The organism is Acinetobacter sp. HZNU-JH01 (assembly GCF_037996845.1).
Taxonomy (GTDB): Bacteria; Pseudomonadota; Gammaproteobacteria; order Pseudomonadales; family Moraxellaceae; genus Acinetobacter; species Acinetobacter haemolyticus.
Genome location: NZ_JBBMZX010000001.1, coordinates 2076174 through 2133844 on the forward strand (window position 1 = coordinate 2076174; position 57671 = coordinate 2133844).

Annotated in this window: 49 protein-coding genes, 2 tRNA genes and 3 rRNA genes (2 of these 54 cut by a window edge); 34 read left to right on the forward strand and 20 right to left on the reverse strand. The window is 41.7% G+C overall.

Annotated elements, in window-relative coordinates:
- Both argS and AAC851_RS09945 read right to left on the reverse strand, forming a co-directional pair.
- Nucleotides 1-489, reverse strand: the 5' end (the start) of a protein-coding gene (gene argS, locus AAC851_RS09940; RefSeq protein ID WP_075316385.1) for an arginine--tRNA ligase. Its footprint begins 1311 nt before the window's first position; the window shows 489 of its 1800 coding nt (coding positions 1-489); it begins with the start codon at nt 487-489; its stop codon lies beyond the left edge, outside the window.
- Nucleotides 490-660: 171 nt separating this feature from the next.
- Nucleotides 661-1581 carry a Dyp-type peroxidase gene (locus AAC851_RS09945; protein WP_075316384.1) on the reverse strand — a complete coding sequence of 307 codons (921 nt, stop codon included), beginning with the start codon at nt 1579-1581 and terminating at the stop codon, nt 661-663.
- Nucleotides 1582-1741: 160 nt separating this feature from the next.
- Between AAC851_RS09945 and AAC851_RS09950 the strand changes: the two genes are divergently transcribed.
- The gene (locus tag AAC851_RS09950; RefSeq protein ID WP_075316383.1) at nt 1742-2368 is read left to right on the forward strand and encodes a LysE family transporter; all 627 of its coding nucleotides are present in this window, start codon (nt 1742-1744) and stop codon (nt 2366-2368) included.
- Between the two features lie 10 nt (nt 2369-2378).
- On the opposite strand, the gene znuB is transcribed toward AAC851_RS09950, so the two are convergent.
- The 3 genes from znuB to AAC851_RS09965 are packed head-to-tail and all read right to left on the reverse strand — an operon-like array spanning nt 2379 to nt 4450.
- Nucleotides 2379-3188 (reverse strand): zinc ABC transporter permease subunit ZnuB, encoded by an 810-nt coding sequence (gene znuB / locus AAC851_RS09955; RefSeq protein WP_004637474.1) that lies wholly within the window; start codon nt 3186-3188, stop codon nt 2379-2381.
- A 3-nt stretch (nt 3189-3191) separates the two neighbouring features.
- The gene (gene znuC, locus AAC851_RS09960; RefSeq protein ID WP_161984612.1) at nt 3192-3980 is read right to left on the reverse strand and encodes a zinc ABC transporter ATP-binding protein ZnuC; all 789 of its coding nucleotides are present in this window, start codon (nt 3978-3980) and stop codon (nt 3192-3194) included.
- On the reverse strand, nt 3953-4450 hold the full coding sequence (locus AAC851_RS09965; protein WP_004637476.1) for a transcriptional repressor: 498 nt from the start codon (nt 4448-4450) through the stop codon (nt 3953-3955). Before AAC851_RS09965 ends, znuC begins: the two co-directional genes overlap by 28 nt.
- A 266-nt stretch (nt 4451-4716) precedes the next feature.
- Here AAC851_RS09965 and AAC851_RS09970 point away from each other — a divergent pair, with 266 nt between their 5' ends.
- From AAC851_RS09970 to AAC851_RS10025, 12 genes are all read left to right on the forward strand, one after another.
- Complete coding sequence (locus tag AAC851_RS09970; protein WP_340600833.1) at nt 4717-5556, forward strand: metal ABC transporter substrate-binding protein; 840 nt, start codon at nt 4717-4719, stop codon at nt 5554-5556.
- A 170-nt stretch (nt 5557-5726) separates the two neighbouring features.
- Complete coding sequence (locus AAC851_RS09975) at nt 5727-6125, forward strand: ATP synthase subunit I (RefSeq protein WP_004637479.1); 399 nt, start codon at nt 5727-5729, stop codon at nt 6123-6125.
- Nucleotides 6126-6224: 99 nt separating this feature from the next.
- A complete protein-coding gene (gene atpB / locus AAC851_RS09980; protein ID WP_004637481.1) occupies nt 6225-7100 on the forward strand; it encodes a F0F1 ATP synthase subunit A in 876 nt (291 codons plus the stop codon).
- Between the two features lie 83 nt (nt 7101-7183).
- Nucleotides 7184-7429 carry a F0F1 ATP synthase subunit C gene (atpE, locus tag AAC851_RS09985; RefSeq protein WP_000424060.1) on the forward strand — a complete coding sequence of 82 codons (246 nt, stop codon included), beginning with the start codon at nt 7184-7186 and terminating at the stop codon, nt 7427-7429.
- A 39-nt stretch (nt 7430-7468) separates the two neighbouring features.
- Nucleotides 7469-7939 (forward strand): F0F1 ATP synthase subunit B, encoded by a 471-nt coding sequence (locus AAC851_RS09990; protein WP_004637483.1) that lies wholly within the window; start codon nt 7469-7471, stop codon nt 7937-7939.
- Between the two features lie 11 nt (nt 7940-7950).
- Nucleotides 7951-8487 (forward strand): F0F1 ATP synthase subunit delta, encoded by a 537-nt coding sequence (locus AAC851_RS09995; RefSeq protein ID WP_340600834.1) that lies wholly within the window; start codon nt 7951-7953, stop codon nt 8485-8487.
- Between the two features lie 42 nt (nt 8488-8529).
- Nucleotides 8530-10074, forward strand: coding sequence for a F0F1 ATP synthase subunit alpha (gene atpA, locus AAC851_RS10000; RefSeq protein ID WP_004637486.1), 1545 nt, complete (start codon nt 8530-8532; stop codon nt 10072-10074).
- 77 nt (nt 10075-10151) lie between these two features.
- Nucleotides 10152-11021 carry a F0F1 ATP synthase subunit gamma gene (gene atpG, locus AAC851_RS10005; protein WP_004637487.1) on the forward strand — a complete coding sequence of 290 codons (870 nt, stop codon included), beginning with the start codon at nt 10152-10154 and terminating at the stop codon, nt 11019-11021.
- A 30-nt stretch (nt 11022-11051) separates the two neighbouring features.
- A complete protein-coding gene (atpD, locus tag AAC851_RS10010; protein WP_004637488.1) occupies nt 11052-12446 on the forward strand; it encodes a F0F1 ATP synthase subunit beta in 1395 nt (464 codons plus the stop codon).
- A gap of 28 nt (nt 12447-12474) precedes the next feature.
- Complete coding sequence (locus AAC851_RS10015; RefSeq protein WP_004637489.1) at nt 12475-12894, forward strand: F0F1 ATP synthase subunit epsilon; 420 nt, start codon at nt 12475-12477, stop codon at nt 12892-12894.
- Between the two features lie 138 nt (nt 12895-13032).
- On the forward strand, nt 13033-13512 hold the full coding sequence (locus AAC851_RS10020; protein WP_005085684.1) for a DUF2846 domain-containing protein: 480 nt from the start codon (nt 13033-13035) through the stop codon (nt 13510-13512).
- Between the two features lie 190 nt (nt 13513-13702).
- Complete coding sequence (locus AAC851_RS10025) at nt 13703-15856, forward strand: hypothetical protein (RefSeq protein WP_075316382.1); 2154 nt, start codon at nt 13703-13705, stop codon at nt 15854-15856.
- A gap of 27 nt (nt 15857-15883) precedes the next feature.
- Here AAC851_RS10025 and AAC851_RS10030 read toward each other — a convergent pair whose 3' ends face one another.
- The 4 genes from AAC851_RS10030 to AAC851_RS10045 form a co-directional block, all read right to left on the reverse strand.
- Nucleotides 15884-16486 (reverse strand): hypothetical protein, encoded by a 603-nt coding sequence (locus AAC851_RS10030; protein WP_075316381.1) that lies wholly within the window; start codon nt 16484-16486, stop codon nt 15884-15886.
- A 166-nt stretch (nt 16487-16652) separates the two neighbouring features.
- Nucleotides 16653-17198, reverse strand: a complete 546-nt coding sequence (locus tag AAC851_RS10035) for a glutathione peroxidase (protein WP_075316380.1) — start codon at nt 17196-17198, stop codon at nt 16653-16655.
- A 115-nt stretch (nt 17199-17313) separates the two neighbouring features.
- Nucleotides 17314-18087 carry a helix-turn-helix transcriptional regulator gene (locus tag AAC851_RS10040; protein ID WP_113997862.1) on the reverse strand — a complete coding sequence of 258 codons (774 nt, stop codon included), beginning with the start codon at nt 18085-18087 and terminating at the stop codon, nt 17314-17316.
- Between the two features lie 11 nt (nt 18088-18098).
- The gene (locus AAC851_RS10045) at nt 18099-19322 is read right to left on the reverse strand and encodes an MFS transporter (RefSeq protein ID WP_340600836.1); all 1224 of its coding nucleotides are present in this window, start codon (nt 19320-19322) and stop codon (nt 18099-18101) included.
- A gap of 146 nt (nt 19323-19468) precedes the next feature.
- On the opposite strand from AAC851_RS10045, the gene AAC851_RS10050 reads away from it, so the two are divergent.
- Both AAC851_RS10050 and AAC851_RS10055 read left to right on the forward strand, forming a co-directional pair.
- The gene (locus AAC851_RS10050) at nt 19469-20116 is read left to right on the forward strand and encodes a TetR/AcrR family transcriptional regulator (RefSeq protein WP_075316377.1); all 648 of its coding nucleotides are present in this window, start codon (nt 19469-19471) and stop codon (nt 20114-20116) included.
- A gap of 102 nt (nt 20117-20218) precedes the next feature.
- Nucleotides 20219-21139, forward strand: a complete 921-nt coding sequence (locus tag AAC851_RS10055) for a DMT family transporter (RefSeq protein WP_075316376.1) — start codon at nt 20219-20221, stop codon at nt 21137-21139.
- Between the two features lie 374 nt (nt 21140-21513).
- On the opposite strand, the gene AAC851_RS10060 is transcribed toward AAC851_RS10055, so the two are convergent.
- Genes AAC851_RS10060 through AAC851_RS10070 form a run of 3 tightly spaced genes read right to left on the reverse strand, consistent with a single transcriptional unit; the run spans nt 21514 to nt 24414 of the window.
- Nucleotides 21514-22083, reverse strand: coding sequence for a Sua5/YciO/YrdC/YwlC family protein (locus AAC851_RS10060; RefSeq protein ID WP_005085670.1), 570 nt, complete (start codon nt 22081-22083; stop codon nt 21514-21516).
- Between the two features lie 37 nt (nt 22084-22120).
- Complete coding sequence (gene dprA / locus AAC851_RS10065; RefSeq protein ID WP_075316375.1) at nt 22121-23251, reverse strand: DNA-processing protein DprA; 1131 nt, start codon at nt 23249-23251, stop codon at nt 22121-22123.
- 11 nt (nt 23252-23262) lie between these two features.
- Nucleotides 23263-24414: a LysM peptidoglycan-binding domain-containing protein gene (locus tag AAC851_RS10070; RefSeq protein WP_005085668.1), complete on the reverse strand. Its 1152-nt coding sequence runs from the start codon at nt 24412-24414 to the stop codon at nt 23263-23265.
- Between the two features lie 125 nt (nt 24415-24539).
- Here AAC851_RS10070 and def point away from each other — a divergent pair, with 125 nt between their 5' ends.
- The 3 genes from def (at nt 24540) to AAC851_RS10085 (ending at nt 27722) form a co-directional block, all read left to right on the forward strand.
- The gene (gene def / locus AAC851_RS10075; protein WP_004637502.1) at nt 24540-25070 is read left to right on the forward strand and encodes a peptide deformylase; all 531 of its coding nucleotides are present in this window, start codon (nt 24540-24542) and stop codon (nt 25068-25070) included.
- A 20-nt stretch (nt 25071-25090) separates the two neighbouring features.
- Nucleotides 25091-25528: a DUF2946 family protein gene (locus tag AAC851_RS10080; protein ID WP_004637503.1), complete on the forward strand. Its 438-nt coding sequence runs from the start codon at nt 25091-25093 to the stop codon at nt 25526-25528.
- Nucleotides 25529-25601: 73 nt separating this feature from the next.
- Nucleotides 25602-27722 (forward strand): TonB-dependent receptor domain-containing protein, encoded by a 2121-nt coding sequence (locus tag AAC851_RS10085; RefSeq protein WP_340600837.1) that lies wholly within the window; start codon nt 25602-25604, stop codon nt 27720-27722.
- A gap of 44 nt (nt 27723-27766) precedes the next feature.
- Here AAC851_RS10085 and AAC851_RS10090 read toward each other — a convergent pair whose 3' ends face one another.
- Nucleotides 27767-28525 (reverse strand): hypothetical protein, encoded by a 759-nt coding sequence (locus AAC851_RS10090; protein ID WP_017394896.1) that lies wholly within the window; start codon nt 28523-28525, stop codon nt 27767-27769.
- Nucleotides 28526-28898: 373 nt separating this feature from the next.
- Nucleotides 28899-32390, reverse strand: a complete 3492-nt coding sequence (locus AAC851_RS10095) for a hybrid sensor histidine kinase/response regulator (protein ID WP_161984611.1) — start codon at nt 32388-32390, stop codon at nt 28899-28901.
- A gap of 186 nt (nt 32391-32576) precedes the next feature.
- On the opposite strand from AAC851_RS10095, the gene AAC851_RS10100 reads away from it, so the two are divergent.
- The gene (locus tag AAC851_RS10100; protein ID WP_004637510.1) at nt 32577-32909 is read left to right on the forward strand and encodes a DUF485 domain-containing protein; all 333 of its coding nucleotides are present in this window, start codon (nt 32577-32579) and stop codon (nt 32907-32909) included.
- A 1-nt stretch (nt 32910) separates the two neighbouring features.
- The gene (locus AAC851_RS10105) at nt 32911-34626 is read left to right on the forward strand and encodes a cation acetate symporter (RefSeq protein ID WP_075316372.1); all 1716 of its coding nucleotides are present in this window, start codon (nt 32911-32913) and stop codon (nt 34624-34626) included.
- Nucleotides 34627-34681: 55 nt separating this feature from the next.
- Here the strand turns inward: AAC851_RS10105 and AAC851_RS10110 are convergent, their stop codons facing one another.
- On the reverse strand, nt 34682-35890 hold the full coding sequence (locus tag AAC851_RS10110) for an oxygenase MpaB family protein (protein WP_075316371.1): 1209 nt from the start codon (nt 35888-35890) through the stop codon (nt 34682-34684).
- Nucleotides 35891-35975: 85 nt separating this feature from the next.
- On the opposite strand from AAC851_RS10110, the gene AAC851_RS10115 reads away from it, so the two are divergent.
- The 10 genes from AAC851_RS10115 to cysK all read left to right on the forward strand — a co-directional run bounded on the left by AAC851_RS10115 (nt 35976) and on the right by cysK (nt 48108).
- On the forward strand, nt 35976-36572 hold the full coding sequence (locus tag AAC851_RS10115; RefSeq protein WP_004637514.1) for a TetR/AcrR family transcriptional regulator: 597 nt from the start codon (nt 35976-35978) through the stop codon (nt 36570-36572).
- Between the two features lie 277 nt (nt 36573-36849).
- Nucleotides 36850-38823, forward strand: coding sequence for a BCCT family transporter (locus tag AAC851_RS10120; protein WP_005092474.1), 1974 nt, complete (start codon nt 36850-36852; stop codon nt 38821-38823).
- 523 nt (nt 38824-39346) lie between these two features.
- Nucleotides 39347-40883: ribosomal RNA gene (locus AAC851_RS10125) — 16S ribosomal RNA — on the forward strand.
- A gap of 164 nt (nt 40884-41047) precedes the next feature.
- Nucleotides 41048-41124 (forward strand) — tRNA-Ile (locus tag AAC851_RS10130).
- A gap of 36 nt (nt 41125-41160) precedes the next feature.
- Nucleotides 41161-41236, forward strand: a tRNA-Ala gene (locus AAC851_RS10135).
- Nucleotides 41237-41553: 317 nt separating this feature from the next.
- Nucleotides 41554-44444 (forward strand): 23S ribosomal RNA (locus AAC851_RS10140).
- A 172-nt stretch (nt 44445-44616) separates the two neighbouring features.
- Nucleotides 44617-44731, forward strand: a 5S ribosomal RNA gene (rrf, locus tag AAC851_RS10145).
- The 16S, 23S and 5S rRNA genes sit together here with 2 tRNA genes alongside, the layout of an rRNA operon.
- A 222-nt stretch (nt 44732-44953) precedes the next feature.
- Entirely contained in the window at nt 44954-46573 is a 1620-nt protein-coding gene (locus tag AAC851_RS10150; RefSeq protein ID WP_005087853.1) for a Na/Pi cotransporter family protein, read from the forward strand.
- Nucleotides 46574-46605: 32 nt separating this feature from the next.
- On the forward strand, nt 46606-46992 hold the full coding sequence (locus AAC851_RS10155; protein ID WP_100834147.1) for a hypothetical protein: 387 nt from the start codon (nt 46606-46608) through the stop codon (nt 46990-46992).
- Nucleotides 46993-47106: 114 nt separating this feature from the next.
- Nucleotides 47107-48108, forward strand: coding sequence for a cysteine synthase A (cysK, locus tag AAC851_RS10160; protein ID WP_005084077.1), 1002 nt, complete (start codon nt 47107-47109; stop codon nt 48106-48108).
- 50 nt (nt 48109-48158) lie between these two features.
- Here cysK and AAC851_RS10165 read toward each other — a convergent pair whose 3' ends face one another.
- Complete coding sequence (locus AAC851_RS10165; RefSeq protein ID WP_005084075.1) at nt 48159-48710, reverse strand: lytic transglycosylase domain-containing protein; 552 nt, start codon at nt 48708-48710, stop codon at nt 48159-48161.
- A 159-nt stretch (nt 48711-48869) separates the two neighbouring features.
- Between AAC851_RS10165 and AAC851_RS10170 the strand changes: the two genes are divergently transcribed.
- The 4 genes from AAC851_RS10170 (at nt 48870) to AAC851_RS10185 (ending at nt 54097) form a co-directional block, all read left to right on the forward strand.
- On the forward strand, nt 48870-50075 hold the full coding sequence (locus tag AAC851_RS10170) for an MFS transporter (RefSeq protein WP_262444755.1): 1206 nt from the start codon (nt 48870-48872) through the stop codon (nt 50073-50075).
- A gap of 110 nt (nt 50076-50185) precedes the next feature.
- Nucleotides 50186-50695, forward strand: a complete 510-nt coding sequence (locus tag AAC851_RS10175; RefSeq protein WP_340600838.1) for a hypothetical protein — start codon at nt 50186-50188, stop codon at nt 50693-50695.
- 167 nt (nt 50696-50862) lie between these two features.
- Nucleotides 50863-53247: a YgiQ family radical SAM protein gene (locus AAC851_RS10180; RefSeq protein WP_161420340.1), complete on the forward strand. Its 2385-nt coding sequence runs from the start codon at nt 50863-50865 to the stop codon at nt 53245-53247.
- Between the two features lie 319 nt (nt 53248-53566).
- Complete coding sequence (locus AAC851_RS10185) at nt 53567-54097, forward strand: DUF2726 domain-containing protein (RefSeq protein ID WP_340600839.1); 531 nt, start codon at nt 53567-53569, stop codon at nt 54095-54097.
- Here the strand turns inward: AAC851_RS10185 and AAC851_RS10190 are convergent.
- The 4 genes from AAC851_RS10190 to mdtD form a co-directional block, all read right to left on the reverse strand.
- Nucleotides 54094-54456, reverse strand: coding sequence for a RidA family protein (locus tag AAC851_RS10190; protein ID WP_005084062.1), 363 nt, complete (start codon nt 54454-54456; stop codon nt 54094-54096). The two genes, AAC851_RS10185 and AAC851_RS10190, sit on opposite strands and share 4 nt — an antisense overlap.
- Nucleotides 54457-54853: 397 nt before the next feature.
- Nucleotides 54854-55909 (reverse strand): DNA polymerase IV, encoded by a 1056-nt coding sequence (dinB, locus tag AAC851_RS10195; protein WP_026070356.1) that lies wholly within the window; start codon nt 55907-55909, stop codon nt 54854-54856.
- 1 nt (nt 55910) lies between these two features.
- Complete coding sequence (locus AAC851_RS10200) at nt 55911-56672, reverse strand: glycoside hydrolase family 25 protein (protein WP_161420341.1); 762 nt, start codon at nt 56670-56672, stop codon at nt 55911-55913.
- A gap of 105 nt (nt 56673-56777) precedes the next feature.
- On the reverse strand, nt 56778-57671 hold the 3' portion of the coding sequence (mdtD, locus tag AAC851_RS10205) for a multidrug transporter subunit MdtD (protein WP_005087867.1). 495 nt of this gene lie beyond the right edge of the window; 894 of the gene's 1389 nt are visible here — the last part of the coding sequence; its start codon lies off the right edge, out of view; it ends in the stop codon at nt 56778-56780.

The window sequence follows — 57671 nt, forward strand, 5'->3', positions numbered from 1 at the left end:
GTATTCGCGATCAACTTTTGCTCCAGTTGCTTCCAATAAGTTCGCAACAGTCATGCCATAGGCAGCTCCACGTCCATGACCGACATGTAAGCTTGACGTTGGATTAGCAGAGACGAATTCAACCTGAATTTTCTTGGCTGCATTGACTTGGCTACGACCATATTGATCTTTTTGCGCTTCAATCTGATCAAGTACAGCAAAACGTTGATCTGCGTTTAAGAAAAAGTTAATAAAACCAGGACCTGCAATTTCTGCTTTGCTGATGTCTGCAACCTCAGGTAGTGCTGCCAATATCTTTTCAGCAAGATCACGAGGCTTCATACCTGCTGCTTTAGAGCCGATCATCGCAATATTCGAAGCAAAGTCTCCGTGACTTCGGTCTTTAGTACGGGTTAAATGGCTCGTGTTGGTCCAATCTGAAGGAAGTACGCCTTGTTGTTGCAGGGTGTGTACCGCATGATCGAGAGCTGCTTGTATTGCCGTATTCATAGTTACCGAAATAAATGTCGCGGAAAAACGCTAAATATAGCAAATTTTGCAGCTTTAAGGGGAGAGGGATTTGTGAGGATTTAAGATATTCCTATAAATCTTTTTTTGTTCGGATTTCATCACATGAGAAAAAGGATGCTATGTCACTGCATTGACATAGCATCTGGTCATTCAGACTTCTAGAATTTCAGCTAACAGTTCATCACTAGGTGCAAAATAATAAGCACCATCTACCGCAGTGGTGAAGTGTAATAGACGATCATGGATACCATCTCCAGTGGTGCCAAACATGCGTTTTAACATTTCATCAATGATGTTTAAGTTATTGGTATATGCGACGAAGAATAGGCCTTGTTCACCCTTGCCATCACCATAAGGTAGGCTATGACGTAAAATTTCCATTTCTTCGCCAGCATCATCTTCGACAACAGTACGAGCAACATGTGCATTTTCAGGCTTTACATCGTCATCAAGTTCGATTGATTCGAGTTTCGTCCGCCCAATCACATGTTCTTGTGCATCAACTTTGAGTTGGTGCCATTTGGCTAAATCGTGGACATAACGTTGTGCAAAAATAAAACTACCATCCGCAAATACACCTGCGGAATCTGGGATGAGGGTTGCTTCTGCACGGTCTTCGGGGAATTGTGGGTTTTCCGTGCCATCAATAAAGCCAGTCAAATCACGGCCATCAAATTGGCGGAAACAAGCGCGCTCATCAAGCACTTCAACTTTATCTTGTATACCCGCAAAGAAGGCTTGGCTCATTGCAAAGCATAGATCCGCGCGGGCGCTGGCAATATGAATAAATACATCCGCAGGCACGACAGGCATATTAAATGCCCCTTGTTCAGGATTAAGTTGTTTAAAACCTGTGGGGGTTTCTGCGTAGAGTTTTGCCCAAAGTTCAGGGCCAAAGGCAATTGCTGTTTTAATTTGACCGTTTGGATGTTGGCTAATCAGGCGATCACGAGTTGAAAGTAGAGCATCAATCTGTTGTTTTAATTCAAGAATAGTTAAATCTTTTAAGCGCAAAACAATAAAACGGGCATGATCAGATGGTAGTGGAAGAATGACAGATTGAGCAGTCATTAAAAACTCCTTCATTATTTTTTAAAGGTCGGAAAATAAATCATTGTGCCTGATGTTGATTGAGCTTAAAAGTTTATTTGCTCAGTTTTATGGTCTTATCACATAAGATCATGGCAAAATAAAAACGGTATAATTCCACTTTTTATGTTGCCGTGTTGCTATGTCTTTACAAGTCTGGTTTGCGTTTATGTTGGCCTGTTGGGTGATTAGTATTTCACCTGGTGCGGGAGCAATTGTCTCCATGTCGAGTGGCTTAAATCATGGGTTTAAGCACGGGTATTGGAATGTGATAGGGTTGCAAATTGCATTGCTGCTTCAAATTATGATTGTTGCTGCGGGTGTTGGTGTATTGTTTGCGACAACACCTTGGGCGTTTCAGATGGTGAAATGGTTCGGCGTTGCCTATTTACTTTACTTGGCGTATCAACAGTGGACAGCACCCATTCAAGCCATTGAGATTGAAAAAGAGTACATCCACAAATCTGCTTCTGCTTTGATGTTTAAAGGATTTGTGGTCAATATGAGTAATCCCAAAGCGATTGTATTTTTATTGGCGGTGTTGCCGCAGTTTTTGGACTTAGGGCGACCACAGTGGTTGCAATATTTGATTATGGCGATCACCATGGTGACAATCGATTTGATTGTGATGGCGGGTTATACAGGATTAGCTTCGAAAGTATTGAGATTATTACGTTCACCAAAACAACAGAAATATTTAAATCGAAGCTTTGCGATAATGTTTAGTTGCGCTGCATTGCTACTTGGCGCAATCCAGCAATCCAATTAAAAAATGCGGATTAGCTTGTCTGTGACGATCTATTAAATTTTTGAAGCATAAAAATCACGGCGAAGATCAGCGCCATAAATAGGACAATACTTAAGCCGGTCGCGATATTTAATGCTGCACTTGACCATAAGCCAACTGTAATACCCAATTGTGCGAGCAAGAATGCCCAAAGCACCATTTGTTTAGGCGAGTGAGCAAGGAGACGTGCACTCAATGCTGGGATGACCAATAGCGCACCCATGAGTAATGAGCCTACAGCACGCAGTGCTAAGACCGTAAACAAAGCCAGAAGCAACATAAAAATTAAGCGTTGCCAATTGGCATTGATCCCTTCGCTCATCGCGATATCTGGATCAATTGCGATTTGAATTTGTGCAGACCATGAACGATATAACACCACCAGTGCGATCATAATGACTACCGCAAAAATAGGTAAGTCTGACCATTCAATACTGAGTAGATCGCCAAATAAATAGCTTAATAACTCTGGTCTTAGGCTTGGGACTTGTTGAATCAGTAGTAAGCCAGCACAGAGAAGTGTGGCTGAACACAACGCCAGCAATGCATCATTAGGTAGCCGAGAATCATGAAGAACCCATAAAATGGCAACTAACAATAGCGCTAAAAAACCAACGCCTAACCAAAAAGGAAGACTCAAAATTCCTGCGATTGCGACCCCGAGCAACGTACCGTGAGCCATCGTATCTGCAAAGAAAGACATTCTGCGCCATAGCATTAGACAGCCGAGTGGTGCGGTCAAGAACACCAGTAATGTTCCCATAATCCAAGCGGGTAATAGCAGTTGTAACCATTCCATCATGGCTTAGACCTTTGGTTCGGGATGAATATGGGGGCGAGGGTCATGCGCACATGGCTCAGCATGATCACTATGCACACAGTGGTTATGATGGTGCTGGTAAAACATCCGTTGCGTCCCAAATATAGCTTGATACTCAGGATGCTGTTGGATACTTTCAGGTAAGCCACTACAACAAATATGTTTATTTAAACAAACCACACGATGTGTTCCTTGCATCACCCATTGTAAGTCATGTGAAACCATCAGTACTGCACAGCCATAGCGTTCAGGTAGGCTGCGAACATATTCATACAACTCTGCTTCGGATTGGATATCTAAACCTTGCATTGGCTCATCTAGAATGAGAATGTCAGGTTGACGTAATAATGCACGAGCTAGAAGAACACGCTGGCGTTCGCCTCCAGACAATTGTTGGACTCTAGATTCTTGTAATTTTGAGATGCCAGTATCGTGGATAATTTCTTGACGAAGACGTTTCTCGCAAAACTCTAAATCCAATAGGTCTTGAACACGAAGTGGTAAACTTGCAGATGGATTGAATTTTTGTGGGACATAAGCCATTTTTAACTTTTTCGAAAAATGAACTTTGCCTTTATTGGGAGACATGATGCCCAGTAATACTTTAATGAGAGTCGACTTTCCTGCGCCGTTTGGACCGATGAGCGTGACAATCTCTTTGACATTTAAGTCAAAATCAACATTTCTCAAAATCTCTCGTTCATCACGTTGAACAGAGATATTCTCCAACTGGATGAGTGGAGTTGTTAGGGTGCTGTGCTGCACTGATGACATTTCCCAGAAATTTCAATAATGCTGTGCTGAGCAGTGAATTGATCGGAAGCAGCCAATTGATCAAGTTGCTGGATCAGTCCTTGAGCAGACGCCTCTTTAACCATATGGCATTCTGTACAAATTAGGAATGCAGCTTGATGCCCTTCACGTGGATGACAACAAGGTATATAGGCATTAATTGAGGTGAGACGGTGAATTAGGCCTTTTTCCAACAAAAAGTCGAGTGTGCGATACACCGTTGGTGGGGCAGCAGGACGATCAGCTTGGCCTTTTAATTTTGCCAACAAATCGTAAGCACCCATCGGTGCAGAGGCATTTAAAATGAGTTCAAGGACTTCTTTGCGTAAAGGTGTGAGCCGTGCACCAGTTGTGGTACACAGATATTCTGCTTCAGCAAGTCGTGCTTTGATATCATGATGACCATGAACACCGTGTAAAGCATTGTCATGTTCATGTGAACAAGAACTCATAAATGGACCTCATTATTAGCCAAGGGTCTATTGATCTTCACGCACACATTAAAAAGTGATCCAAGCCACTAGATTTAGCAAGCATCTAAAAAATAGAAATGTGTAGTGTGTTCAATAGACCCTACATCATACCATGCAATTCATTGAGAACTCACTATATAAGTCATACTTGTGATAGAAGCTGTGGCAAATATAGAAAATAGACATAGGCATTTTTGAACTTTTGTTATATTATAACATGCCTTGCCAAGTTGAGTAGTGTTGTAATGTTGCGCCTTGTTTTGTTCGTCACCTTTTCCTTATTAAGCACATGGGGCTGGACGCAAAGCTTAGTCGTGTCAACACAGCCAATTTATTTGATTGCAAAAGAAGTGACCAATGGTGTGGAAACGCCAACCCTTCTTTTAAATGATCAGACGGGACATGATGTCCACTTAACGCCTGCACATCGCAAAATCATTCAGGATGCTTCCTTGGTGATTTGGTTGGGCAAGGCACATGAAGCACCATTAGATAAATTGTTAAGTCAGAATAGAAAAGCCATTTCACTTTTAGATGCGGGTATTTTGACAATTTTACCACAGCGTAGTTTACGTGGTGCATCATTGGATAATACAGTTGATAGTCATGTTTGGTTAGAACCTAATAACGCGGTTCGAATTGCATTTTTCATCGCGGCCTTACGCTCGCAACAATACCCAGAAAACAAAGCGAAATACACAGCCAATGCACGAGAGTTTGCGCAGCAAATGCGACAAACAGCGCAACAATATGAAAGTAGTCATAAGTCAAAACCATATTGGTCTTATCATGATGCATATCAGTATTTAGAAAGAGCACTGAATTTGAAATTTGCAGGTGCTTTGACTGATGATCCACACATTGCACCAACAGCCGCACAGATTAAGTATTTGAATGACAATCGTCCAAAAACACAGATGTGTTTGTTGGCTGAAATTTCAGCGAATCAAAATGTCTATCGCAGGTTAAATCCCGTCATTTTTGAAACAGTGGATGAAAGCATGAACGGTGAGGGCAATTTTATTGCTGCTTGGAAAAAATTGGCTTCAAAAACCGATAAATGCGTGATAAGTGTTCAAAATTGATCAAAAAAATAAAAATGCGTTGACTCTATCGTCAAAAAATATGGTAACGAAAAAAGCAGACTTAGGTCGATAAAAGATTGCATGTTCAGGGGTGTAACTCTATAATGCCAGCGATTCGAAACGATCATGATTAAAACTTGTCAAGCAGTTATGCTGTGAGTGGGTAAAAAATGAGCCGAACTAGTCGCTTGATTGACCGACGATTAGCAAAAGCTTTGGTCTTCTTACAAGCATGTATGATTCCAGTTGCAGCTTTGCTGGCATGGATGATAAATGATAGAACTGCTGCTTTGAGTGCTGCGCTTGGGGCCTCGGTTTGTTGGTTAGCATATTGTTATTTTGCTTGGCAGTCGTTCAGGACGGCTGGTGCTAGGGCATCAAAACAAGTCATGCTCAACATGTATCGGGGAATGCTCGGTAAGTTTGCGATTGTGATCGTGGGTTTTATTTTGATTTTGAGCAATGTTAAACCGCTGTCACCGGTTGCATTGTTGGGTGGATTTATTCTCGTTCAAGCAATGTCGTGGGTTGCGCCATTTTGGGTGTCACGATTGCAACAACGAGAATAGGGCACATTTAAAGATTTTTGGAGGGTAGAGTGAGATATTTGCAGTCCGCAATATTCATTTTTCCTCTTTTTAATGATTGACATTGACCAGGTGTGATTTATGGCTGCTGAAGAACATGCCCTGACTTCGACCGAGTATATCAAGCATCACTTGACCAATATGACCTATGGCAAAATGCCAGATGGGACATGGAAATTGGCTGAGTCTGCTGAAGAAGCTCAATCGATGGGGTTCACTGCAATTCACTTGGATTCAATGGGTTGGTCTATCGGACTTGGTATTATTTTCTGTTTGATGTTCTGGATTGTTGCGAAAGCTGCTAACGCAGGTGTTCCAACAAAATTCCAGTCAGCAATCGAGATGATTATCGAGTTTGTGGACTCAAGTGTCCGTGACACCTTTCATGGCAAATCACGTTTAATTGCACCATTGGCATTAACCATCTTTGTGTGGATTTTCCTCATGAACTTAATGGACTTAGTGCCTGTTGACTGGATTCCTGTCCTTGCTCAACAAATCGGTGCTCACGTATTTGGTATGGACCCGCATCATGTTTACTTCAAGATTGTACCGACTACAGATCCGAACATTACCTTAGGTATGTCATTATCTGTGTTCGCCTTAATCTTGTTCTATAGTATTCGTGAAAAGGGTGTAGGTGGTTTTGTTGGCGAATTGGCACTTAACCCATTTAACCCAAGTAATAAATTTGCAAAAGCGTTATTGATTCCAGTGAACCTTGTATTGGAGTTAGTAACTTTCCTTGCTCGTCCAGTTTCGTTGGCTCTTCGACTGTTCGGTAACTTATATGCGGGTGAGTTGATCTTCATCTTGATCGCATTATTACCGTTCTGGATCCAGTGGGCGTTATCTGTGCCTTGGGCTATTTTCCACATTCTTGTAATCACGTTGCAAGCATTTATCTTTATGATGCTGACCATCGTTTACTTGAGCATGGCAAGCGAAAAGCATTAATGGTATTGCCTAACTATCAGTTGATGGTTGGGCTTAAATTTTTAGTTTAATTTGGTAATAACCTAACCTCTGAGGAATTTTTCATGGAACTCACTTTAGGTCTAGTTGCAATTGCATCTGCTATCTTGATCGCTTTCGGTGCTTTAGGTACTGCGATTGGTTTTGGTCTTTTGGGTGGTCGCTTTCTAGAAGCTGTTGCTCGTCAACCAGAATTGGCTCCACAACTTCAAACTCGTATGTTCTTAATCGCGGGTCTTCTTGATGCTGTGCCTATGATCGGTGTTGGTATTGGCTTGTTCTTCATCTTCGCTAATCCATTTGTAGGTTAATAGCTTAATTCCTAAATCCACATATTGAGGAATAGCGAAATGAATATCAACCTCACATTGATTGGCCAAGCGATTGCATTTGCGGTTTTTGTCGCATTTTGTATGAAGTTTGTTTGGCCACCACTAATCAATGCGATTAGTGAGCGTCAGCGTAAAATTGCTGATGGCTTAAATGCTGCTGAAAAAGCGAAAGCTGACTTAGCTGATGCGCAAGCACAAGTAAAGGCAGAGATCGATGCAGCAAAAGCACAAGCGGCTCAATTGATCGAACAAGCGAACCGTCGTGCGGCACAATTGGTCGAAGAAGCGCGTACCCAAGCTGCGGCTGAAGGTGAGCGTATTCGTCAACAGGCGAAAGAAACTGTTGATCAGGACATCAATGCTGCTCGCGAAGAATTACGTCAACAAGTTGCTGCTTTGGCAGTTGATGGCGCAGAAAAAATTCTGAACCAACAAGTTGACGCAGAAGCTCATAATGCCATGCTGACTCAGCTGGCTGCTAAACTTTAAGCGAGGGAAATATGGCTGAACTCTTGACGTTGGCACGCCCATACGCTAAAGCAGCATTTGCTTATGCATCTGAGCAGAATGTAACTGACGCTTGGTCAAATGCGTTACAACTGCTCGGTGCTGCGGTGCAAGATGAAGCATTTTCCGCTTATTTAAATCGCCCTGAGCTGACTCCTGCGGAACAAGTAGGTCTTTTTGCGAAGGTTTTAGGTGAAGATCAATCTCAAGCAGTGTCAAATTTTCTGACACTTCTTGCAGATAACGATCGTTTAACGTTGTTACCTGAAATCGCAGCAGAATATGAATTACTTAAATCGCAGAACAACAACACCTTGGAAGTAGTGATTGAATCTGCTTTCCCGATGGACGCGAAGCAAGAGCATATTTTAGCTCATGCACTAGAAAAACGTTTTAACAAAACAGTTCAAATGACTGTGACCGTTAATCCGGCGTTGATCGCAGGTGTTGTGATTCGTGCAGGCGACCAAGTGATAGATGACTCTGCGCTTAACAAGCTTGAAAAAATGCGGACTCGTCTTCTTGCGTAATAGCAAAAAGACTGAACTTAAAAAAGATTGAGGAATAGCGCAATGCAACAACTGAATCCATCCGAGATCAGTGCGCTCATTAAACAGCGTATCGGCGATCTGGACACCAGCGCGACCGCAAAAAATGAGGGTACCATTGTTATGGTATCTGACGGTATCGTGCGTATTCACGGTCTTGCGGATGCCATGTACGGCGAAATGATCGAATTCGACGGCGGCTTATTCGGTATGGCACTGAACCTAGAACAGGATTCAGTGGGTGCCGTTGTTTTAGGTAACTACCTAAGCCTGCAAGAAGGTCAAAAAGCTCGTTGTACTGGTCGTGTATTAGAAGTTCCAGTAGGTCCTGAACTTCTTGGCCGTGTAGTAGATGCTTTGGGTAACCCAATTGATGGGAAAGGCCCTATTGATGCAAAACTAACTGATGCTGTTGAAAAAGTAGCACCAGGTGTAATTTGGCGTCAGTCAGTAGACGAACCTGTTCAAACTGGTTATAAATCAGTTGATACCATGATCCCTGTAGGTCGTGGTCAGCGTGAGTTGATTATTGGTGACCGTCAAACTGGTAAAACCGCAATGGCGATCGATGCGATCATCGCTCAGAAAAACTCTGGTATTAAGTGTGTATATGTTGCGATTGGTCAAAAACAATCAACAATTGCAAACGTTGTACGCAAGCTAGAAGAAACTGGCGCTATGGCGTATACAACTGTTGTCGCAGCAGCGGCTGCTGATCCTGCAGCAATGCAGTATTTAGCTCCGTACTCTGGCTGTACAATGGGTGAATACTTCCGTGATCGTGGTGAAGATGCGTTAATCATTTATGATGATTTGTCTAAGCAAGCTGTTGCTTACCGTCAAATTTCATTGTTATTACGTCGTCCACCAGGTCGTGAAGCGTATCCAGGTGACGTATTCTATCTTCACTCGCGTCTTCTTGAACGTGCTTCTCGCGTTTCTGCTGACTATGTTGAGAAATTCACGAACGGCGAAGTTAAAGGCCAAACTGGTTCTTTAACTGCATTACCGATCATTGAAACTCAAGCTGGTGACGTATCTGCATTCGTACCAACAAACGTAATCTCGATTACTGACGGTCAGATCTTCCTAGAAACATCATTATTCAACGCAGGTATTCGTCCTGCTGTGAACGCGGGTATCTCTGTATCTCGTGTTGGTGGTTCTGCTCAAACTAAGATCATCAAAAAATTGTCTGGCGGTATCCGTACTGCTTTAGCGCAATACCGTGAATTGGCTGCGTTTGCTCAGTTTGCTTCTGATCTTGATGAAGCGACTCGTAAGCAACTTGAGCATGGTCAACGTGTAACTGAGTTAATGAAGCAAAAACAATATGCTCCATACTCAATTGCTGACCAAGCTATTTCTGTATATGCATCTAACGAAGGCTACATGGCTGACGTAGAAGTGAAGAAAATCGTAGACTTTGATGCTGCGTTGGTTTCTTACTTCCGCTCTGAACATGCTGCGTTAATGCAACAGATCGATGAAACTGGTGATTACAACAAAGACATCGAAGCTGCAATCAAAGCAGGTATTGAGAGCTTCAAAGCGACTCAAACTTACTAAGTTAAGCTTTAGTTAAGTTTGGTTCACGGATCAACCTTCGAAAGCTCGAAAGAGCTTTCGACTACTAGGTTAAGCGTATGGCAAATTTAAAAGAAATTCGCGCCAAAGTAGCTAGTATCAAGAGCACGCAAAAGATTACTCGCGCGATGCAAATGGTAGCTGCTTCTAAAATGCGTCGTGCGCAAGAGCGCATGGCTCAAGGCCGTCCGTATGCCGATAATATGCGCCGTGTAATTGCTCACTTGGTTCAAGCAAACCCTGAATACAAACACCGTTATATGGTTGAACGCCCTGTTAAGCGTGTTGGCTATATCGTGGTGTCTTCAGATCGTGGTTTGGCAGGTGGCTTGAACATTAACTTGTTCAAGAAAGTTGTGCAGCATGTCAAAGCACAACAAGAGCAGTCAATTGAAGTTGAATTTGCTTTGATTGGTCAAAAAGCGGTTTCGTTTTTTAAGAGTTACGGCGGTAAAGTGCTTGGTGCAACTACCCAGCTTGGTGATACACCGAGTTTGGAACAGTTGACAGGTTCAGTTCAGGTAATGCTTGATGCATTTGATAAAGGTGAATTAGATCGTATTTACCTTGTGTCAAATGGTTTCGTCAATGCGATGACCCAACAACCTAAAGTTGAACAACTTGTTCCTTTGGCACCAGCAGAAGAAGGCGAAGATCTTAACCGTACTTATGGTTGGGATTATATCTACGAACCAGAAGCAGAAGAGCTGTTAAATGGTTTGTTGGTTCGCTATATCGAGTCGATGGTTTATCAAGGTGTAATTGAAAACGTTGCATGTGAGCAATCTGCTCGTATGGTCGCAATGAAAGCAGCGACAGACAACGCAGGACAATTGATTAAAGACCTACAACTCATTTACAACAAGCTGCGTCAAGCCGCGATTACTCAGGAAATTTCCGAGATCGTTGGCGGTGCCGCTGCCGTTTAACATTATTAAGTTTGAATTGAGGAGACAGCAATGAGTAGCGGTCGTATCATTCAGATCATCGGCGCGGTTATCGACGTCGAGTTTGAGCGCAATAGCGTTCCTAAGATCTATGACGCTCTCCAAGTTGACGGTACTGAAACTACATTAGAAGTTCAGCAACAGCTTGGCGATGGTGTTGTTCGTACCATCGCAATGGGTTCTACAGAAGGTCTTAAACGTGGCCTGAATGTAACTAGTACAAATGCACCGATTTCTGTTCCAGTAGGTCCTGCTACGCTTGGTCGTATCATGGACGTTTTGGGTCGTCCGATTGATGAAGCGGGTCCAGTTGCGACTGAAGAGCGTTTGCCGATTCACCGTGAAGCACCTTCTTATGCAGAACAAGCAGCTTCTACTGATCTTTTAGAAACAGGTATTAAAGTCATTGACTTGCTATGCCCGTTCGCTAAAGGTGGTAAAGTTGGTTTGTTCGGTGGTGCTGGTGTTGGTAAAACCGTTAACATGATGGAGTTGATCAACAACATCGCTAAAGCGCATTCAGGTTTATCTGTATTCGCTGGTGTTGGTGAGCGTACTCGTGAAGGTAACGACTTCTATCACGAAATGAAAGATTCTAACGTTCTTGACAAAGTAGCTATGGTCTACGGTCAGATGAACGAGCCACCTGGTAACCGTTTACGCGTAGCGTTAACTGGTTTGACCATGGCTGAATATTTCCGTGATCAGAAAGATGAAAATGGTAAAGGTCGTGACGTATTGTTGTTCGTAGACAACATCTACCGTTATACACTTGCAGGTACTGAAGTATCAGCATTGTTAGGTCGTATGCCATCTGCAGTAGGTTACCAACCGACACTTGCAGAGGAAATGGGTGTTCTTCAAGAGCGTATTACGTCGACTAAGTCTGGTTCGATCACATCGATCCAAGCAGTATACGTACCAGCCGATGACTTAACAGATCCATCTCCTGCAACTACGTTTGCTCACTTGGATGCAACAGTTGTATTGAGTCGTGACATCGCTTCACAAGGTATTTACCCTGCGATCGATCCACTTGACTCAACTTCACGTCAGCTAGATCCATTGGTTGTTGGTCAAGAGCATTATGAAATTGCACGTTCTGTACAGAACGTATTGCAACGTTATAAAGAGCTTAAAGACATCATCGCAATCTTGGGTATGGACGAATTGTCTGAAGAAGATAAATTGGTTGTTTACCGTGCGCGTAAAATCCAACGTTTCTTCTCTCAACCATTCCACGTAGCTGAAGTATTTACTGGTGCACCTGGTAAATTAGTACCACTTAAAGAAACGATTCGTGGCTTTAAAGGTCTATTAGCTGGTGAATACGATCACATTCCAGAACAAGCGTTCTATATGGTTGGTGGTATTGACGAAGTGATTGCTAAAGCCGAGAAACTTTAATTAGCAACTCTAATTTAAGGAGATTCTCATGGCGACGATGCAATGTGATGTTGTAAGTGTGAATGAGTCGATTTACTCTGGCACGGTTACGATGTTAATCGCAAAAGGCGCAGGTGGTGAGCTTGGTATTTTACCAGGGCACGCACCACTTGTAACTTTGCTCCAACCGGGCCCGATTCGTGTTCAGTTGGAAAATGGTACAGAAGAAATCGTTTATGTATCTGGCGGTGTGTTAGAAGTTCAACCTCATGTTGTGACTGTACTTGCAGATACTGCAATCCGTGCGGACAACTTAGATGAAGCGGCAATTTTAGAAGCTCGTAAACAAGCTGAACAATTGCTCGCAAATCAAAAGAGTGATTTGGATTCTGCTGCTGCACTTGCTTCGCTTGCAGAAACTGCAGCACAGCTTGAAACGATTCGTAAAATCAAAAATCGCGCACTTTAATCAGTACCGATTTTCGATTGAAAAAGCCACCGTCAGGTGGCTTTTTTATTGGAAAATAAACTGGAAACAAAATTCAAATAGTTCTCATTTTCATATAAAGTACTGCTCGCAACATATAACTTCATGAGAATTATCATAATGAAAATTTTACTTCCAGCCATTCTTGCACTGACATTTGTTGGTTGTGCTTCCGTACCGCAAGCAACACCGCAATTGTCTCAACAAGCAAAAAAACTTGATGCACCTACAGAAGGTAAAGCTGCGGTTTATGTTTACCGTTCAAATAGTGTGTTGGGTGCAGCACTCAAAAAAGATGTTTGGATTGACGGAGAGTGTTTAGGTGAAACTGCGCGTGGCACATTCTTCTTAAAAGAGGTGGAGGGTAACCAGAAACATACGATTTCGACTGAATCAGATTTTTCACCGAATCATTTGACACTGAATACAGAAGCAGGAAAACAATATTTTATTCAGCAATATATCAAACCTGGTGTAATCACAGGTGGCGCGAACCTGAAACAAGTAGATTTAGAGACAGGTAAAAAAGCGATTGCTGAGTATAAATTTGCACAAGCTGGAAAGTGTAGTAAGCAGAGTATTAGTTTGGATAAAAAGTAAATTAGCGATTTTTTTAAATAATAACAACGCTTAATTCAGGTTTTTAGCACCTTCAATATCAATCTTAGATTGTTTTCAAGGTGCTTTTTTATTATCTCGAAACATAATATGATGAATGCTTAACGATGAAGGGATGACATCGTTGTAAGCTATAACGAATGCGTATATTAAAGAAAAAATTAGGAAAAGTATGTTAGCAAGTAATGTCTTAAAGTTGCGCTTGGATCGTATCGAACAACAAGGACATCATTTGTCTGTCAAAGATCAGATAAAACTCGTGACATTAATACAGCCTGATTTAACGGCTAATCTCTATACGCAATTTTTTAGTCTAAACTTACCTAAAGTTTGGAATTTCCGACACAGTACAGTCGATGAAACGCATTGTTCATTGCGTTTGATTCAACTCATCAATCAGGTTTTTATCCCCGCCTATCCACAACATGCTCATCGATATGCGTGGTTTGAGCAAGGGCTCAATTTTAGATTGCAACATGCTCAGTCACCGCTTGCGATATCTGAACGAGCCGCATTGTTAACTCAGTTACTCGCGTGCCAAGATAGTGATCTAAAACTGAGTATTCTTAACCAGTTACAAGATAAATATAATAATTCTTCCGTTACGTTAGCATTAGCCGAGTTATATTCTCGTTTAGAGGATTGGTCAGCTGCAATTAAAAATTATCGTATGCTATTTCAACAGCAAGCTTATCATCCTGAAAGTGTGCACTATGATTTTATACACTGCTTGTTGAGTCGAAATGATTATCACAATGAGCAAGGACAGCGTGATGCGGTTGAGGCTTTAGAATGTTTGACCAATCTTGATTATGTTCAACAACCGCATTTACATAAGCAATTAACACAAAGGGCTGTAGTGCTGTTATTACCAGCAAACTTGCAATCCCAGCCTAGCGAATTACCTAAATCATTGCTTGGTATACAGCATAAATTTAAATTTGTTGGATATTCCTTGAATCATTGGCTAACCACAGATGAGTTTATCGTTCCTTATTATAAAAATGTGGTGGAGAGTGCACCCAAATTACTCAATAACCATGAAATTACGATGAACTTAGATCGTCATAAAGCGGCGAATACGGCATTGCAAAAAATTCTCATGGGGCGTGATCTTAAGTTAGTCAGTGGGATTAATGCGGTCAATCATCGTATGGGATTTATTTGGAACTACTTACAAATAAATCCATTGGTACTGGATGCTTTGGTAACAGCCGCTCATCGTGAGCCCGATGCATTTTATAACTTAAAGCAAATCCCAGCGTCTGATTGCCAGCATGATGCAGCGTTGTTACAAGTGTCATCTTATCTTGCTAAACAACAAGTTGCGTATAATCTAAGTCAACAAGGACATTGCATCGAATTTGTTGAGCATACTGATGTTGCAAGTTTTGATTTGATCGTTGATGGCACACCCATGCAAGTAAAATGTAGCTTAGATGCTGATCAAATAGGAACATTTGCACGACAGCATCCGCATATTGCGATTATTGTGAATATTGAACTTGCGCATTTACAAGAAAAATATCCTTCAGTCTTTGCTGATTTTGCTTTGAGCTATGCTTCGGTGCAGCGCTCAGCTGTTGCGTGTTTGCAGCATTCAACTGGCAATGAAGAGTTTTTACCGATCCCATTGATGAATACTGGTTTTGCGGTATATCGTAATTTTAATACATCGATAAATTCACCCATATTGGGGATGTATTCGCAGGATAAATATTCGAGTTCAATATCAAAAAATAGTTTGGCTGTTGAAGCTACAATGGGGCGTGCACTTTCGGATTCAATTGGTGCTTTCTTTATTGGGGGGATTGCGGTATATCGAACTTGGCGGATACACAAGATTGAACAACGTCGACCTACTTCTGAGAAAGTTGCGTTGAAGGCGCAATCGGATTTGGTCATCGATTTGTTGATTCGATTTGCAGAATGGTTTAATCAGAATTTATTAAAATATCGAGTTGATTTATACGCGTTTCAACTGAGACAGATTGAAACAAAGTTGATGGGGAAGATCCCAGAAGCAATCATTTCAACAACCTTATATGCTTATAAGTTTGAGGCTTATCAACGTGCACAAAGGTTGTATATATGGATACAAAAACAATTAGCGCATGATCAACCTAAACGCAGAGCTCAGGCAGGCTGGGTTGCATTGGCACAGGCAGACCAATTTATATCGATAGAATTGAAACAGCATGTGAGACAGTTAAATGCTGAACTGCAAAAGTATAAGCAAATGTCACAACATGCGGAAAAGCTACCAGATTTGGAGCAACAAGCCCCAAACGATGCCAACCCGCCTTATTCAATTCAAGCTATCTAAGATTTAAAAATCAGAAAATTTATAGGATTAGTTTGGCTGATCTGCTTCTGAGGTTGAACTCCCTAAAACAAGGGTTGCAAGTTTCAACATATCGACCTGAATTTTATTAAACTGTGCTGCGATTTTTTCAAAATCTAATTGGCTAATGTCTTGTTGACCATGTAAAAGAGGTAGATTGAGTAACTGTTGATTTGCACTCAGCAGACTTTGACGGATTTGATCCACTTCAGTGCTTTTCAGTTGTAAAGATAACAAAACATCATGTAAGGCATGAAGTTCTTGTTTAAGCGTTGCAGAGCTTTCTTTGAGTTGTTGAACATTCTGGTTTTGAATCGCCTGTTCGAGTTGGTTCTGCGAACGTTGCAACAATGCTGTGTAGTCATCTGTTTTGAGTTGCAGTTGCGCAACATCACGGATGATATTAAACATATTGCCGTGACTTAGATTTTGGTTGTCAGCAATATTGGATAGAGCGTCTTGCTCGGTGCTCGAAGGGGTGTTTTGTTCTTGTTCAGTATATTGCTGAGCCTGTTCATTCTTTTGAGGAGGTTGGTCACAACCGACCAGCGCAATCGTGCTAATCAATGCTGCTGCAGAAAGAATCGCGGAGATTGGGCGGTATTTAAGCATGACAGAACTTCATCAAAATCTGAAAAGAGCGTCACTATAATCAGAAAGTGTGAAGAAAAATGTGATTTTTGCAATTCGTTAACATTTTCATGCAATAAGATAATACAGGTTGGTTTGAGCTGAAGTATGAGAAGAATAAGGCTATTCTTCTCAGTGATGATTAAACTTATTTCGCCAATTCAGCTTCAATCGCAGTCACAATGCGTTCATCATCTGCCGTGATATCAGGTGCAAAGCGTGCAACGATTTCACCATTTTTATTGACGAGAAATTTCTCAAAATTCCAAAGAACCTCTGGTGGGTTGTTCGGTGTTAAACCATAATCTACAAGATCTTTCCACCAAGGTCCTTCACCGATTCGTTCAGGAATCGCTTGGGTCAATGTTTGATAAAGTGGATGTTTATCATCACCGGCCACAGAAATCTTGGCGAAAAGTGGGAAATGTACATCATAATTGAGTGAACAGAATTGTTCGATTTCTTCATTTGAACCCGGTTCTTGTTCTAAGAAGTTATTGGCAGGGAAGCCGAGAATTTCCAAGCCTTGATCTTTTTTAGCTTGATATAGTTTTTCTAAACCTTCGTATTGAGGGGTCAATCCACATTTTGAGGCTACATTCACCAAGAGTAAAACTTTGCCTTTATATTGTTCTAAATCAATTTCTTGACCTTTAATGTCTTTAACTGGAATGTGATAAACCGATTGGCTCATGGAGGATGTCCTAATTTGTTGTTGTGAAATCACTTGTTTGTTTTAACTGCTAATCTTTTAGAGTGCAATGCTATTGATATGAATACATACAAAATATGCTGAAAAATGTATAACTTTAAAGCGTTGCATTTTTAAGTTGTATGGGGGTTTGTCCCGTGTAGCGTTTAAAAAACTCGATGAAACTTGAACTGTGATGATAGCCAAGTGCAAATGCCAATTGTTTAATGGTCATTCCTTCGCGAATTTGATTAATCGCAAAAATAATTTTTGCTCGATTGCGCCATTCTGAGAGTGTGAGTTGTAACTCTTGTTGACTCAGTCGCAATACATGTCGTTCGCTCACGTTAAAATGATGAAGAACTTGCTGTAAGCTCAAATGAAATAACTCAGGATCAGCAAGCTTTTCTAAAATTGGCGATAAAATAGGATGGTTGCTTTGAGGGAGATAATGTGAATACGTTGGTGCTTGTTTGAGTTGATCGAACAATACTTGGAGTAGATGTTCCAAATACTCTGGTGAATGGTTTTGCTTTTGTTGTTCTAAGATTTGAATGACCAATGCGCGGAAAAAAGGTTGGATACTGAAACAACGACAACTATTTCCTAAAAATTGCCCAAATTTAGGGTGTAGACGAATACAAATATAATGAATCTCATGCTCTACGGGCAGCGATTGATGTTCAGTACGCGGTGGTAACCACAGTCCATAGCTGGGTGGCGAAAGGTAATATTTCCCTTCAATATCAAACTCTAAAGTTCCATTGAGACTGAAGTTGAAGTCTCCCCAAAGTGAAGAGTGAGGGCTAACAACGTCATCTTTTTGATAAAGAAATTCATGCACTTCAATACCATGTAAAAAAGGAAATTGTTTAGCCAGATCATGCTTCATGGGGAATATCTCTATTCATTTTCACAGCTGAGTTGAGGATTATTTAAACCGCGTGCTAGCGTGAAAATCAAGACTAGAGAACAAAGTACCAGCGGAAGCATGGCAAAGAATAAAATGGTTCCATCAAAATGATCGACAATAATTCCACCAAACATACTGCCTAAGGCAATTAAAATGAGGAAGGTCAATGTCACCATTGGCATGCCTTTTTCTACCGATTCAGGTGCGTGGGTAAACATCCAGATATTCACTGCCGTTGGTACGATGCCATAAGCGAAGCCCCATAAAGCCGTCAACACCATGGCGGTCATAATATGTGCACCAAACATTGGCAGGCTTAGAAATGCCAAAAAGAATGCAAAGCCACTGACTGCAAAAGTATAGCGAATATTGATTTGCCCGAGATAACCCGCAAAGATATTGCCAAAAATCCCCGCAATTCCATATACCAAAAGTAAACGGCTAATCAGCCCATCAGAGAAATCAATTTGATGTTTAAAAAAGGCGGAAAAATAACTATAAACTGCGAAGTGTGCGAATCCCATAAAGATAAAAATAATCAGCCCTTTACGAGCAGCGGGATGTTGCACAAGAATTGGAAGTTCTTTCCAACGCAGCGAAGACGATGGTTTTAATTGAGGTAAATAGAGGTATTGGAAGATAAAAAGCAAGACTCCCATGAGTGATATGACGGTGAAAGAGGTACGCCAGCCATTATACTGTGCCAACCACGTGCCCATAGGTACACCGAGTACACTTGCTAAAGTTACCCCGAAAGCGACCCAAGCCGTTGCTTTGGCAATCGGTAAATGCGGCGGGGCTAAGCGACCACTGAGAGCAACTGCTGTTGCCCAAAAGCCACCAATCGCAATCCCTAAAATAATACGTCCAAACAGTAATAATACAAAGTTGGACGCAAAAGCTGTAATGAAATTGGCCAAAATCATGAGCAAGGTTAACAGTAGTAATAGTGTCCGGCGATCCAGTGTTTTGGCCGATATCGGGATCAATACTGCGGCAAACATTCCGACGATGGCCGTTAGCGAAACAGTTAAACCAGCTGTTCCAACGGACACTTGAAAATCTCGTGCGATCTCATTAAGCACGCCCACAGCAAGGAATTCGCCAGTGACCAGCGCGAAAGCACTTAAAGTAACAGAGAGCAGTGCAAACCAATTGCCTTGAGAACGGTTTGACTCAATGGGTCGTATATCAGTGGGAGATGATTGTTCCATAATAATTTCCTTTATTGTTAGATAGATAACAATAAAATTGAAAAAGATTGAATTTTTATAACGATCGTTAAAAAATAAAATAGTTGATAAAAGCGATGGCGTCAATTAATTTAATAGTGATCGTTATAAAAATATTTGTGATTGCCATGACCCATGCAGATGATTCTCTAATAACACCGAGTGACGACACGCTCAAAAAAAAGCGTGGACGTCCAAAGTGCTTTGATGAACAACAGGTTTTAGAAAAAGCAATGTTGTTGTTTTGGGAACATGGTTATGAAGCGACATCTGTCAGTGACTTAACACAAGCATTGGAGCTGACGGCACCAAGTTTATATAGTAGTTTTGGTGATAAAGCGGGGCTTTTCTATAAATGTATTGATTATTATTTGGCGCATGAGGCTTGTCCTATTGAAGCGATCTTCTTAGAAGCAAAGACTGCTAAAGTGGCATTCGAACTTTATCTTTATGAAAATGTACAACGTTTAGCACAGCCAGATAAACCAACAGGTTGTATGTTGGTGGTGGCGACCATTAACTGTTCGGATAATGCACAACAAATTCAGCATAATATTTTAGAAAAACGTTTAAAAACCAAGCAAAGACTACTAGAACGTCTGCAACAGGGGGTTGCCGAGGGTGACTTGGCAGCAACTGCACCCGTAACGGAAATGGCTGATTTCTATGCCACGGTGTTACAAGGCTTAACCATGCAAGCACGGGATGGTGCAACGGTCACCCAATTACATAAAGTGGTTGAGCATGCGATGCGGACATGGGAATTATTCGAATGATCGATGTCTAAAGCGCGATATAAATGTCTGATATACGATATTTCAATTATTTTGGACATCTCTCACAATATTTGCATGGTTGTAATAAGGTGAGACAAACTGATGGGTCGGTTATCTAAATATCAGAAATGGGCATTTGTATTGCCATTGATTGCGGTGTTGATTTGGTCGCTGAATATTGCAGTAACCCGCTATGTTGCTGATTATATTTCACCAGTGAGTATCAGTTTCTATCGCTGGTTGGTGGCATTTCTGATATTAACGCCGTTTATGTTACCTAAGATTTGGCAGCAACGCGCTTTGATTCGCCCTCTTATTCCAAAATTGGCGGTATTAAGTGCTTTTGGTATGGTGCTATATCAAGGTTTGTCCTACGCGGCAGCGCATTACACCACTGCCACCAATATGGGAATCGTCAATGCTTTCGTTCCTATCTTTACCATTTTTATCTCATATCTGATTTTAAAAGACCGCCCAAATCGATTTGCGATTTTAGGAAGTGTACTGTCATTTGCTGGATTGCTTTATGTTATGGGGCAAGGTCATATTTCCAGCTTATTTATGCAGGGCGGGCATTGGGGCGATGCTGTGATGGTACTTGCAGTTGGATTTTATGCTTTTTATGGTGTATTCCTTAAAAAGTGGCAGTTAAAGCTGCCGCTCATGACCAGTTTATATGTTCAAATCGGATTTGCATTGGTATACCACCTGCCATTTTTACTTTGGTTTGGGCTGGACTGGATCAATGCTGAAAATGCAGCAAGTATAATTTATGCAGGCGTCTTTCCATCCTTAATCGCGCCTTTGCTATGGATGTTGGCTGTTCAGGTCATTGGACCGAATCGAACCAGTATTTTTATGAATCTGATGCCAGTGTTTACAGCAATTATCGCGAGTTTTTGGTTAGCGGAAAGCTGGACAATTTATCATAGTATTGGTGGTTTGATGATCTTGGTTGGGATTATTCTGGCGCAGAAAAAAAGCCTAAAACTGCCATCTCGTGCGTTAGAATCGACAACATAAGATGTAAATAAAATGCGTGTTTGTATAAAAAATAGACAAACGCGCATTTTATTTGGTATGAAGACGATTCTTTCTATTTGATATTACAAGTATATTTTGAAGAACAGCTAAAATTATCATCAAAAAAAGCTCAATAAAAATAAAAATATAATTTTATTGAAAATCCAAAGGTGACAAAAATGGTATGCTTTTCACATTTTTTGTTAGGAGAATAATATATTTGTATAAATGAGATGATTCCGCCATAATAAACACCGAAGCAAATTGATACATTTTTTATTTGCTGACCGAATTTTCGAACCCTCTGGATGTGATTATACACATCCTTTTTATGCTCAGTTATCCCTATATAACTGAGCTTTTTTTTGCCTATTTTAGGCGCGAACAACTTCACCTGTTAACGCATTGAGAATCCGACTCGGTTCTTGACTCAAGCCTAAATTGCCTGCTAAGTAATGTAGGGAATGACCAAAGTAGTTATGTGCTTCTTCTAAGCTGCGAGCTGGTGCTAACCCAGCAGGATTAGCGCTGGTAGACACAACAAATCCACCAAAATGGTGACAAAGTTGGACACATAATGGATGTGTAGTGACGCGCACCGCGACTAAAGGGTGTTGTCCTTTGATCCATGTCGGAATATGTTGGTCTGCGGGTAATAGCCATGTCGTTGCGCGTTCTGTTTCAACACGATCTGACCAACTATTAATCACCTGATGCCGAATCGCGGGTTCAAGGTCTTGTAATAAATGCTCTACTTGCTCGATACAGCCTGCTAATAAAATGACACCTTTCTCAATTGGACGATGCTTGCATTCAAGGACATTTTGAAAAGCCTGTTCATTGAATGGATCACAACCTAGCCCCCAAACGGCTTCTGTGGGATAGGCGAGTACTTGTCCTTGTTTTAAAAGTTGAGCAGCATCAGCAACAGAGGAAGTAATCATGTTATGTATACGAAAAAAGGAGGAGACATCGCTTAGTTTAAAGCATTGGACGACAACGTAAATAGCGTCCGCCTTGTTGTGTACATAAACCTAATAGCTCAAGTTCCATGAGGTGTGAAGTAAGCTCAGCAATATTGCTTTGCTGTTGTTGTGTGAGTTGGTCTATGTCTTGTCCAACCCAGTCTAAACATTGATATAGACCAACCAAGTGTGAGGGAAGGTTTGGGGCCGCATTTGAGGATTTTTCTGAAGATTGCTGTTCAGATTGCCATTGAGTAGGTAAGGCTAAGTCCTCGATTACTTGCTCAGGATGATCGACTAAGATTGCACCTTCTCGAATGAGTTGGTGACAGCCTTGATGATGTTCACTATAGATATGCCCAGGAATCGCAAACACCATTTTTCCTTGGCTAGCCGCCTGATTGGCAGTAATAAGAGAACCACTTTTTATTGCAGCTTCAACCACAACAACACCAAGACTTAAGCCACTGACAATTCGATTACGACGAGGGAAATGTTGTTGTAAAGGCATAGTGGAGGGAAGGAACTCGGAGATGATAGCACCCGACTGTGCAATTTGCTGGGCTAGTTGTACATGTTGAGTTGGATAGACACGGTCTAATCCTGTTCCAACAACAGCAATGGTACGTTGATGAGCCAATCCACCTTGATGTGCAGCATGATCAATACCATGGGCTAGACCACTACTAATATAAAAACCTTTTTCACTTAAATAATACGCAAAATCATAAGCGACTTGGCGCCCATGAGGACTCGGTTTGCGGCTTCCTACCATCGCGATTTGTGGCTGTAATAAAGCGTGTGGATTCCCTTGTCCAAAAAGTATCGGTGGATGGTCTGAGTAAGGGAGCAGTTGTGTCGGATAGCCAATATCTTGGGGTGTTAAAATAAAATCACTATGTTGACAGATTAATTTTACTAACTGAGCAAATTGTTGTTGCCCGTCAGGTGTTTGAAATTCAGCTAAACGTTTTAAATGATTGGCATGTAAACCCAGTTGTTGCCATTCAGGGAAGCGCTCAGTTTGGGTGGCCTGTTCGCAATTGCCAAAATAGTCGACAATTTTTTGAAAGCTAGAAAGTGAATGTTGAACCAAATACCACACCAGCACGGTAGAGTAATGGTGTGGTAATAATTGGTTCAACATACGGCATCTACTTAGTTATCTAAACGAGGTGGTTTGATACTTGAGCCCATTTTTATTGGTAACTCACTTTCAAGCACATACGCATAGCTGATACGGTCAAAGCTCTTAAAGATCATCACACTACCTACATACTGTCCTGGTAATTTGACATTTTCTTTCGTTTTCGGATCTTTAACTGTTTCACCGTCTTGATAAGCATTAAATACTTGTCCGATTTCGATCCCATCAGCTGTACCACGATCGACGGTGACAACACCATTTTTAGCGGCTGTACCAATTGAACCCATGACACGAATGATTTTACCACCATCAGTGACTTGATTTGCATCGGTTGGGTAGAACAATGTTGGTAACATGGCATCTTGTTCAGGCATGACACGATCACCACGACGAACTTCACCGTTATAACTATCGGTTAACTCAACCGTGGTAATATCCTTTTCAGTGCTAATAGCAACACCTGAAGCAACTTGGGTCAATTCAACGCCAAGAATGTGCTTTTTACCATGTTCATCAAGGATGGTGTACGGTTCACCTTCACGGAATACGCCATAGCGTTGACCATTTTCAATGCCGTTACCGCGGACATAAACACGTTGACCTTTACCAGCGAGTACACGTTGATCGGCTGTACCTAAGATATAAGGTGTATGCGCAATTGCATCAGCTGGAAGAACCGAAGTACGCTCTAGCCATTGTTGAATGTGCGCCAGTGGAATAACTGGAATGCTATTGTTGAGTGCTTCGACACGCACCTGTGGGCGTAATGTTGAGGTGTTGCCTGTATAACGGCGAATAATACCCGCACAGCCATCTCCCTCATCTTTACCCACCAATGGTTTGCCATTCAAACTACAAAGCAATAAGCGATCGCCTGGATAGATCCAATGTGGGTTTTTAACGTGTTTATTGCTTGCCCAAATCTCAGGCCAACGCCAAGGCTTGCTTAAAAACTTACCTGAAATGTCCCAAAGCGTATCGCCTTTTTTGACCACATAAACGTGTGGTGCACCCACTTTTACTGAGGGTGGACTAACGTTCGGACTTGCAGCATGTGCAAGATTGACACTCATGCCTAGTCCTGCACATATTGCAGCGGCAATCAGTTGTTTTTTTAACCCCAAGGCATGAAATGATTGTATGCCGTTTAAAACCTTTTTCATTATCATAATTCCTAAAAATTATGTATGTAGTTGCGTTATAATAACGACTTTACACACAATTTTTTTTGATCAAGCATTCCCTTCAGTCGGTTTTCTGATCAACGGCATAAGTTGAGGATGTCAGTATGGCCTTATTACCTATTCTAAGTTTCCCTGATCCCCGCCTTCGTACCATTGCCAAGCCAGTCGAAGAAGTCACTGATGAGATTCGTCAGCTTGCAGCAGATATGCTTGAAACCATGTACGAGGCACCGGGTATAGGTTTAGCGGCAACTCAGGTTGATCATCATATTCAGCTTATTGTTATGGATCTCTCTGAAGAGAAAAACCAACCGATGGTGTTCATTAACCCCAAAGTCACTCCGCTGACTGAAGAAACGCAGCCTTATGAAGAAGGCTGTCTCTCTGTGCCTCAAATATACGATAAAGTTGAGCGTCCGTCACGCGTAAAAATCGAAGCAATTAACCTTGAAGGTCAAGCATTTGAGTTAGAAGCTGACGAACTTCTCGCTGTTTGTATCCAACATGAAATGGATCACTTAAATGGCAAACTTTTTGTTGATTATTTATCACCACTAAAACGCCAACGTGCGCGTGAAAAGGTGGAAAAAGTGGTTCGTCAACGTGAAAAAGAGAAAGTTGCAGTTAAACGCTAAACTGTAAAAATCATTTGAAGATGCTTTCTTTGTTTCGTTGTGGGTTATTGCTTGCGTTTACCGCGGTCTGTTTACAGATTGCGGTATTCTTGCAGCCATTACTGCCGAAGCAATATCAGATTGCACCGGTCTGTGAAACGATTACACAGGCGTTGCTACTACCGAAAGTCATAACAGCGCATAATCAACATGCGCAACACTCTTCGCATCATGGTCATCAGTTTGATCAGACTCAGGCATCGGTGTCACAGCACGATCACCACGATCCCAATCATCAATGCCAATATTGTACCGTTTATGCCAATTTGATCTTGCCACCTGAGCTTGGCGTCAAAGAGGTTTTAGTTCGGATTCAAATCCGTTTAGTTGCATATCAGCAAGCTTTTAAGCATGTTTATTTTGCACTACAACGATTGTTCTTATTGCCCCAAGGGCGGGCTCCACCTCTTTCAGCATAAATTAAAACTTTATTTTATTAGGGTTTGCATAACTCTAGCCCAGTTTTACTTATGTTTTTAAGAGAGACCAATCATGGCTCAACCTAAATTTTTATTACAACCGTTAACGGTTGCGATTCTTGCTGCCTCAAATACTGCGATGGTATGGGCAAATACTGAAGTTCAACCACAATCTCAAACGGCTCAAGTGATACTTACACCGATTGTCGTCACCGCACAACAACCCAATCAAAACAATGGTTTGGTGGTACAGGCCGATCCGAAGAAGCCCATCCAACCCGTACCAGCAACAGATGGGGCAGATTATTTACAAAGCATTATGGGTTTTAATGCGATTAAAAATGGCGGAACCAATGGTGATGTAACGTTCCGTGGAATGTTTGGTTCACGGATTAAAATGCTCGTTGATGGTAGTGAAAATCTAGGGGCATGTCCGAGTCGTATGGATGCCCCAACCTCTTATATTCAGCCTGAAAGCTTTGACAAAATTACCGTGATTAAAGGACCACAAACGGTACGGTATGCAACACCAGGTTCGGCTGCCACGGTGATTTTTGAGCGTCAACCAGAGAGTCTCAGCAAAGATCAGCCTTATCGTGGGCAGGCGAGTGTGGTGACAGGGTCATATGGACGTTTAGATCACAATGTCGAAGCCGCAATTGGGGATGAGACGAAATATGCACGTTTGAATGCCAATCGCTCTGTAGCCGACAACTATAAAGATGGTGATGATCAAACCGTTCATTCTAACTGGGAGCGTTGGAATGCTGATCTTGCCTTGGGTTGGAAACCAACTGAGGATTCGTGGTTGGAATTGCGCGCTGGTAAAGGTGATGGTGAAGCTGCTTATGCAGGGCGTAGTATGGATGGTTCGCAATTTAAACGAGAAAGCCTTGGTTTACATGCTGAACAAAAGAATCTAAATGAGGTGATTAAAAAGATCGAAGCCCAATTGGATTATAGTTATAACGATCACATCATGGATAATTTTAGCTTGCGAGATGTGCCAGCAGGTGGTATGCCTATGGCAATGGACGTCACTCGCCGTACGCTTAATGCGAGAGCAGCGATCACGACAGATTGGGATAAAATCAGTCTCGTTTCAGGACTTGATTCCCAGCACAATAAGCAAGCGGGCAATATGTACATGCGTGGTCAGTTACCACCAGCAATGGATGAGACTCTCAGCTTTCAAAGTTATGGTGCATTTACCGAAGCGACCATTCCTGTAAATGATAACAATAAAGTGATCACAGGTGCTCGTATTGACCATGTGGAAATTGAAAATCTAGCGAGCAATAAATCGCGTAAAAATACTGTACCTAGTGGTTTTATTCGTCTAGAAAATCTCATGCCTCAACATGATTTGAAAAGCTACATTGGTTTAGGGTATGTAGAACGTACGCCTGATTTTTGGGAAATTTATCGAACAGTATTACCATCGACAAACATGGGTATGGATGACATGAATGGTCATGGCGGTCATGGCGGTCATGGCGGTCATGGCGGTCATGGCAATATGCCAATGCCGAGTGTAACCAGAACGATGGATGACTTGGAATATCTAGACAATGAAAAAACTCTCCAACTTGATTTGGGTTATCAACTTGATCATGGGAAATACAATAGTTGGGCATCTGCTTATGTTGGTGTGATTAAAGACTTTATGTTAATTAGCTATGATGATCCTGATAAGAAGATGCTTACTCCAAAAATTCGTAATGTGAATGCAACGATTGCTGGGGTAGAAGCGGGTGTAGGTTACCAATTTAATGATCAGATCCAAGCGGATGTATCCACCATGTATGCTTGGGGAAAAAATACCTCTGATGATCGTGCCTTGCCACAAATTGCACCTTTAGAAGGACGTATTAATATTCGTTATGTTGAGGATAAGTATAGCTTGGGGTTATTGTGGCGTGTGGTCGCTAAGCAGAATCGTATCAGCCTAAATGAAGGGAATGTGGTGGGTTATGATATGAATGAAAGCAAGGCGTTTAATACATTAGCAGTGAACGGTAGTTATCAATTAACCAAGGCAATGGATGTTTCGGTTGGTATTGATAACCTTCTAGATAAAACTTATACCGAGCATCTTAATAAAGCAGGCGCTTCGATGTTTGGTTATGGTGCCAGTGAACAGTTCAATAATATTGGACGAAACTATTGGATGCGCATGAGCATGAAGTTCTAAGCAACAAAAAAACAAGGTGGATATTTCCACCTTGTTTTTAAAATCTAAGCCAAGCAATCTTGTTTTGGCATTAGGCTATCGCAGTACAACGGATTGAGAGCACATTGTAAGTCATCAATCTGTTCTTGAGTGACATACCCATTGGCTTTGAGATATTCGGCGACACGATCATCACGTAGACTTAAGAATGCAGCATCATACACCCCTAAATCAACAAATAAGGCTGCGGTTTCAAGACTATTAAAATGATCTAGGAATACATCATTTTCATACATCAAGAAAATATGCCCAAATTCAGCTGTGCTACGAATTTTTAAATGTTGTGCCAATTGTTCAGGGCGTGTTTTGATGAACAATAAATCTGAAAGCTCATCAAATTGAGTACGATCGAGTTGGTTAGCCCCTGCTTTGACATGACCCAGCCATGCTTTAAAGACGAGCACCGCACCGCCACGTAATAACATACTCCACATTTGATATCGTGTTTCTTCATCGAGATGTGCTGATTCAGTTTCTAATGTATTTAAAAACAATTCTTCCTGTTGAGCCAGCTTTTCAAACAGTCCAAGTCCCTGAGGCTGATATGCAGCAGGTGCAAATACATCAAAATTCAATTCATCAAAGACCTTTAAAGCCAAAGGAATTGCTGTTTGATAAAGCGTATCAAGTGCACGTATATGCGCGTCATCTAATTTATTTTGTACAAAAATCGCTTTCCAATCCAATTCTGGTAATAACGCATTGGCACTGTATTGGCGATAAAATTGCTGTGAACGAAGTTCTGTTGTGGGCTGCTGGTTCATGTTCAATGTCCTTTCTGATAATAATGATGAGAAACCCATGAAACATGAACCTAGGTTCCTCGTGATTCGCATAAATTTATGCGCTATTCAGAAAGCAAGCAGAATACGACTAAAGTCTTATGTGTTGATTTTTGCATTTAAAGTCTAATAAAAACAATAGGATGATAAATTGTAAATAAATATACAAATGTTCTGTAATGTAAGTGAACATTTTTGCCATAGTCAAAAAAGCTTTGAGCGTTTTGGTCACTTAATCATCAGCTAAATCCAATTGTTTTGATGCTTTCCGCCTATGTTGCAAAATATTTTGCTAGTTTGTGGAGAAATCCTCCTTTCGAAACATGAGTCATGTCAAATCAGTTCACACATTTGATTACATCGGCATAATTTTTAATCCTGATAACCATGCCCGTAAAGCAGCCGGTTTTAAGGGTTTTCGAAGTAGCACAATATTTTGCTCTTTGAGTCGTTGCGGTAATTCAGGATCTGAATCTGCGGTGATCAACGCAACTGGTACATGGGTAGGTCGATGTTGCTCAATAAAATCTAAGCCGAGTTGGTCATGGTTTAAATGCTGATCGATCAACCAGACTTGGATATCTTCTTGTTCAATCAATTTAAGCGCCTCAACTGGTTCGGTGGCAGTGAAAATTTGATAGCCCCATTTACCGAGCAGTGTGCGCATACCTTCTAGTATGTTTTCATCATTGTCTAAGCACAGTACCTTGTAAGCAGTATGCTGTAACGCCGTGTTTTGTGTCGGTGCGAGATGAGGTTTCTTGGCTTCGGCCAAAGGCACTTCGATCATGAAGCAGGAACCTTTGCCTAACTCAGAGTAAACATAGACTGGAAAATCCAATAAATGAGTCATGCGTTGGACAATTGCTAAGCCAAGCCCTAGTCCTTGCTCTCCCCAAGGTGAGGTATGTCCACAGCGTTCAAATTCTTGGAAAAGTTTGATTCGTTGTTGTTCATTAATGCCCGGACCTGTGTCCCATACACCAATCCGGATATGATGTGGACGCTGGGCTGAACGTAGAACACCGACCACGACACGACCTTGGGCAGTATAACGCAGTGCATTACTGACAAAGTTTTGGATAATACGTCGCATCCATTGTGGATCCGTATCGACCCAAAATTTTGTATCGTGGACATGGAGCTGAATCTTTCGTTGAGCGGCAATCGATTTAAATTGCAGTTCAAGATCGCTGAGTAAATCATGTAGTGCGTAGGCTTGACGTTTAGGCTGAATCGTTCCGCCTTCCAATCGAGCAATATCTAATAATGCAGACAACATACTCTCAGCTCCATATAAGGCGCGATCAAGTTGTTGCAGTGTTTGTTGGTCTTCGGCTGAATGTACGCTTTGTTCTAATGCAGTACTGAACAACCGTGCAGCATGCATAGGTTGTAATAAGTCATGGCTGGCTGCGGCAAGGAAGCGGCTTTTGGATTGATTGGCTTTATCGGCTTGCTCGAGTGCTAATTGCTGTTCTTTTAGTGCATCTGCAAGCTGCTGGGTTCGGTCATGCACACGTTCTTCGAGTACCGCTTCATTGGTACGGAAGGCTGTAATATCTGCAAAGGTGGTGACAAAACCACCGCCTTTAATTGGATTGCCTCGCATTTGAATGACACGCCCATCTTTACGAATTCGCTCAAACTCATGTGCACTTCCAACCTTCATCCAGTGAAGGCGTTTACGTACATGTTCTTCAACAGGACCAGGGCCACATTCACCACGTTCTGCGTTATAACGAATCAAATCGGCAATCGGGCAACCGACATAAACCAGATCTTTGGGGTAATCAAAAAGTTTTAAATATTGATTATTCCAAGCGACCAAACACATATTTTTATCGACCACGCTTACACCTTGTGTCATGTGATCAATCATGGTCATCAACAGGTTTTGATTAAAACGTTGCCATTGTGAGGCCTGATCCAAAATATTGGCCACTTGTCCCAAGGCCAAACCATTATTGATGAGTGCTGTGGTCAATAAAGTTCGTGCTGAGGCGGCCCCAATAATGCCAGCGAGATATTGTTCAGTGAACCGCCACCACATACCATTGGCGACATGATTTTCATTTAAAACAATGTGGTTTTGTTCGCAGAATTGTTGGAAGGCTTGGTTGGTTGGTCGCTCACCTGTAATTCGTTTGGCAAGTGCTAATAAGTCTCCAACTTTGAGTCGAGCTGCGTTTTGATGTAAGTCATTCAGATCTACAGTTGCATGTGTAGAAGCCACGGGTTTGGTTTCATAGTAAAAGAAGCTTTCAGCTTGAATTTGTTCGGCAATACTTGGGCGGTAAAGTCTTGAAATCCAGATATATAAAATGAGATTCAATCCTAAAGACCAAAGCACACCGTGTGTTAATGGCGCAAACGACTCAAAACCGAGTAGCGCTTCAGGACGGAGGCTATGAATGTTAAACGGCCCAAACAATAAGATATGTTGGGCAATGTTCTGATAATCTTCAGGCAGACTGCGTAATAGGGTCGGAAAAAGTAGAGTATAACTCCACATGAAAAAACCAACGATTAATCCGACATAGACGCCTTGGCGACTCGCACCACGCCAATATAATCCGCCGATGAGAGAAGGGGCGAACTGTGCTACGGCACTAAATGCTAAAAGACCAAATACTGAAAGTTGATTAATATCATTAAAGAAATTAAAAAATAAAAAGCCAAGTAACATCACACTGAGAATACTGATACGCCGTGTTAGCTTAAGCACTTTGGGGAGCTGAGGATCATGTCGAGAAATCACTTTGAAATGCCAAAGTGCAGGCATAAACAAATCGTTACTCAGCATGATGGAAAGTGCGACTGATGCAACCAGCAACATCCCTGTGGATGCGGAAAAACCACCCAAGAAAGCTAACAGAGCCAGCCAATCTTGTTGATAGCTGAGTGGTAATGCTAAAACAGCAATATCTGAGGTGCCCAATGATTCAGGAAGGGCATTTAAAGCCCAACTCGCAATAGGGATGATCGCGAGTGTTGTTAAAATTAAATAGATGGCAAACCAGAGTCGTGCGCCATGAATATGCTTTTCATCACGAAGTTCAACCACAGCAACATGAAATTGGCGTGGAAGGCAAATCATCGCAAGGGCAGCAAGTAAAGTTTGAACCCAGAAGGTTTCAGGTACGCCGAGTTGCTGTACATTATAAAAATGCTGCGATACATCATGGCTGACCTGTTTAATGTTTTCAGGTGACTGCAACAAGAAAAATCCAGCAACACAGAGTAAAGCAAACAATTTGACAAAAGATTCAAACGCGACGGCAAGCATGAGACCACCGTGTTGTTCGGTATTTGCAATATGACGTGTTCCGAAAATCATTGCCAAAATGGCTAACAGCGCTGTAAGCATCAAGACACTGTTGGTCGTGGTATGAATTTGTGAGTTGGGTTCTAAAATTACTGCCGCACTTAAGGCAATCGCATGGAGCTGAAGGGCGAGATAAGGTACGATCGCGATTACTGCCAATATCGTCACTAAGGCTGCCAAACGACCACTTTTGCCGTAGCGAGCAGCAATGAAATCAGCGATGGATGAAATGGAATGGTACTGTCGGATACGTCCTAAACGTTTCCAAATATCATAACCAAACCAAATAAATAATAAGGGCCCAAGATAAATGGGTAGAAACAGGATTCCATCACGGACAGCTGCACCTGTTGCCCCGTAAAATGTCCAAGATGAACAATATACCCCTAAGGTCAGGCTGAATAGCAGCATTCGACCACGCGCACTGAGGCGACTGGCGTGTTTTTCTCCAAAAAAAGCACAGCCAAATAACAGCGCAATATAAAGTGCGAGTATGCCAAGAATAAGCCAACTGTTCATATTGCTCACGTGATCAAATTCCATTTTTTATCATACCCGAAGCACGGGCTTGGAGATGCTTATCAATGCGTTTGTAGCGACCAAAGTCTAAGTTACGGCATCATCATAAACTTGCTAACTTGGATAGTGAAGAATCCCGTAGAGAAAAAGGGGTCCATGGTCGGACACAAAAATAAGGAGTTGGTTATGGATGATTCACAAGTAGATCAGATTCTACGAAATCCAAAATTTAAGGAAATGGTGAGAAGGAAAAGCATCTTAAGCTGGACGCTCACAGGAATTATGCTGTTTATCTATGTCGGTTTTATGCTTTTGGTCGGCTACAACAAAGAATTTTTAGGAAGCTCATTTAGCGGAGGAGTAACCACTGTAGGTATCCCCCTTGGTTTGAGCATCATCGTGTTGTCATTTTTATTATGTGGTGTCTATTCCTATATTGCCAATAATAAACTTGATCAATTAAACGAAGAAGCACTCAAGGAAGTTGAGGCGATTACGCATGAAAAAGGGATGCACTAAGATGAAAGGAATGTCATTTACAGCAAAACTTTTCGCGGTGATCAGTTTTTGTTGTTCAAGTATTGCATTTGCAGGACCTGATTTGGGCGCGGCAGAGCAACAAGCAACCAACTGGCATGCGATTATCATGTTCGCAATTTTTGTTGGTTTAACGCTATTCATTACCAAGTGGGCCGCAAAGCAAACTCAATCTGCTAAAGATTTCTATACTGCGGGTGGCGGTATTAGCGGTTTCCAAAATGGTTTGGCGATTGCTGGTGACTATATGTCTGCCGCATCGTTTTTGGGTATTTCTGCCATGGTCTTCATGTCAGGTTTCGATGGTCTCCTTTACTCACTCGGTTTTATGGTCGGTTGGCCCATCGTATTGTTCTTAATTGCCGAGCGTTTACGTAATTTAGGTAAATATAATTTATCAGATGTGGTGTCTTTCCGTCTGGAAGAGAAGCCTGTACGTACTCTTGCGGCAATGAGTTCATTGGTGGTGGTTGCATTTTATCTGATTGCACAAATGGTAGGTGCAGGTCAGTTAATTAAACTACTCTTTGGTCTGAACTATAATGTTGCGGTAGTGATTGTTGGCTTGCTGATGATGGCGTATGTCATGTTCGGTGGGATGTTGGCAACGACATGGGTACAGATCATTAAAGCAGTGATGTTACTAAGCGGTGCAACTTTCATGGCCTTTATGGTGATGAAAGGTGTTGGGTTCAGCTTTACCAATATGTTCAATCAAGCGATTGAAGCCTATGGTCAAGCGCATAACTTAAGCTGGAATGAAGCTTTAAGAATCATGAGTCCTGGTTCATTGACAGCAAATCCAATTGATGCTGTTTCACTTGGTCTTGCACTAATGTTTGGTACGGCTGGTTTACCACATATTTTAATGCGCTTCTTTACAGTTAAAGATGCGAAAGAAGCACGTAAATCTGTTGTGGTGGCCACAGGTTTCATTGGTTACTTCTACCTTTTAACCTTTATCATTGGTTTTGGTGCAATCTTATTCGTTGCCAACAATCCGCAATTCCTTGATCTTGCAAAAATGGCAGTCACTGGAAAGTTAGAGTTGATGGGTGGGAATAATATGGCTGCGGTGCATCTGAGTGATGCCGTCGGTGGCGATTTATTCATGGGCTTTATCTCAGCGGTTGCCTTTGCCACAATTTTAGCGGTGGTTGCTGGATTAACTCTGTCAGGTGCATCAGCGATTTCACATGATCTTTATGCAAACGTATTTAAAAAAGGGAAAACTACGCCTGCATCTGAGCTACGTATGTCAAAAATTGCAACTTTAGGTTTAGCTGTTTTTGCGATGGTACTTGGTATTTTATTCGAAAAACAAAACGTTGCATTCATGGTCGGTTTAGCATTCTCGGTTGCATGTTGTGCAAACTTCCCGATTTTAGTGTTATCTATGTTCTGGAAAGGGTTGACTACACGTGGCGCAGTTATCGGTGGTTTAGTAGGCTTGATTGGTGCGGTCAGCCTCATCATTCTTTCTAAAGCTGTTTGGGTTGATACGTTGGGTATTTCTGACACTGCACCAAACCCATTCAACGGTCCAGCATTATTTGCGATGCCACTCTCATTCTTCTGCTGCTGGTTCTTCTCTGTAACGGATAAGTCAGCACGTGCTGAAAAAGAGCGTAAAGCATTTGATGCACAGTATGTTCGTTCAATGACTGGGGTGGGTGCTACAGGTGCATCTGATCACTAATCAACATGTTGATATAAAGATAGAGCCCTCAATTGATTGAGGGCTTTTTCAATGGTTATTGATGCATACTGGCAAGTTGTTGTGATTGCTTTCGATATAACGACAGCCCCGTTTTCTGTAGTTGTCGTCCATTTCGTTCAAGAAATTGGTTGATTGGCGCAATATATTTGGCACTGGTATAGAGGGTGAGATTACGAAGTATCAGATAGTAAGCAAACCATGACGCAGACTGAGCATCTAAACCAAGAGATTTCATTTTCTTGCGACCAATAAAAAACTGGGTAATTTCTAAATGTTGTTTATAGGCGAGTTTCTGTTGAAAAGTACGTAAATAACGGTATTGACGTTCAAAAGGTTCTTTGGAAAGGCTAGATCCCAGTGAAATACTGCTCGCATCAGATTTCGGATGGGCAAACTGCATCCAATAAATGAGTTTCCAACCATCACGTTCTTGATCAACCAGCCATTTCTCTTCAATTCCCATTAACCAGCCTGCATATTTCCAAAAATGTAAAAAACTATCGACTTCCTGTTTATTTGGGAAAATACCGAGAGCGCGGATACCAATTAAAACCACGCCACTAAATGCAATATTGGTCATTGCTTGGTCATATTGATTGATTGGAAGACCCCATGTTTCAGCATCCCATTTTTCTGATTTTCTCAGTTGATGGCGAACCAGAGCGTGAATGAAACGAACGTAGATCGTTGAGGTAAAACCTTTACCAAAACGTGTAAAGCCATCTGGTTCAGTGATATCCACCCACCATTTCGTGGTTTCAGCAAGACGAGTGCCAGCTTGTTTTTTTAATGCACCTGTCAAAATCAATGGCTGATTAAATCCAGGATACATGTAGCCTGTCATTAATGATAAATCTCTTAAAATCAAACCATTATTGATACCTAGTCGATAGGTAAATTTGATTGCAGCGTCAATTTTATGTTGCTCATACCAAACTGGTTTTTGTTCAACCAAATGAAAAAAATCAGTAAGCTCTGGAATGTTATGGGGGAGTTTATCGAGTCCTTCATAAAGTGCGGTTTCAAAATACTTACGGTGTAGTTTGGGGTTTTGCAACATCCACTGCATCACTTGATCCATTGGCTCGTCACCACTTTGTAATGCTGTATTGAGTGCCAGATATTCGTCATAATTTGGCTGTATGTCTTGGTTAACTAAATAACTTAATACTTTGCTGGTGATACTGGATTGGACCATTTTTTCATAGGAAGCCAAACGCTTAGGTTTATTTAGATTTAGCATTGCATCACGCCTCAGATTATTATCTAATCAAAGCTTAATACGAATAAATATTCGCATTCAATTCGCATTTAAATCGAGGCTGTACATGAGAAAACGCCCACAGCAACAACGTGCCAAAATGATTGTGGAAAGCATTTTAGAGGGTGCTCAAAAATGCATTGCTGAGCATGGGGTGCTACAGGTCACCACGCCTAAAATTTCTGAAAAATCAGGTGTTGGTGTTGGCTCGATTTATCAATACTTCGAAAATAAAGAGCAAATTATTGCCGAGTTGCTATTACGTAAAAGTGAAAATTTGGGGCAGGCTTTAAAACAGTTAGTGGTCTTGCAAGAGCAAGCTTCTATTCAAGACATCATCACATTAAGCATTGCCTTTGGTTTCGAAACATTAAAGTCTGATCAAGGCTTTTTTATTGAGATTTTAAAAAATTGGCATGCCTATAGTGAGTCTGAAGCAGCTCAGGTTTTGGAACAACATTTTCTAGAAATAGGGATGTATTTGTTTGGGCGATATTATCCCCAGTGGGACTTTGAAACCTTAAAGCATAAATCTTTTGTGATTATCAATAGTACTTTATTTACCATGATGCGTTATGCCAGTAAAAATACATTTTTAATTGAAGAACAAAGACTTCAACAAGAATTAGCGAAAATGATTATTGCCTTTTTAACGACGGATTAAATGCCACATTGTGATTATCAACGCACAGCAATGTGTAGTGTATTGGTGAGCAAAGTGGTTGATGATTAGGTGTTCAGTACATTCTTTGTTACCCTAAAAAATAACCGACATAGTGGTTTTTTATTGGAAAGTTATCATTTCTGTACCCACAGCTTTGATAATTCCTTTTATAAACTCTGATGAGTTTTTTTATAGTTTAGACGTTTTTAATTATTCACTTTCCGTCTTCTAGTGTGCCGAAGCGACGCAATAGCTATTAGAATAGTATGGAGAAAATATGCATTCCAAAACATCATCTTGGTTGTCCAACGTCAACCGAAATGTTTTCTTTAGCACGGTATTGATTATTTCCGTATTCCTTTCGTTTGCAATCTTTACCCCTGGTATTTTTGAGAGTTTATCTGCCCAAGCAAAACAATGGATTACCGATTCTTTTAGTTGGTTCTATATTTTATGTGTGGCGATTTTTCTTGTTCTTTTGGTTTATATCGCCTGTTCTGCGAGTGGCAATATTAAACTAGGCCCAGATCATAGTCAGCCAGACTATAGTAAGGGTTCATGGTTTGCGATGCTGTTTACTGCAGGTATGGGCGTCGGACTGATGTTCTTTGGTGTGGCTGAACCGGTCATGCATTATGTAACCCCACCAAATAGTGATCCTGAAACAGTGCAAGCAGCCAAAGAGGCATTGAGAATTACTTTCTTCCACTGGGGGGTACATGCATGGGCTGTTTATGCGTTGGTAGGTTTATCACTGGCATATTTTGCTTACCGTCATAATTTACCGCTTAAAACACGTTCTGCCTTATATCCGATTATTGGTAAACGTATTTATGGGCGTTGGGGAGATGCAATTGATACCTTTGCGACCGTTGGTACGATTTTTGGTGTTGCGACTTCATTAGGTTTTGGTGTGTTACAGGTCAATGCAGGCTTAAACTATTTGTTTGGTCTTGATCAAAGCACATCTACACAGATTATGCTGATTATTTTTGTCAGTATTTTGGCAGCTTTATCTGTATTTGCAGGTCTAGAAAAGGGGGTGAAACGCTTATCTGAGCTGAACTTAATCCTTGCCGTCGTTTTGGTTACCTTTGTTTTTTTAGTTGGACCGACATTACATCTATTACGTACTACGGTTGAAAATACTGGACAGTACCTTTCAAATCTATTTGTGATGACCTTTAATCTTCAGGCTTATGAGTCAACAGGTTGGATTGGTGGTTGGACCGTATTTTATTGGTCTTGGTGGATTGCTTGGTCTCCATTTGTAGGGATGTTTATTGCTCGCGTATCCCGTGGACGTACCATTCGAGAGTTCATTCTTGGGGTTATTCTTATTCCAACAGGCTTCACGATTGTATGGATGGGATTTTGGGGGAATGCCGCACTGTTTAGCATCATGCAAGAAAACAATATTGCTTTGATGCAAATGGTACAAGAAGATTCATCAGTTGCTCTTTTTGAGTTTTTAAATCATTTGCCGCTTTCTGGTGTCATGAGCTTATTGGCTGCGATACTAGTTCTACTCTTCTTCGTGACCTCAGCCGATTCAGGTGCATTAGTGGTGAACTATTTAACTGCCAAAAATGAGGAAACGCCTGCATGGCAAAGAGTATTTTGGGTGGTGCTGATTGCAACACTGACGATCTGTTTATTGTTGGTTGGTGGTTTATCAACTTTGCAGGCATCAATGTTAGTCAGTGCGCTGCCATTTGCGTTGATCATGTTGCTGATGAGCTGGGGTTTATTAAAAGCATTAAATCTTGATGCGACCAAAGCCAAAATGTTGACTGAGGCACGAACAACACCGAGAGCGATGAACAATCCGCGCAGTTGGCAGCAACGTTTAGGTTTGATCATGCATTACCCGCATACTGAAGAAGAGGTCAAGCAATATATTGCGACACAAGTAAGAAAAGCGTTTGAGGCTGTACAAGCTGAATTTAAACGCCGTAAATTACAAGTCAGTATTGATGAAACTGAACAAGGTTTACGCTTACGTGTGGATCACCATCAGGAAATTAATTTTGAATATACGGTTTTTTCACATCAAACCACGCCACCTAGTTTTATGTTGGGGCAAAGTGAGGCTGAGGATGAAGACCGAGAATACTTTCAAGCTGAAGTATTTCTACGAGAAGGTGGTCAAAATTATGATGTGATGGACTGGACACAAGAAGATTTGATCCAAGACATTATTGATCAATATGAGCGGCACTTATATTTCCTCAATGTGGTCCGTAGTTAAGCCTAATCGATCAATCAAAATAAAAAAGATGTCCAATACGGGCATCTTTTTTCATTCAGAACGATAAAAAGTGCATATTTTCGCGGATAAAATAGACAAACCCACCTTTTTTGTAGAAAAAAGAAGCATGCAAAAGGAAATAATAAGAAAAGGGGTTGTGTTGGGTTGTGAATGCTGTAGAATGCACATCCATCGGCGGTGATGCAGATAAAAACTTGTTGATAAACAAGGATTTGGCTTTAGTGGTTAGATTTTTGGATTGGTTGATAAGTTTTAAAAATATCTAAATTACCTGTTGACTTTTAAGAGATTAAGAGTAATATAGCCGACCTAGCTTGATGATGACGAATCATCGAGAAGATCATTAAGAGAATAGAAGAACAACTTGTGTGGATTTTTACTGGTTAATCGATTGAAAATATTTCATTGATTGAATGGTAGAAATTACTCGAAGTTTATTTGAGAAATTAATGTCAGAAAATTGATGAGTCAAGATTTGTAGCCATAAGCTACTAATGATTTTAAACTGAAGAGTTTGATCATGGCTCAGATTGAACGCTGGCGGCAGGCTTAACACATGCAAGTCGAGCGGGGAAGTGTAGCTTGCTACATTACCTAGCGGCGGACGGGTGAGTAATGCTTAGGAATCTGCCTATTAGTGGGGGACAACATTCCGAAAGGAATGCTAATACCGCATACGTCCTACGGGAGAAAGCAGGGGATCTTCGGACCTTGCGCTAATAGATGAGCCTAAGTCGGATTAGCTAGTTGGTGGGGTAAAGGCCTACCAAGGCGACGATCTGTAGCGGGTCTGAGAGGATGATCCGCCACACTGGGACTGAGACACGGCCCAGACTCCTACGGGAGGCAGCAGTGGGGAATATTGGACAATGGGCGGAAGCCTGATCCAGCCATGCCGCGTGTGTGAAGAAGGCCTTATGGTTGTAAAGCACTTTAAGCGAGGAGGAGGCTACTCTAGTTAATACCTAGAGATAGTGGACGTTACTCGCAGAATAAGCACCGGCTAACTCTGTGCCAGCAGCCGCGGTAATACAGAGGGTGCGAGCGTTAATCGGATTTACTGGGCGTAAAGCGTGCGTAGGCGGCTGATTAAGTCGGATGTGAAATCCCTGAGCTTAACTTAGGAATTGCATTCGATACTGGTCAGCTAGAGTATGGGAGAGGATGGTAGAATTCCAGGTGTAGCGGTGAAATGCGTAGAGATCTGGAGGAATACCGATGGCGAAGGCAGCCATCTGGCCTAATACTGACGCTGAGGTACGAAAGCATGGGGAGCAAACAGGATTAGATACCCTGGTAGTCCATGCCGTAAACGATGTCTACTAGCCGTTGGGGCCTTTGAGGCTTTAGTGGCGCAGCTAACGCGATAAGTAGACCGCCTGGGGAGTACGGTCGCAAGACTAAAACTCAAATGAATTGACGGGGGCCCGCACAAGCGGTGGAGCATGTGGTTTAATTCGATGCAACGCGAAGAACCTTACCTGGTCTTGACATAGTAAGAACTTTCCAGAGATGGATTGGTGCCTTCGGGAACTTACATACAGGTGCTGCATGGCTGTCGTCAGCTCGTGTCGTGAGATGTTGGGTTAAGTCCCGCAACGAGCGCAACCCTTTTCCTTACTTGCCAGCATTTCGGATGGGAACTTTAAGGATACTGCCAGTGACAAACTGGAGGAAGGCGGGGACGACGTCAAGTCATCATGGCCCTTACGACCAGGGCTACACACGTGCTACAATGGTCGGTACAAAGGGTTGCTACCTAGCGATAGGATGCTAATCTCAAAAAGCCGATCGTAGTCCGGATTGGAGTCTGCAACTCGACTCCATGAAGTCGGAATCGCTAGTAATCGCGGATCAGAATGCCGCGGTGAATACGTTCCCGGGCCTTGTACACACCGCCCGTCACACCATGGGAGTTTGTTGCACCAGAAGTAGGTAGTCTAACCGCAAGGAGGACGCTTACCACGGTGTGGCCGATGACTGGGGTGAAGTCGTAACAAGGTAGCCGTAGGGGAACCTGCGGCTGGATCACCTCCTTAACGAAAGATTGATGGCCGGTAAGAATCCACAACAAGTTGTTCTTCGAGATATGTCTTTAAAGATTTAGAGTTAAGCCTTTAAGAAAAAACGAGACTCAAACACTACGCACAGCGGAGCTGTTTGTCTTGCAAAACTTTTAAAGCGTTGCTTTAAAACTTTCTCAGGGTCTGTAGCTCAGTTGGTTAGAGCACACGCTTGATAAGCGTGGGGTCACAAGTTCAAGTCTTGTCAGACCCACCAAATCTGAAAGATATGTCGTTCATTATGATTAAAGCTGGGGACTTAGCTTAGTTGGTAGAGCGCCTGCTTTGCACGCAGGAGGTCAGGAGTTCGACTCTCCTAGTCTCCACCACGTACTTTACGGAGTACGGGCTAAAGATTACAGAACTTAGTAAGTTAAACGCTTATTAACTTCTGTGATTTATCACAGTTTACTGCAAGCTGACGAGGCTGTAGTTAATCATTAACAGATTAGTAGAATTGAGTCTGAAATAAATTGTTCACTCAATTCATTCGAAAGAATGAAATTGAGAACTAGCAAAAACACTGAATCAAGCGTTTTGGTATATGAATTTAGATTGAAGCTGTACGGTGCTTAAGTGCACAGTGCTCTAAACTGTAATGTTGGTAATACTACTTGTAGGTATTAACGACTGTTTGGGGTTGTATAGTCAAGTAATTAAGTGCATGTGGTGGATGCCTTGGCAGTCAGAGGCGATGAAAGACGTGATAGCCTGCGAAAAGCTCCGGGGAGGCGGCAAATATCCTTTGATCCGGAGATGTCTGAATGGGGGAACCCACCCGCTACAAGGCGGGTATCAATAACTGAATACATAGGTTATTGAAGCGAACGAGGGGAAGTGAAACATCTCAGTACCCTTAGGAAAAGAAATCAATTGAGATTCCCTTAGTAGCGGCGAGCGAACGGGGAGCAGCCCATTAAGTTATGTGTGTTCTAGTGGAACGCTCTGGGAAGTGCGAACGTAGAGGGTGATATTCCCGTACACGAAAGGGCACACACAATGATGACGAGTAGGGCGAGGCACGTGAAACCTTGTCTGAATATGGGGGGACCATCCTCCAAGGCTAAATACTCCTGACTGACCGATAGTGAACCAGTACCGTGAGGGAAAGGCGAAAAGAACCCCTGTGAGGGGAGTGAAATAGATCCTGAAACCGCATGCATACAAGCAGTGGGAGCACCTTCGTGGTGTGACTGCGTACCTTTTGTATAATGGGTCAGCGACTTACATTCAGTAGCAAGGTTAACCGAATAGGGGAGCCGTAGAGAAATCGAGTCTTAATAGGGCGTTTAGTTGCTGGGTGTAGACCCGAAACCAGGCGATCTATCCATGAGCAGGTTGAAGGTTGGGTAACACTAACTGGAGGACCGAACCCACTGTCGTTGAAAAGCCAGGGGATGACTTGTGGATAGGGGTGAAAGGCTAATCAAGCCTGGTGATAGCTGGTTCTCCCCGAAAGCTATTTAGGTAGCGCCTCGGACGAATACCATTGGGGGTAGAGCACTGTTTCGGCTAGGGGGTCATCCCGACTTACCAAACCGATGCAAACTCCGAATACCAATGAGTACTATCCGGGAGACAGACTGCGGGTGCTAACGTCCGTAGTCAAGAGGAAAACAATCCAGACCGCCAGCTAAGGCCCCAAAATCATAGTTAAGTGGGAAACGATGTGGGAAGGCATAGACAGCTAGGAGGTTGGCTTAGAAGCAGCCACCCTTTAAAGAAAGCGTAATAGCTCACTAGTCGAGTCGGCCTGCGCGGAAGATGTAACGGGGCTAAAACTATGTGCCGAAGCTGCGGATTTGACATTAGTCAAGTGGTAGGGGAGCGTTCTGTAAGCCGATGAAGGTGTATTGAGAAGTATGCTGGAGGTATCAGAAGTGCGAATGCTGACGTGAGTAACGACAAAACGGGTGAAAAACCCGTTCGCTGAAAGACCAAGGGTTCCAGTCCAACGTTAATCGGGGCTGGGTGAGTCGACCCCTAAGGCGAGGCCGAGAGGCGTAGTCGATGGGAAATTGGTTAATATTCCAATACTTCTGTGTAATGCGATGAGAGGACGGAGAAGGTTAAGTCAGCCTGGCGTTGGTTGTCCAGGTGGAAGACAGTAGGCATGCATCTTAGGCAAATCCGGGGTGCTCTATGCTGAGAGTTGATAGCAAGCTGTACTTGTACAGTGAAGTGGCTGATACCATGCTTCCAGGAAAAGTCTCTAAGCTTCAGTTACACAGGAATCGTACCCGAAACCGACACAGGTGGTCAGGTCGAGTAGACCAAAGCGCTTGAGAGAACTCTGCTGAAGGAACTAGGCAAAATGGTACCGTAACTTCGGGAGAAGGTACGCTGCTGACGGTGATGGGACTTGCTCCCTGAGCTATTGGCAGCCACAGAAACCAGGCCGCTGCAACTGTTTATTAAAAACATAGCACTCTGCAAACACGAAAGTGGACGTATAGGGTGTGATGCCTGCCCGGTGCTGGAAGGTTAATTGATGGGGTTAGCGTAAGCGAAGCTCTTGATCGAAGCCCCAGTAAACGGCGGCCGTAACTATAACGGTCCTAAGGTAGCGAAATTCCTTGTCGGGTAAGTTCCGACCTGCACGAATGGCATAATGATGGCGGCGCTGTCTCCAGCAGAGGCTCAGTGAAATCGAAATCGCTGTGAAGATGCAGTGTACCCGCGGCTAGACGGAAAGACCCCGTGAACCTTTACTGCAGCTTGACATTGAACTTTGACCTTACTTGTGTAGGATAGGTGGGAGGCTTTGAAGTTGGAACGCTAGTTCCAATGGAGCCGTCCTTGAAATACCACCCTGGTAATGTTGAGGTTCTAACTCTGTCCCGTTATCCGGGACGAGGACCATGTCTGGTGGGTAGTTTGACTGGGGCGGTCTCCTCCTAAAGAGTAACGGAGGAGTACGAAGGTGCGCTCAGCGTGGTCGGAAATCACGCGTAGAGTATAAAGGCAAAAGCGCGCTTAACTGCGAGACCCACAAGTCGAGCAGGTACGAAAGTAGGTCTTAGTGATCCGGTGGTTCTGTATGGAAGGGCCATCGCTCAACGGATAAAAGGTACTCTGGGGATAACAGGCTGATACCGCCCAAGAGTTCATATCGACGGCGGTGTTTGGCACCTCGATGTCGGCTCATCTCATCCTGGGGCTGAAGCAGGTCCCAAGGGTATGGCTGTTCGCCATTTAAAGAGGTACGCGAGCTGGGTTTAGAACGTCGTGAGACAGTTCGGTCCCTATCTACCGTGGGCGCTGGAAATTTGAGAGGATCTGCTCCTAGTACGAGAGGACCAGAGTGGACGAACCTCTGGTGTACCGGTTGTGACGCCAGTCGCATCGCCGGGTAGCTATGTTCGGAAGGGATAACCGCTGAAAGCATCTAAGCGGGAAGCCTACCTCAAGATAAGATTTCCCTAGGAATTTATTCCTCTAAAGAGCCGTTCGAGACTAGGACGTTGATAGGTTGGGTGTGGAAGCACGGTGACGTGTGAAGCTGACCAATACTAATTGCTCGTGAGGCTTGACTATACAACACCCAAACAGTTGTTGTATTCAAGATAAATTCAATACATAACTTGATTTAGTGTCAAAACTAGTTACAATACGACTCGATTAACTAATCCGTTAATAACTCTTTCGGTACTAAGTGGCATGAACTTAATAAGTTCAAAAGTAAGACCACCCAAAGCCAAAACAGTTTGCTGGCGACAATAGCAAGAGTGAACCACCTGATCCCTTCCCGAACTCAGAAGTGAAACCTCTTCGCGCTGATGGTAGTGTGGCACTTGCCATGTGAGAGTAAGTCATCGCCAGCTTTTAAATACTAACACCCCTAACCTAACGGTTAGGGGTGTTTTTTATTGCAATGAGAAAAAGGAAATAAGCGCTTAGCAATTTTTATAGTGATGCTAATAAATTGTATTAAAAACACTTTATTGTCATATCTAAATCAAATATAAATATTTAAATAGAACAAACGAAGTTAATCCTAAGTCAGTCTAAGTTTTTAATCTGAAAATTATAAAAAGGACGTTTTTGTGCTCAATGTCATTGTTCAATTAGTAGGTGGAATTGGTTTATTTCTTTTGGGCATGTCTTTGATGACAGATAGCTTAAAAGCAATTGCGGGTGAAGCATTACGACAATGGCTGGTTCGATTTACCAATTCACCGACGAAAGCTGTTTTATCAGGGATTGGTCTAACAGTTGTGGTCCAGTCTTCTACAGCAACGACACTAGCTACCATTGGCTTTGTCAGTGCGGGTATCTTAAGTTTTAGTCATGCAATAGGTGTGATTATTGGTGCAAATATTGGGACCACGAGTACAGGCTGGATGGTTGCACTATTAGGCTTAAAGTTTTCAATTGCGAGTTTTGCTCTGCCGCTTGTTGGTGTTGGGGCGTTACTTAATTTATTCGGTAAAGAAAAGATTGCTTTTATTGGTCTAACTCTAGCTGGTTTCGGACTACTGTTCTTAGGGATTCAATTTCTACAAGATGCCATGAGTGGATTGGCATTACTCATCGATTTATCACGTTGGTCAGAACCAAGCTTGATGATGAAGCTTATTTTACTGCTCATCGGTGTGTTAATGACCATCTTATTACAGTCTTCGAGTGCTGCGATTACAACGACATTAGCTGCATTGTCTACTCAAACGATAAATCTGGAACAGACATTGGTTTTGGTGATCGGGCAGAATATTGGGACGGTTGCCACAGCTGTATTGGCTGCAATTGGTGGTACAACAAGCGCAAAGAGAACTGCTGCTGTTCATGTGATTTTTAATGTTGTGACTGCTGTATTTGCTTTTATTTTATTATCGCCTGCCTTTATTTGGGCATATCAACATTTTGAAAGTGTTCAGCAATTGGGACCTGTATTGTTGGTGGCCGCATTTCATACCACTTTTAGTTTATTAGGGGCATGTATTTTTATGCCTTTCTTGGCTAAATTTGAACAATTGATTATTCGTTTACTACCAGAAAAAGAGCATGCCACTACACGTTATTTAGATGAGTCGCTTTATAGTGTTCCAGCACTTGCAATTGCAGCCGTTGAACGTGCCTTGTTGAGGTCAATCTCGGATATGTATGGAATCTTTGTACGTTGTATTCGTGGGCAAATGGTGGCTGAATTAGTTAAAACTGATGAGTTTGACTATACGTTAGGCAAAATTGAGAACTATCTTGATAAAATGTCTGCCCCACAATCTATAGCAGATCAACATCGATTATTGATTTTGCTGAGATTAGTTGTATATGTACGGGTGCTTAAAAATGATTTAAGTAGTGTGGCTCATATAGAAAGTATTCAAAATCAGAGGAATATTGAGGAATTAGCCAATCGTTTTGCCGTGATTCTTGAGCAATTTATTCCTTATTTGCTGAATGAACCTTTTACCCGAATTCCTAACGCTTTGGTCGATGAGTTGGCTAATTTTTCCTCAGAAATGCAGGCTCATCAAGATTTAGTTCGACAAAAAATAATTGAAGAATCTTCGTCAAGAATGGTGTCAGCGGCTTATACATTAGAACAACTGGCAGCACAGCGGTGGTTAGAGCATTTGGTGATTCATTGTAGTCGTGTCGCAATTTTATTGGGGGACAATGAGCAAGTGTTGGTTAATGAGGAGTTAGAGGCTACCCAAGCATGATCGTACTTGATATATCAGTCTGAGAAGTAAAAATGAATCGAAAATACTATTCGACTTATGTCTTTTATGCAGTGATGAGTTGCTTCATCGTGGTGGGATATGCTTATTTGCGAGGCGAATCTTTTCAGTGGTTAGGTGTTGGTATCGCGTTGATTCTTGGAATTATTTTTATATCATTTATTGTTAGGCTGCCTGTATTTAGTCAATACTATATTCCAAATAAACAACGCAAAAATGCAATTGTTCGTCGGCATTCTATCCATTACGCGAACCGAAGGGCTGCACCTGTGATGTCAGGCTTAGTATCGGCAATGTTACTAATCGGGGTTTTTTATTTATTAGGATTTGAGACATTTAAAATTGAATGCTTTGTGGGAGCTATTGTCTCAGCAATCATGAGTTTTTATTATGAACCCTAAGCTTTCATGTTCTAAAAGGATAATTTTTCGTAAAAGCAGTTGCTTTAAGCTTTCTTCATTTGCTGACAAGCCTATAATGATTGAGAATCATTCCAAATCTAATAAGGAAATAACATGTCAACTGATCAACAATTTCCGACACCAGCCAATCTTGGTATCGCAGTGTATTCAAATAATGCCGAAGCAATCGGTAACACGCCTTTAGTACGCATTAACCGTGCTATTCAAACAGGTGCAACTGTACTGGCAAAAATTGAAAGTCGTAATCCTGCATTTTCAGTAAAGTGTCGTATTGGTGCGGCATTGATTGCTGATGCAGAGAAACGTGGCGTACTTAAAGCTGGTATGCATATTGTTGAGCCAACCAGTGGTAATACTGGGATTGCGTTAGCATTCGTTGCAGCAGCAAAAGGCTATCCAATTACTTTAACAATGCCATCAAGTATGAGTTTGGAGCGTAGAAAAGTTTTGAAGGCGTTGGGTGCAAATCTCGTTTTGACTGATCCTGCGAAAGGTATGAAGGGTGCGGTAGATGAGGCAGTACGTTTAGCCACTGAAAATCCTCAGCAATATTTTTTACCACAACAATTTGAAAATCCAGCTAATCCTCAAATTCATGTGGATACCACTGGCCCTGAGATTTGGCAGGCAACCAATGGTCAAGTCGATATCTTAGTCGCTGGTGTGGGGACGGGTGGAACGATTACAGGAATTTCTCGCTATTTTGAGCAAGTTCAGAACAAGCCATTATATTCAGTCGCTGTTGAGCCTGCTGAATCTCCAATTATTACCCAGACTCGGAATGGTGAGAGTATCAGCCCTGCACCACACAAAATTCAAGGGATCGGCGCCAATTTTATTCCTAAAAATTTAGATTTAGATTTGGTCGATGAGGTTGTGCCTGTAAATAGTGCCGATGCAATTGAGTGGGCAAGAAAATGTGCAACTCAGGAAGGAATTTTGGTGGGTATTTCAAGTGGTGCAGCATTAGCAGCAGCAGCAAAAATTGCTGAACGTCCTGAAAATGCTGGCAAGACCATTGTGGTGATCTTACCTGATAGTGGTGAGCGTTATTTATCTTCAGTCTTGTTCGAAGGGATGTTTGAAGAAGCTTAATATCTTTTTAAAACCAAAAACCATGCTTGATCAGCATGGTTTTTTATAGATTACAGCGCTCTTTTGAGCTCTTTTTTATGTCGTTCAACGGAGCGAGCATATTTTCTGGCTTTGTGCCGATTGCTAAAACTGCGTTGATAGCCTGTCGGACCTACATAATAATAACCCAATGCTTTGTGCCAACTGCCTGCGGATTTGTAATAGGTTGCAAGGACATGTGTACCACAATTGATATTAATATATTCATTGTATAAATCACCAGGACAATCTTGTCTCCAATGACTTGGGATGATTTGCATGAGCCCAAGTGCTCCTGTTGGTGAGCGTGCATTTGAGCGATAACTGGACTCTTGACGAATCACCGCTGCCACTAAGAGGGGCGGAACATCGTGTTGCTTAGCACTTTGGAGAATAATGGGAGAGAGTCGATCAGCTGTGGTCGGAGAAACAGAATAAGCTTGCTGGATACCTTTGGATAGTTTTGGGGCATTTAAACTACTACATGCGGTTAAACTCACAATGGATAAAAATATGATCAATTTGAATGGAATCAAAAAGTAATTTTTGAGTGTAAAAAGAGTCGTCGTGTTAAAAACAACCAAAGTAATTCATCCACGTGCCAAAAGTTGGTCCGATGTTAGAAATTATGAGGTTGAAGATCAATAGAGATTCTGTTGTATAAATAATAAAACAAGAGCATTGTTTAGCGTTTTTCAATCGCTTCAGGATAGGCGTATACTGTTTCCAGTCAAGGAGTCACGATGTCTAAGCCTGAAGCACTGTCTGCTCATATTGAGTATGGGTCTAAATCATTTACTGCAATTCTATGGTCGTTGTTCTTTGCAGGTTTTGCCTCATTTTCATCTTTGTACTGCGTACAACCGATGATGCCGATTTTTGCAAAATTCTTTCAGGTTTCACCTACACATAGTAGTTTCCCACTTTCTTTTTCCACCGTGGCTTTAGCCATAGGTTTATTGTTTACGGGTTTTATCTCTGATCGTTTTGGGCGAAAACCCATTATGGTTTTTGCTTTGTTTTTGGTTTCTCTTCTCTTGCTCATCAGTGCCTCATTTCCGATTTGGGAAGTCTTTTTGACTACTCGTATTTTTATTGGATTGGCGGTGAGTGGCGTTGCTGCGGTTGCGATGACGTATATCGGGGAAGAGATTGCCCAGCAAGATATTGGTTTTGCTATGGGATTGTATATCTCAGGCACCGCCATTGGTGGGATGGGTGGGCGTTTGATCGCAGGTGTTTTAGTTGACTTTATTTCTTGGCAATCGGCTACTTATATCATTGGATTTTTGAATCTGGTCATCGCTTGTTTATTTTATTTGTTATTACCAAAGTCTCAACATTTTCAACCTTACCCATTTCGATTTTCCCGTTTTAAAGCTGCATTTGAACAGAACCTTAAAGATCCAAAATTACGGATTTTATTTGCTCAGGGTTTTATCTTAATGGGCTGTTTAGTGACGGTATTTAACTACATTAGCTATCATTTATTAGAAGCGCCATTTCATTTATCACAAGCATGGATTGGTGTGATCTCAATTGCTTATCTAGCAGGTATTTATAGTTCACCTAAAGCGGCACAATGGGGCTTTAAATATGGACGTGATAAGGTGTTGCCTTGCTTGTTATTGAGTATGATACTGGGATTATTCATCACGCTCATTCCATCGCTATGGGCGGTTTTACTCGGTTTAACGATTTTCACTTTTTCCTTTTTCGCAGCACATTCAACAGCCAGCAGTTGGGTTTCTGTGCAAGCGGTGCAATATCGTGCGGTGGCCTCGTCCTTGTATTTATTCTGCTATTACGTTGGTTCAAGTTTGCTTGGTAGCAGTGGTGGTTTGATTTGGGAAAAATTTGGTTGGATAGGAATTAATTTGGGTGTAGGGATGGTGTTGGTGCTTGGTCTGGTTTTGGCAGTACATTTAATGCTTAAAGAAAAAAATTAAAATAAACCGACAATTAAAGTCGCATTAACTTGATAAAAGTCTTTGAAATTTAGTAAGTTAAACCAGTGTCATGTTGGCACAATTTTGATATTAAAATTGGGGAAAATAAGATGGAACTGCACAGTCGCGTTTACTATAAGCATCCTGATACCAAAGTAATGGGGCTATTAGAATCATTATTTAAAAATCATGCAGGGAGTGCAGAAAAGTTTCTAGAAGCTGCACTAGAAATTAATGCTGACAGTACGGAACTAACGCAAGCTTTATTAGATCAGATTGATTCAATTCAATACGATTTAGATCCAGAGCACTTAGATTATATTGCGGGTTATGCTGTTTTAGAATTTACACATGGCTCAAATGGCGATGAAAATATTGAGAATATTCTATTATTTTTGAAAGGCTTATTACCTGATATTCATGCACAAGCTTGGGGTTGTGGAGATGATGATCCATGGGAGTTTTGGTTCAAATTTGATGGTGATGAACTTATTCGTGAAGATGATGAACCTTATAATGACCCTGATGAAGATGAAGAAATTAAAGCTTCTATTTACGTATGGTGGCATCAAGACTTACCTGTAGAAATTAAGGAAGGTTTCTTGAACGAAGACGAATAATTATCAACGCTTTATATGTGTATTTCCTCGAATAGTTACAAATTCTTTTTGAGGAAATGCTTTTGTTTATTTTTTAATCTATAAAAATGAATGAAATTCATGTTAAAATGATCGGCTTTCATCTTTGATGCTATCCCAGCATTTCAGCTAGCCGAGATTCGCAAGCCATGTCTACTGCCTATACCAAGCAAACTGCGCCAAAAGCGCTGTTTGATTACGACAAATATTGGGCGTCGTGTTTTGAACCTGCACCATTTTTACCGATGTCACGAGAAGAAATGGACTTACTCGGCTGGGATGCCTGTGACTTTATTTTAGTTTGTGGCGATGCTTATATTGATCATCCTTCATTTGTATCGGGTGTGATTGGACGTGTGCTTGAGGCACAGGGCTTTCGTGTGGGGATCATTGCTCAACCCGATTGGACCAATGTCGAAAGTTTTCGTGTTTTAGGGAAACCGACTATTGCATGGGGTGTAACCGCAGGCAATATGGATTCGATGATTAACCGTTATACGGCTGATCGTAAGATCCGTTCGGATGATGCGTATTCGCCAAATAATGAACCGAATAAACGTCCTGACCGCGCAGCAACAGTATATTGTCAGCGTTGTCGTGAGGCTTTCCCAGATGTACCTGTATTGCTCGGTGGGATTGAAGGTAGTTTACGTCGTATCGCACATTATGATTATTGGTCCGATAAAGTCCGTCGTTCTATTTTGATGGACTCTAAAGCGGATTTATTAATGTATGGTAATGGTGAGCGTGCCATTATTGATGTGATGCACCGTTTAGCTAAGGGTGAAAAAATCCACGAGATTACCGATGTTCGTGGTACTGCATTTATTATTAATAAACACAATAAAGCATCAAAAGCACAATTCGTTGAAATCGCAAGTAATGACGTGGATAGCATTGGTCGTGTTGATCCAATTATCAATCCTTATGTCATGACTGAAGATATTGATGGCTGTGAAGTTGAAAAAGAAAAAGGCAACTCACTGGCACAATATCAAAACTTCCAAAAAGAAATTGTGACCAATCCAATCGTTCGTGAAGGTGATCAACTCGATCCAGATACACAGATCGTACAGTTAAAACCTGCACCATCTAAAGCGATTAAACATAAATTACCGCCACGTGAATTGGCTGTGATTCGTTTGCCTTCATTCGAACAAGTGGCAGATGATCACGTGCTGTATGCGCATGCCAACCGTATTTTGCATTTGGAAACCAATCCAGGAAATGCTCGTGCACTGGTACAGCGTCATGGTGAACGTGATGTTTGGATTAATCCACCTCCAATTCCGTTAACAACGGAAGAAATGGATTATGTATTTGATTTACCATACGCACGTTTACCGCATCCAGCTTATGGCAATGCGCGTTTCCCTGCATTTGATATGATCAAATTCTCTGTGAATATCATGCGTGGTTGTTTTGGTGGTTGTACTTTCTGTTCGATCACTGAACATGAAGGGCGTATTATTCAAAACCGTTCTGAAGAATCAATTCTGCGTGAAATTGAAAAGATCCGTGATACTGCACCTCAATTTACAGGCATTATCTCAGACTTAGGTGGTCCAACAGCAAACATGTATCGTTTGCACTGTAACGACCCTGAAATCGAGAAGAACTGTCGTAAACCGTCTTGTGTTTATCCAGGTGTTTGTCAAAACTTACATACTGATCATGCGCCATTGGTTCAGCTTTATCGTAAAGCACGTGAAATCAAAGGTGTGAAGAAGATTTTGATCGGTTCAGGTCTTCGTTATGACCTTGCTGTGTTAAATCCTGAATATGTCAAAGAATTGGTACAGCACCATGTTGGTGGCTATCTGAAAATTGCGCCTGAGCATACAGAACATGGTCCATTATCCAAGATGATGAAACCGGGCATCGGGACTTATGACCGCTTTAAGCAGATGTTTGAGCGTTTTAGTAAGGAAGCAGGGAAGGAACAATATTTAATTCCTTACTTCATCGCTGCACATCCTGGTACAACGGATTACGACATGATGAACTTGGCGATTTGGCTGAAAAAGAATGGTTTCCGTGCCGATCAGGTACAAACCTTCTATCCATCGCCAATGGCAACTGCGACCACCATGTATTATTCAGGCAAGAATCCATTGTCTAAAGTGGCGCGTTATACCGAAAACGTTGATATCGTGAAAGGTGAAAAACGTCGTCGTTTGCATAAAGCCTTCTTGCGTTACCATGATCCAAATAACTGGCCGTTATTACGTGAAGCATTGAAAGAAATGGGTCGTTCGGATTTAATTGGTAATTCGAAACAACATTTGATTCCAACCTATCAGCCACAAGGCACGGCTGAAGGTGAATATAAGTCAGCTCGCAAGAAAAACTCGAGTGTTGCTGGAGATTCTGCTAAACGTGGTCAATCATCTCGTCCACAGTCTCATTCAGGTCAAAAACGTCCACAAAAAGGACAGGTGTTGACTCAGCACACTGGTTTGCCACCACGTGAAACTGGTGAGAAAAGACCTTTTTCGGGTAAACCAAAATCGAAAGTAAAAGCGCATCGTTAATTACGGTGCTCAAATGAAGAGAAGAGGACATCCAAAACGATGTCCTCTTTTTTATTCAAAAGTGATAATTGTGTCGCAGTTCAATTTCAAAACTATAATTTATAGAAACATATACTGACAATATTGACTTGAATATTCAGTGTATGCTGATTATAAGTAGAGCTAGGGTAAGCTTTTACGACTTTGGTCGCCTAGTATAAAACGATTAAAAAATTTAAGTTTACGCTGTTGAAATAACTTTACTATCGTTTGTTATTGATTAAAAAATTGGCATAAAGCCAAAAAATGATTATAAAAAATCTAAAGGGATTAGTTAGAAATGTATTATTTCATAACCATTATTGGTTTGCTGCTCATTACAGCACTTGCACTTCGACGTTTACATCAAAATCGGCGTCAAGACAGTCCATTAAAGCGACGCGGCATTCTCACGATTTCTGAACAAATTACACTTATGCGCTTACAGGCTGTTTTGCCACGTCATACTGTACTTGCACACGTGTCTTTTAATGCTTTATTGACAACAAAATATGCACATACACGCCGTAAGTATCAAGGACTAGTGGCAGATTTTGTTGTGCTTGATCAACAATATCAGGTTCTCGCTGTGATTGAGATTGTAGATGAGTCTTCAATTAATCGTTTAAATCAAAAATACTATCAAGATAGTTTGTTGGAGTTGGCTGGTTATCGCGTATTGCGTTATAGCAGTATTCCAACTGAGCAAGAGTTGCGAGAAGATTTGTTACCTGACTTATTTGATCCTATGGTTTCATCGACTAGCACATTTACTGCCATGCCTCATACCGATCGGATGATGAAATATAATGTGCTTGTGGCTAAATCTTAATGGGCATCAGGTCTTACAGCCGTGACAGTCATTTCGACTAAAACATCAGGTGCATAGAGTTTAGATTCAACACAGGTACGTGCTGGGGGATGTCCCTCAGCAATCCATGCGTCCCACACCGCATTCATTGCTGCATAGTCTTTTTCAATGTCTTTCAAGAAAATCAATACAGACAAGATATGAGTTTTATCGGTGCCTGCTTCTGCCAGTAAACGATCAATATTGTCTAAGGTTTGTTGGGTCTGTGCGCTCACATCAACGCTGGTATCATCTGCCAGTTGGCCTGCTAAATGAACGAGATTTCCTGAAATTGCGACTTCGCAAAAACGTGATGTAACATGCAATCGTTGCACAGACATAGTGAAACTACCTAATTAAAACTGTATCAATAGGATTGTACTTGAAGCATTCTGAGCACAGTGTAATTTTGTATAAATCAAGCTGAAAAAGTTTCTATTTCCATTAAATTAGGTTGTTGAATAAAGTCGTGCGGCAAGACAAGAAAAAAGTTATCGTGGAAATTATTGTTTTGAAAAACTGAACAGATGAGAGGCTTTTGAGAAGACAGCTAAAGTGCCCTGTAATATTCGGATTTGATCGTCACGCCAACCACAGGAGCAAATGCTAAAAGCGAGGATTTCTTTAGCAAAGCAAATAACATGGATAATGTTACTGCGTTGCTTAGAGTACTGAAAACTGCATAAAAAGCAAACATAAATTTGAGCTAAAATCGTACTGTTGTGTAAAAAAACAACATTACCATAGGGAAAGTTGTGATTCTTGTTGCAGAGCTTGCAGTTGATAAACACCAACGCCGACGAGACGAAATTGAAAGCTTGGATCAATGTGCATTTCATTGAGCAGTTGTAAAACCACTTGCTTTAAATCTTGTTGTGAGCGAAGTGGGAGTTTAAAGCTTTTACTATGCTGTAGGGTTTGGAAGTTTTTGAGTTTCAGTTTGACGTTAACGCCACGAGCTGTCAGTTGTTTTCTTTCTAAACTACGCCAAACTTGTTCAGCTAGAGGTTGCCAAGCATGATTGCATTCAGCGAGTGTATAGTCATCATCAAAGGTAATTTCTTTCGAGATTTGTTGACGCTCACGCTCTGCTTTGACAGGACGATGATCAATACCTTGAGCATATAAGTACAATTGTTTGCCGTATTTACCAAAATGATGAATGAGTACATTTTCTTCTATTTTTTGTAGGTCGCCTAAGGTGTGCAAGTTTAATTGATTTAATTTTTCATAGGTGACTTTGCCAACACCAGGGATTTTCTTTAGTGCCAAGTCTTGTATGAAATGTTGGATTTGATGAGGTTTAATTACAAATAAACCATTTGGTTTGTTCCAATCGGAGGCAATCTTGGCCAAAAATTTATTCGGTGCCACCCCTGCAGAAGCTGTTAGCCCTGTTGCTGCAAAAATATCTGCACGAATTTGTGTCGCAACTTCAGTTGCACTGGGTATATTCTTTAGATTTTCTGTCACATCCAGATAGGCTTCATCTAACGACAATGGTTCAATGATGGGTGTATATTGCTGAAAAATTTGATGAATTTGTGCTGAAACTTTTCGGTATTTTTCAAAGTTGGGTTCAATCACAATCACTTGTGGGCATAGTTTTTTGGCTTGCCCCATCGACATGGCAGAACGTAAGCCAAACACACGGGCGGGGTAGGACGCTGCGGCAATCACTGCACGAGGGTGATGAGAAGAAATCACCACAGGCAGATCTTTAAGATCTGGTCGATCTAGAAGTTCGACTGAAGCAAAAAAGGCATCCATGTCGATGTGAATGATTTTACGTATTTCATTTACCATCGAGGATGCCTTGTTTTTCTAGAAAAACATGCCACTGCTGTGGTGACTCTACGTAAACATTTAAGTCGACTGCTTTAGGAATACCGTCAATTTTTCCTGTTTGGCTATGTTGCCAAAATAACCATTTTCTGCCGTCTTTTAATTCGGGCTTAGCCTCGTAATCACGTACCCATAATGGTGTGTCATTAAAGCTGCCCATCAATACGATATGATAAAAGCTCTTCGAAATATAGAAAATTGGCTGTTTGCCATAATGTTGATGCAACTGATCATGCATGATCTGAATTTCTTTGAGTAGCTGCTCTTTGGTATAGGTATTAATACAGTTGCTGTCATATTCCAAATCAATGACGGGTGGGAGAGCATCCACTTTGTTCGGGACAGTCGCAATAAAATTTTCTGCTTGTACCTTGCCATCACGGCATAAACGATAGAAGTGATATGCACCAACATGAAAACCTTGCTCACGTGCTTTGAGCCAGTTGTCTTGAAATTTTCGATCTTTAAAATCGCCGCCTTCAGTTGCCTTTATATACACAAATTGATATTGCAGCGGAGAGATCTTTTTCCAGTTAATTTCACCTTGATGATGTGATACATCAAAACCACGAATGGCATAGTCTTGTGCCGATGCTTTTTGCTGGTAAAACAAACCGAAATAGCTCAGTACCCCCAATATGACAGCCAAACCAATACTGACATAAGTTGGATAATGTTGAGCATGTGGACGTTTCGCAGCTTTCTTTGCCATATTGTCTTTAAGGTTATAAGCCCGCGATGAGCTAAGTAGAAATATCAATTATAGAATGATTGTTGCGCTTTGGCTCTATTTTGGCCCACACAGCATAGTATTATTTTAGTCAGCAACTTCTTTAGGAATTTGCCAAAATACCATCGCAGTAATGATATTAATACAACCTAAGGCAATGAGGGCTGCATGAAAAGCACTGGTCACAGAGGCAGTTGGATAATGCTGACCAAAGAGGTTGATCAATGTTCCAGCCAGAGCGACCCCGATACTCATCGACAGCATCATGATCATCGACAAGAAACTATTGCCACTACTAGCATCATGCTGCGGTAAATCTTTTAATGTCAGCGTGTTCATACCGACAAATTGTAAAGAGTTCAGCGTCCCAAAGATAAAGAAATGCAACACTTTTAGCCACAACGGTGTGTCTGCAGTCATCAGTGAAAAACTGGCGATACATAAACCCACTAATACGGTATTGGTCAGTAAAAACCGACGATAACCGACACGTTGAATAATTGGACGAATAATCGGTTTGGAGAATAATGATCCTAGCACCAAAGGAATCATCATTAAACCTGTGATAAAGGGTTCAAAACCAAAGGCGACTTGTAGCATCAGGGGCAAAATAAAGGGAATAGCATTGCTTCCTAAACGCGCAAAGAAATTGCCTAAAATGCCGATTGAAAAAATTTTGTAGCGGAACAATCGTCCATGAAATAAGGCATTCTGATGGTTATGTGCATGATACGCATAGCCAAGCGTTGCTAAAGATCCGATTACCAGTAGACTGATGCTGATCCAGCCAGAATATTGTGGCGCAGCGATATTTTCAATCCCAAGCGACAGACCCACCATAGCAATCATCAATAAGATAAATCCACCGAGATCAAAGGATTTGACGGTTGGTTCTTTTTGATTTGGCATGACTTTAAGCGCCATGATTACCCCAAGCACACCCATGGGGAGGTTAATCAGGAAAATCCAGTGCCACGTGGC

Excerpts from the sequence above, each read along its gene's own strand:
- AAC851_RS10185 (WP_340600839.1), top strand. The coding sequence starts at position 53,567 with ATGTATTATTTCATAACCATTATTGGTTTGCTGCTCATTACAGCACTT.
- AAC851_RS10155 (WP_100834147.1), top strand. The coding sequence starts at position 46,606 with ATGAATCGAAAATACTATTCGACTTATGTCTTTTATGCAGTGATGAGT.
- AAC851_RS10050 (WP_075316377.1), top strand. The coding sequence starts at position 19,469 with ATGACCCATGCAGATGATTCTCTAATAACACCGAGTGACGACACGCTC.
- AAC851_RS10175 (WP_340600838.1), top strand. The coding sequence starts at position 50,186 with ATGGAACTGCACAGTCGCGTTTACTATAAGCATCCTGATACCAAAGTA.
- AAC851_RS10180 (WP_161420340.1), top strand. The coding sequence starts at position 50,863 with ATGTCTACTGCCTATACCAAGCAAACTGCGCCAAAAGCGCTGTTTGAT.
- dprA (WP_075316375.1), bottom strand. The coding sequence starts at position 23,251 with ATGTTGAACCAATTATTACCACACCATTACTCTACCGTGCTGGTGTGG.
- AAC851_RS10200 (WP_161420341.1), bottom strand. The coding sequence starts at position 56,672 with ATGGCAAAGAAAGCTGCGAAACGTCCACATGCTCAACATTATCCAACT.
- cysK (WP_005084077.1), top strand. The coding sequence starts at position 47,107 with ATGTCAACTGATCAACAATTTCCGACACCAGCCAATCTTGGTATCGCA.
- AAC851_RS10035 (WP_075316380.1), bottom strand. The coding sequence starts at position 17,198 with ATGAGCCAATCGGTTTATCACATTCCAGTTAAAGACATTAAAGGTCAA.
- AAC851_RS10095 (WP_161984611.1), bottom strand. The coding sequence starts at position 32,390 with ATGAACAGTTGGCTTATTCTTGGCATACTCGCACTTTATATTGCGCTG.
- atpE (WP_000424060.1), top strand. The coding sequence starts at position 7,184 with ATGGAACTCACTTTAGGTCTAGTTGCAATTGCATCTGCTATCTTGATC.
- AAC851_RS10190 (WP_005084062.1), bottom strand. The coding sequence starts at position 54,456 with ATGTCTGTGCAACGATTGCATGTTACATCACGTTTTTGCGAAGTCGCA.
- AAC851_RS10055 (WP_075316376.1), top strand. The coding sequence starts at position 20,219 with ATGGGTCGGTTATCTAAATATCAGAAATGGGCATTTGTATTGCCATTG.
- AAC851_RS10045 (WP_340600836.1), bottom strand. The coding sequence starts at position 19,322 with ATGGAACAATCATCTCCCACTGATATACGACCCATTGAGTCAAACCGT.
- AAC851_RS09990 (WP_004637483.1), top strand. The coding sequence starts at position 7,469 with ATGAATATCAACCTCACATTGATTGGCCAAGCGATTGCATTTGCGGTT.
- AAC851_RS10120 (WP_005092474.1), top strand. The coding sequence starts at position 36,850 with ATGCATTCCAAAACATCATCTTGGTTGTCCAACGTCAACCGAAATGTT.
- AAC851_RS09965 (WP_004637476.1), bottom strand. The coding sequence starts at position 4,450 with ATGAGTTCTTGTTCACATGAACATGACAATGCTTTACACGGTGTTCAT.
- AAC851_RS10020 (WP_005085684.1), top strand. The coding sequence starts at position 13,033 with ATGAAAATTTTACTTCCAGCCATTCTTGCACTGACATTTGTTGGTTGT.
- atpB (WP_004637481.1), top strand. The coding sequence starts at position 6,225 with ATGGCTGCTGAAGAACATGCCCTGACTTCGACCGAGTATATCAAGCAT.
- atpD (WP_004637488.1), top strand. The coding sequence starts at position 11,052 with ATGAGTAGCGGTCGTATCATTCAGATCATCGGCGCGGTTATCGACGTC.
- def (WP_004637502.1), top strand. The coding sequence starts at position 24,540 with ATGGCCTTATTACCTATTCTAAGTTTCCCTGATCCCCGCCTTCGTACC.
- AAC851_RS09950 (WP_075316383.1), top strand. The coding sequence starts at position 1,742 with ATGTCTTTACAAGTCTGGTTTGCGTTTATGTTGGCCTGTTGGGTGATT.
- AAC851_RS10070 (WP_005085668.1), bottom strand. The coding sequence starts at position 24,414 with ATGAAAAAGGTTTTAAACGGCATACAATCATTTCATGCCTTGGGGTTA.
- AAC851_RS10090 (WP_017394896.1), bottom strand. The coding sequence starts at position 28,525 with ATGAACCAGCAGCCCACAACAGAACTTCGTTCACAGCAATTTTATCGC.
- AAC851_RS10100 (WP_004637510.1), top strand. The coding sequence starts at position 32,577 with ATGGATGATTCACAAGTAGATCAGATTCTACGAAATCCAAAATTTAAG.
- atpA (WP_004637486.1), top strand. The coding sequence starts at position 8,530 with ATGCAACAACTGAATCCATCCGAGATCAGTGCGCTCATTAAACAGCGT.
- AAC851_RS10015 (WP_004637489.1), top strand. The coding sequence starts at position 12,475 with ATGGCGACGATGCAATGTGATGTTGTAAGTGTGAATGAGTCGATTTAC.
- AAC851_RS10060 (WP_005085670.1), bottom strand. The coding sequence starts at position 22,083 with ATGATTACTTCCTCTGTTGCTGATGCTGCTCAACTTTTAAAACAAGGA.
- AAC851_RS10080 (WP_004637503.1), top strand. The coding sequence starts at position 25,091 with ATGCTTTCTTTGTTTCGTTGTGGGTTATTGCTTGCGTTTACCGCGGTC.
- AAC851_RS10115 (WP_004637514.1), top strand. The coding sequence starts at position 35,976 with ATGAGAAAACGCCCACAGCAACAACGTGCCAAAATGATTGTGGAAAGC.
- AAC851_RS09945 (WP_075316384.1), bottom strand. The coding sequence starts at position 1,581 with ATGACTGCTCAATCTGTCATTCTTCCACTACCATCTGATCATGCCCGT.
- AAC851_RS09975 (WP_004637479.1), top strand. The coding sequence starts at position 5,727 with ATGAGCCGAACTAGTCGCTTGATTGACCGACGATTAGCAAAAGCTTTG.
- AAC851_RS10110 (WP_075316371.1), bottom strand. The coding sequence starts at position 35,890 with ATGCTAAATCTAAATAAACCTAAGCGTTTGGCTTCCTATGAAAAAATG.
- znuB (WP_004637474.1), bottom strand. The coding sequence starts at position 3,188 with ATGATGGAATGGTTACAACTGCTATTACCCGCTTGGATTATGGGAACA.
- AAC851_RS10105 (WP_075316372.1), top strand. The coding sequence starts at position 32,911 with ATGAAAGGAATGTCATTTACAGCAAAACTTTTCGCGGTGATCAGTTTT.
- atpG (WP_004637487.1), top strand. The coding sequence starts at position 10,152 with ATGGCAAATTTAAAAGAAATTCGCGCCAAAGTAGCTAGTATCAAGAGC.
- AAC851_RS09995 (WP_340600834.1), top strand. The coding sequence starts at position 7,951 with ATGGCTGAACTCTTGACGTTGGCACGCCCATACGCTAAAGCAGCATTT.
- AAC851_RS10030 (WP_075316381.1), bottom strand. The coding sequence starts at position 16,486 with ATGCTTAAATACCGCCCAATCTCCGCGATTCTTTCTGCAGCAGCATTG.
- AAC851_RS10170 (WP_262444755.1), top strand. The coding sequence starts at position 48,870 with ATGTCTAAGCCTGAAGCACTGTCTGCTCATATTGAGTATGGGTCTAAA.
- AAC851_RS09970 (WP_340600833.1), top strand. The coding sequence starts at position 4,717 with ATGTTGCGCCTTGTTTTGTTCGTCACCTTTTCCTTATTAAGCACATGG.
- znuC (WP_161984612.1), bottom strand. The coding sequence starts at position 3,980 with ATGTCATCAGTGCAGCACAGCACCCTAACAACTCCACTCATCCAGTTG.
- AAC851_RS10085 (WP_340600837.1), top strand. The coding sequence starts at position 25,602 with ATGGCTCAACCTAAATTTTTATTACAACCGTTAACGGTTGCGATTCTT.
- AAC851_RS10025 (WP_075316382.1), top strand. The coding sequence starts at position 13,703 with ATGTTAGCAAGTAATGTCTTAAAGTTGCGCTTGGATCGTATCGAACAA.
- AAC851_RS10040 (WP_113997862.1), bottom strand. The coding sequence starts at position 18,087 with ATGAAGCATGATCTGGCTAAACAATTTCCTTTTTTACATGGTATTGAA.